This is a genomic window from Hydrogenobacter sp. T-8 (assembly GCF_011006175.1).
GTDB classification, from domain to species: Bacteria; Aquificota; Aquificia; order Aquificales; family Aquificaceae; genus Pampinifervens; species Pampinifervens florentissimum.
In genome coordinates, this window is sequence record NZ_CP048795.1 from 107,845 (window position 1) to 163,384 (window position 55,540).

Here is a 55,540-nt window from a genome sequence, read left to right on the forward strand (position 1 = left end):
GAAGGAAGGATGCTTGACCTTGTGATAAACTCCTTCAGAGAAAGTGCGGACATAAAGCTGGCCTTTGTAGAGCTTTATGCAGAGAGGGTTGTGGAAGTTGGGGAAATAATAGCAAGGGCTTTAAAAGATGGCAATAAACTCCTCCTTTTTGGCAACGGAGGGAGCGCCGCAGATGCCCAGCACATAGCCGGAGAGATAGTGGGAAGGTTCAAAAGGGAAAGAAGGGCTTTGCCAGCCATAGCCCTTACCACAGACACTTCCATCCTTACCGCAGTAGGGAACGATTACGGCTTTGAAAGGGTTTTTGAAAGGCAGGTGGAAGCCCTGTGTATGCCTGGAGACATTGCTATTGGCATTAGCACCTCTGGAAACTCGCCCAATGTGATAAGAGGTCTCATGAAGGCTCATGACCTGGGTGCTACCACCATAGCTTTTACTGGAAGGGATGGGGGTAAGCTGGTAGATATAGCCCATTACAGCTTTGTAGTGCCTTCCTACGATACCGCACGCATTCAAGAGTGCCATATAACCCTTGCCCATGTGCTTTGTGAGATAATTGACAGGCTTCTATGAGGGTTCTCCTCTTTGTGAAGGACAGCCAGAGGGCTATGGAGGTTTCTCAAAAGGTGGCACAGTTGATGAGGTCTTATAGCATTGACCCAGAGGTTTTTGTCAACGAACGCTCAAAGAAGGAAAAGCCCACTCTCAAGGGCACTGACCTACTTGTGGTGGTGGGTGGGGATGGCACCTTTCTTGCAGGGGCAAGGCTTGCCTCAAAGGAAGGTGTGCCACTACTTGGCATAAACGTGGGAAGGTTTGGCTTTCTCACAGAAGTGGAGCTGGAGGAGGCGGAAGAGGTTTTTAAACTTCTCTTAGAGAGCAGAATAGAACCTCAGAAGAGGATGATGCTTTCCGCTTCTCTCCTTAGAGGGTCTGAGGAGCTTTATCTGGGGGATTACCTAAACGATGTGGTGGTTTCAAAGGAAAGCCTTGCCCGTATGGTGGAGGTGGAAATAGAGCTTCAAGGAGAGAGGGTGCTTAGGGTATATGGAGACGGGGTTATAGTATCCACACCTACAGGTTCTACCGCCTATGCACTTTCCGCAGGAGGACCCATCCTTTACCCACTAATGGAAGCCCTTCTCTTTGTTCCCATATGCCCCCATACCCTCTCCAACAGACCTCTTGTAGTCCCACCGAACTTTGAGATAAGGCTTGTAAACCTCTCTGAAGACCACATGGCATACCTCACCCTTGATGGACAAGAGGGCATGAGCCTAAGAAGGGGAGATACAGTTATAGTAAAGAAGTCCAAGCACTCCTGCCTTATGTATCCAAACCCCAGCAGGAGTTTCTTTAGCATCCTAAAGGAAAAACTCAGATGGGGGTGAGATAGGGCTATGGAATACTTGGCATACCGCTTTAAGGAAGGTGAGCTTCTACCTGTAAGACATGCTCATGTGCCTGATTTTCATAGCCTGCTCCACATAGACACGCAAAAGGAAACCCTCAGAAGAAACACTCTTCAGTTCGTGAGAGGCTTGCCCGCCAACGACGCCCTTCTCTGGGGAGACAGAGGCACAGGCAAATCTTCGCTGGTGAAGTCCATGTTAGGGCTTTTTGCAAAGGATGGGCTCAGGCTCGTGCAGGTTTACAAGATGGACATCAGCCACCTCTCTGAGCTTTATGACCTTTTGAGAGGGCGTCAAGAAAAATTCATTCTCTTTTTTGACGACCTTTCCTTTGAAGCTGGGGACGAGGAAGTAAGAATTCTGAAATCTCTCATGGACGGCGATGTGGAAGAAAGACCAAGCAATGTGCTTGTGTATGCCACCTCCAACAGGAGACATCTCATGCCAGAGAGGGAAGAGGAAGGCAAATTTCCAGAGGAGAGCTATTGGGAGAGGGTCTCCCTTGTAGAAAGGTTTGGCATAAGGCTCGGCTTTTTCAGTTTTGGCAAAAAGCAGTATTTAGACATAGTGAAATATCTGGCTCTGTGTAGGGGGCTTGAGCTGGAAGAGGAGGAGTTAAAGAGGCTTGCCCTTGAGTGGGCTATGCAGAGGGGCTTTTCTGGAAGAAGCGCAAACCAGTTTATAAAGGACTTAGAGGGCAGATTGAGGCTAAAATTTTAACATGACCTTTAGGGAGCTTTCTGAATACTTCTACCGCCTTGAGCAGATCACCAGCAGGCTTGAGATGGCGGACATACTAAGAGACCTTTTAGAGAGGGCGAAGGCTGAGGAGATTGATAAGGTAGTTTATCTTACCCTTGGTGAGCTTATGCCCGCCTTCAGAGGTGTGGAGTTTGGAGTTTCGGAGAAACTCATGATGGAAGCCCTCTCTAAAGCCAGCGGTGTAAAGGTAAAGCAGGTGGAAGCCCTTTACAAGCAAAAGGGAGACCTTGGAGAAACCGCACAGGGAATTATCAGCTGGCAGGGAAGAGGTCTAAGCCTTGTAAGGGTCTATGAGGAACTTCTTGATGTTGCACGCACAAGGGGAACCTTAGACAAGGTCATGAAGCTCATAAATCTTCTGAAGGGTCTTTCGGGCTTTGAAGCCAAATATGCGGTGAGGGTTATCATAGGTAGGCTGAGGCTTGGTGTGGGGGATGCCACCATAATAGATGCACTTTCTCTTACCATGGGAGATAAAGAACTCAAACCCTACATAGAAAGAGCATACAATCTATGCTCAGACCTTGGGCTTGTGGCTAAAAGGCTAAAGGAGGGCGGGCTTGACGCCATAAGGGAATTCAAGATTCAAGTGGGTTATCCCATAAGGATGGCTCTCGCAGAAAGGGTCTCAAGCGCAGAGGAAATAATCCAGAGGCTTAGGAGGTGTGCGATAGAGGCAAAATACGATGGCTTTAGGCTTCAGGTTCACAAGGATGGAAGCAAGGTGGAAATATATTCAAGAAACCTTGAACCTATGACAGAGATGTTTCCAGATGTAGTTAAGGCGGTTATAGGAGACATAAAAGCTCAAAGTGTTATCCTTGAAGGGGAGGCTCTGGCGGTAAACGAAGAGACGGGCGAGTTTTATCCCTTTCAGGTCACCATACAGAGAAAGAGAAAATACAGCGTAGAGGAATACGCCAAAGAATACCCCCTGAGGCTCTTTGTCTTTGACCTCCTCTACCTTGAGGGCGAAGACTACACGGTAAAACCCTACATAGAAAGAAGAAGGGCTCTTGAGGAACTTCTTACCCATACAAACACCCTTCGGGCTTCTGAGATGTTCATAACGGATAGTGTGAAGGAGGTGGAAGCCTTCTTTGAGGATGCCATAACGAGGGGTCTTGAGGGTATTATGGCAAAACGCCTTGATGCACCCTACACCGCAGGTTCAAGAAACTTCAACTGGATAAAACTAAAAAGAAGCTACAGAGGAAGCCTTGCAGATACCATAGATGTGGTCATAGTGGGTTATTACTACGGAAGGGGTGCAAGGGCAAAGCTGGGCATAGGAGGCATTCTCGTGGCGGTCTATGAGCCCTCAACGGACACCTTCAAGACCATAAGCAAGGTAGGCTCGGGCTTCACAGAGGAGGAATGGGTAAGGCTCAAAGAAATGCTGGACAAAATAAGGCTCGACCACAGGCATCCAAGGGTGGACAGCCTCATGGATGTGGATGTTTGGGTAGAGCCAAGGTATGTGATAACGGTTAATGCGGATGAGATAACTCGCTCCCCTCTGCACACCGCAGGCAGGACCCTTGAAGAGCCGGGCTACGCTTTGCGTTTTCCAAGGGCGGTTAGTTTTATAAGAGAGGATAAAAATCCAGAGGATGCCAACACTGTGGAAGAGATAATAAGGCTTTATCAGCTCCAGAAGAGGGTGTCGGTAGAATAATGGCGGCGGGAGGACTCGAACCTCCGACCTGAGACTTATGAGATCTCCGCTCTAACCAACTGAGCTACGCCGCCTATATTGGGTATATATTATAAACAATGAGACCTGTATTGGCAATTTTATTGTCTCTTACGCTTGTCTCTTGTTGGTTCGGTGAAAGGAAGATAGTCATAGGTGTTCTTATATCTGGAGAGGGAAGGTTGACTAAGTTGGATGGTTTCAGGGACGGGCTAAAAAATCTTGGACTTAATAATGTGGAATTTGTAATATACAATGGAGAAAATAACTTAAAAAGTTTAGAAGAGAAAGCTATTGAGATAGTAAAAAGGGAAAAAGAGTTCAGGCTTGTAGCAGTAGGTGGTAGCCTTGAAGCTTACTACATTAAAAAGATAAAGAACGACTTTGAACCTCCAATTGTAATAATGGGTGGCACTGCCATAAAAGCTTGGGGCTTTGTGGATGACGAAAACAAACCTATAAAGGGTGTAACAGGCGTTGACAACCTAAATATGGAGTTAATGGAAAAACGCATAGAAATATTCAAAAGATTATTCCCTCATGTAGAAAAGGCTATAGTTTTTTGCACACCCAACTTTGAAGCTTCAAAGTTGGCAACTAAATTAACCATAAAAGCAGGTGAAAAGCATGGATTAAAAATTTATCCATTAGAAGTTAGGGACGTTCAGGATCTTGAGTATGTAATAAGCCATATGAAAGAAGATGGATTTGAGGCTATTGTAATGACCCCGTGTTTCTATACAGATAATTTTTTAACATCCTACATCTTGCACTATGCGCGGTTTTATCATATACCGGTAGTATGCTTATCCCCAGAGCATGCTACAAAAGGTTGTGCGGTGGCTTACGGTAGCTCTGGTTATGATCAAGGTTATCAGGCTTCTTATATTGCTTATCAGATAATAAAAGGAGCCAGAGTTGCAGATATACCCTTTGAAAAAGTGACAAAAATAAGACTTTCTATAAATGAGAGCGTTTTTAGGGAAATGGGATATGTTTTAGATAATAGCAAGACTCTTCTCGCAGACCAAGTTTTTAAATGAGGTGTAGCATCAAAAATAGAATATTAGCACTCATTTTCCTTATGGTTTTTGTCCAGATTCTTTTTGTTTTCATCTATTTCCGTATATTGAAAGAACAGCTTAGAATATCATGGCAAGAAGACAAAGGTGTTATAACCAAGATCCTTGCGGATAGATTTAGGGAAGATATAGTATCCACTCAGGTAAAAATAAAATCTATAGCAACAAAATACAGAAGCCTAAACATAAGTTTGAAAGAAATTCTATGGAGACTGACAGGAGATATTGAACATATTAAGGGATGCGCTTATTACGATACAAGGGGCAGACTTATTTATCTTGAAACAAGGTCTATCAACTTTGAAGGTTTGCCTAAAACGTTGAGTAAGTTGGAATGGGTAGACGAAGTATTAGATGTATATTCAATGGGTACTAACGAGATGTATATGCTCCTGAAGGTGTTTGATATTAGCAACAATGTGCCTATGGGTTTTATAGTTTGTGCTATGAATGTAAGAGATTTGATTAAAGATTATGCTCACCAGTACGGAATACATGATGCTACAATTAGGTTATTAGATACTAATGGTAGGACTATGGTGTCATTGAACAACTGGGCAACCGGAAAAATGCTTAGTTTGCAATCTCATATAAGAGGTACAAATATGATTATTGAACTAAGCGAACCTGAAGACCTCATTTATGCGAATGCTTACAATTTTTTAAAAGTTTCCTTTTTGCTAAGTTCAGTTCTATGCGGTGGACTCTTTTGGGTGGGCTTTTTTACCGTGAAAAGGATATTCAAGCCTCTTGAAGACTTGAAGTTATCTGTTATAAATTGGATGGATAGGAAAAATTTGGAGATTAAAGGATATGGTGAGGTTTACGTGCTTGCAAGAGCTTTTCAAAATCTTCTTGACAGAATTGAAAGGGAAAAAAGTGTTTACATAAATTTGTTTAATAAACTTAGAGACGGCATTTTATTGGTAGAGAATGAGAGTGGCACATTAGAGATGGTAAATGACAATTTTTTGAACATGTTTGATGTTACAGCTAATGAGGTACTTGGAATGAATATAAAGGATGTGTGTGAACATTTTACAACAGGTGTATTCCTGTTCATACCAGAAAGTATTATAAGTATCGGAGGAAAAACTAAATGCGTAAGTGTGACTTCAATACCTCTTAAATTAGAGGATAAAGACTATACACTTTTCCATATAAAAGATATTACAGATAAAAAGAGTACTGAGTTTCTTCTTGGACAATACTCCAAATTAGCCATATTAGGAGAAATAGCGTGTTCCTTAGCACATCAACTTAACAACCCTCTTGCTTCTATAATGGCATATACTGAGTATATAAGAAATGTGTCCAATGAAAAGGAAGTGAAGGAAATGGCGGAAGTGGTTCTTAAAAATGTTGAAAGAGCGAGGGATACAATAAGCAGGTTGCTATACATGGCAAAGAGCTATGATGGTTCACCGCAGGAAATAGATCCCTTAAGTTTTACAAAAAATTTATTAGATATAATCCATTTCAAAGCGAAGCATAAAGGGATAATTATAGAACTAAACCCGAAAACGAAGTATCAAAAACTCCTAACATATCCATGGAAACTGGAACAGATTCTTATTAACCTTATAGATAACGCTATAGACGCGTCTCCAATGCAGGGTAAAATCTATGTGGGTATTGAAGATGTTGATCCTTTTATAGTTTGGAAAATAAGGGATGAAGGTCCGGGTGTAAACTCTGAAGAAATTTTCCAACCCTTTTATACTACAAAAGCTAAAGGTTTTGGTTTGGGGCTGTCTATTGCAAAGAGGTTTGTGGAGGACATGGGGGGCAAAATAGAGTATGAAAACCTAGACAGAGGTTGCGAGTTTCGCGTGTATATTAAAAGTGAGGACGCATAACATGAAGATACTTATAATTGAAGATGAAATAGAATACGGTTGGCTAATATCAAAGTTTTTAAGAGAAAAGGGGCACTCTGTTGACCATGTTTCAAGAGGTGAGTTAGCCATAGACTCTATCGATAAACAGCATTATGACCTGATTATACTTGACCTGCTTCTACCTGATATGAACGGCATGGACATTCTCAGAAAGATAAAGGAAATCCCCAGTATTCAGGAAGTGGTTGTTATAACCGGCCATGGAACAATAAAGATAGCGGTTGAGGCTATGAAGCTGGGGGCTTTTGACTTTTTGACAAAACCTTGCAGTTTGGAAGAGGTTGAACTTGTGGTGAAAAAGGTAGAAGATATGTTAAGCCTAAAGAGAGAAAATAGCCTCTTAAAAAGCGAAAAAAGGCTGACGGAAGAGGATATGATAATAGCAAGTCCCGCAATGAAAAATGTAGTGGATATTATAGGAAAGATAGCTTGCAGTGATTGTAGTGTTATAATACAGGGGGAAAGTGGGGTCGGTAAAGAGCTTGTTGCTAAACTTATACATAGACTAAGTGATAGAAAGGATAAACCCTTCGTCGCCATAAATATATCCGCTATACCTCAGGAACTCTTGGAAGCTGAGCTTTTCGGTTATGAAAAGGGAGCATTTACTGGTGCAGGCAATCAAAAGGCAGGCTTTATGGAATTAGCTAAGGGAGGGACGCTTTTTTTAGATGAAATAACAGACCTTGACCTCAAATTACAGGCTAAGCTTCTGAGGGCTATAGAAGAAAAGAAATTTTATAGATTAGGTGGTAGAAGAGAAGTAGAGAGTGATGTACGCATTATCTGTGCAACAAATAGAGATATTAAAAAGCTAGTTGATGATGGGCTTTTCCGAGAGGATCTGTATTACAGACTAAACACAGTTGAAATTAAAATCCCTCCTTTAAGGGAGAGAAAGGAGGACATAATCCCATTAGTTGAACATTTTCTTGAAAAATTCTGTAGAAAGTACAATAAAAAAATAAAGGGTTTTACTGAAAAAGCTAAGGCAACTCTCCTATCTTACAATTATCCCGGTAATGTAAGAGAGCTAAGAAACATAGTAGAGAGAGCGGTACTATTATGCAATGAAACTTTGATTGATGAAAACCACCTCAACATATCCTTCCACAAGAAGCCTGATAGTATTAAGGAAATAGAAAAGATGAAGATTGAAGAAGTATTGAAGAGAGTTAATTTTGACAAGAGAAAGGCTGCAGAACTTTTGGATATTCCTTTAAGAACCTTCTACAGAAAACTTAAGAAATACAATCTTTTGTAAATGCCAAAATGGCAAAACATTTGACAAATTGACACATCTGAACCTAACATCAAAAGCGAGAGGCACTTGATTTATCAGTAAAAGATCCATTACAGGTTTTTGGCATACTTCTTGCATACTACATCTATGAAAGGATCAATCCTAAGGAGGTAGTAACATGGATAGAAGAGGCTTTTTTAGATTAGCAAGTCTATTAGCTTCTGTGCCCTTTATAAATAAGATTGCGGAAGCTGCTCCACCAAAGGTAAAAATGGAAGATATTAAAAAAGACGCCAAAATAGCTGTGGTCTATCACTGTGATTTTCCTCAGGAAGCAAGGTTTAAGGCTATGCTGGGTAATATAAGAAACCATCTGTCTGTTTATGACAATGACCCCTTTAGGATAAAGATAGTTGTCGTGGCTCATGGTGCAGGTGTTAAGTTCTTTATGAAAGACCTTTCCGGCAGTCCATGGGAGACAGAAGGTATAAAGATTGACGAACTCTACCAGACAGAAAAGGATCTGTTGGCTTATGGTGTTGAGTTTTATATATGTAATATAACTTTGCAAAGGTTAAGACTTGATGCTAATAAGCTACATGAGTTTACTAAGATAGTGCCTTCTGGAGTTGGAGCCATTGGAGACTTGCAATCAAAGGGTTTTGCTTACATAAAAGTACAGTAAGGAGGTGATATATGAAAAACAAGAAGTTAATAGGAGGCTTACTTTTTGCGGCAGTTTTCGCATTACCAGAACCTTCTCATGCCATAAGACTTTCTGGTCCTGCGGAAGACCAGTACATGGACATTAACCTTCTTATGCAGTTGTGGTTTAGACAGCAGGACATTAGCGATCAAAATAGACCCAATTTCATAGGGGCAAGTGATAGAACAGATGTGTTCTTTAGAAGGGTGAGGCTGAGGTTTGGAGGGAGCGTTAATCCTTGGTTTAAGTTTAACTTTGTTCTAAGAGATAACGATTTTGGAAGAGACCCTTATGATGCACCTTTTGGTGGACAGCCTACACATGGAAGGAGACAGAGTAACAGGAATACCGGAGTTATTCACGAGCTGGATGTAGTGCTTGTCCCAAGTGCCATGACAGACATGAGGGGTATAACCCTTGACCTACACTTAGGCTATCCAAGAGTTCCTCTGGGTAGGGAGCAGTTTCAAAGAGCCTATGACAACATAGACCTGGATAGGACAAATGCAACGCTTAGGTGGACTCATCTTACTATTGGAGACGTCACCGGCAGAGCCTTTGGTGGCTACGCCCATATAAGAGGAGCAAGCAAGGGACAGGGTTATTCCAGGGTTACCTTTGATGGATTCTTAGGTTTATTTGGAGGGTTTAAAAACGTCCGAAATCCGTGGGATGATACCGTTGTAGGTGCTTCTTCCACTACTCCCTTGTGTGGCTTTACTGCACCAAATCCGGGTGTGGGCACTTGTCTTTCGAAGGCAAGGGGCAACTCCTCTAATAGCCCGCTTGTAACCTTGCGAGGAACCGTGACCTTTGGCGACCAAGAGGGTAGACCTGCAATATACAATTGGCTTTATAGAGATACCTACCTTGGAAAGCGGAAAGGCATCACCCTTGGTGTATCCTACGCATTTCAAAACAAAATAGACCAACACATAATAACAGATACACAAGGTATATCACCGGGCTTTCTTGGCAACGGTAGCCCTCAAAACGGTGCTGGCACGGTTAATGTAAGAATACCTTATCTATTACTGCCTAACCCTTTATCTGTACCTAATAGTACTCTGGCTAACAATCTTCTCGATAATAAGGTTGATATGAAGTTTTATGGTGTGGATTTTGCATGGCATCACGGTCCAGTATCCCTTGTTGCGGAGCTTGGTCAGGTTAAGTTTAGCAAGCTAATACTACTTGATGGTGCTAACAATGTTTACCCTAACAGAAGTATAAAAAACGACTTCTGGCTTTTGAAGGCAGGCTACATGCTAAATCCAAAGTCCAAACACAAGTTTGAACCCTACATAACCTACTCTGAGTATAAACCCCAAATAGTTCAGGTTGGAACTGGTGCAAACGCGAGATTTTACGGAGATGCTACAAACTTCGTGGGTCCCAATACGAGTGCCACTGGAAATCTGGGTAACATAAAGCAGATGGGCTTAGGTATTAACTATTACTTCATAAATGAAAACTTCCGATGGACACTTGAATACACAAAGTTTGATGAACAGAGGAATAGCATAAAAAACGATGCAGTTACCCTTCAGTTCCAATGGATCTTCTGAGGGGCTGCTCCTGCCTTTTTTTAACCAAACAGAGTATAGCCCCTGCTCACCTCCCTTCTCTTTTCCCCCTTTTTTTAATTTTTCTGTTTTCTGCAAAGAACAAGGTACAATTGGATTAGATTCAATTGAAAAATCAGTTTCCACACCTTAGGGTTTCTTCCACCAACAGCCCCTCCTTTAAACCCCAGTCGCTTACCCTTATCCTGTTTTTCCCGAAAAGAACCATGCTTCTATAAAAGATAACAAGCCCAGGAATTATCACCTTTGCCCTCTTTGGCTCTATGTGGGGAAAATTGGCAATGCGATCCCTTTCCTTCATAGAGCTTAGTGTCTCAAGCCAGAACATGAGCCTATCTAAGGAAAGCTCCTTTCCATGAATATCCTTACCCCTGTAGGGATATATACCGTATTCAATGGCGGTTATGGTGGTTATAGTGCCACCAAGACCCACAAGCTCATCGCAGGGTTGGACTACTTCTCTTATATGCTCGTCAAGGAAGTTTTTCAGAGACTCAAGCTCATAGTTTTTTGGTGGGTCGTTGTGGATAAATTCTTCTGTGAGGTTTACAATTCCAAAGGGAAAAGACCTTATGCTCTCTATTTGAAAGCCTCTACCACATACAAACTCTGTTGACCCACCCCCTTGGTCTATGATACAAAACCTTCCAGAGGGTCTAAGAGAATAGGCTACAGAGAGAAAGGCATACCTTCCTTCCTCTTCAGGAGTAATAACCCTCAGCTCAAGCCCTGTGAGAGCCTTTAGCCTTTCTAAAAACTCCCTTGAGTTTTTTGCTCTCCTTAGGGCTTCTGTCCCCACTATCTTTATGCGTTCCGCCCCAAGCTCCTTTGCCTTCTGGAAAAATTCTCTTATAACCTCAAGGCTTTCTTCTATCCTGTCTTGCCTTAGGAGACCACTATCCTTTAGGTCTGTTGCCAAGGCTGTTATCCTTCCCTCTTCGTGGATAAGCTCTAAACCTGCATTAACTTCTGCTACACTGAGCCTTATGGAGTATGAGCCTACATCTATGCTGGCAACTTTCATGGCGGAGAGATATTATAATATTTAACTCCTAAGGAGAGGTGACCGAGTGGCCGAAGGTGCAGCACTGGAAATGCTGTGTACGGGCAAACCCCGTACCGCGGGTTCGAATCCCGCCCTCTCCGTTTAAGCTTTTCTAACCTTCAACACAAAGCCTCTGACCTCCTCCACTATTATCGTATCCCCCTTCCTTATGGCTTCATCGCTTACCGCGTTCCATATCTCACCGTGGATAAAGACCTTACCCTTGCCTTCCACAAAGTCAGTAAAGGCTTCTCCTTGCTCACCCAGTAGCTCCTCTGTGCCAAGCATTTTCTTTCTCTTTTGAGCCTTTAAGCCAAGTCTTCCTGCAAAGAGGAAAAAGGCTACAGTAAGAGCTACCATTGTCCCTATGACGCTAAGAGGTATATCCCCGTAGGGTGAGTCTGGGCTTATAAGGATAAAGGAGCCAAGGGCTAAGGCTACAGCACCTGCAAGAGCAAGACCTCCAAAGGTGGGAGTTATAAGCTCAAGCACCAACAAAAGCAATCCCGCAAGGATAAGCAAAAGCCCAAGCCAGTTTATGCCAATAATACCAAGCCCATACAAACCCAAAAGCAGAGATATAACACCCACCGCACCCGGGATAATACTACCCGGGTTGTAAAGCTCAAAGAAAATCCCATAAAAGCCTATAAGCAGGAGCATGTAGGCAAGGGTTGGGTTTGTTATAACGCTGAGGAGCTCTTCCCTTAGGCTCTTGCCTATCTCTACTGTCTGAAGTCCTTGAGTTTTAAGAGTTGTTTCCTTTCCATGCTTTTTTATCTTCCTACCCTCAAGTTTTTTCAAAAGGTCTACCCTGTCCACCGCTATGAAGTCTATGACCTTTTCCCTTAAGGCTTCCTCTGGTGTGAGGGAGATGGCTTCCTTTACCATCCTCTCTATCACCTCTGGGTTTCTTCCCTTTTCCTTTGCTATGCTCCTGACAAAGGCGAGCATGTCTTGCATCACCTTCTCCCTCATAGCCTCGTCCATCCTCTCACCACCCATCTGCACGGGAGTTGCTGCACCTATATTTGTCCCCGGTGCCATCACAGCCACGTCTGCAGAAACGGTTATAATAGCCCCCGCAGAGGCTGCACGACCTCCCGGTGGAGAAACATAAACCACCACAGGAATAGAAGTCCTCTGAAACTCTTGAATGACCTCCCTCATGGAGCTTTCAAGACCCCCGGGAGTGTTAAGTTCAAGGATAAAGAGCGTTCCACCCTCCTTTTCTGCCTTCTCAAGGCTTCTTTTTATGTAGTCCACCATAAGAGGAGTGACCGCATCCTGCCACTGGGATACAAAGACCTTTGCGTGAGAAAAGCCCACCAGTAGGACAAGGAAGAGAAATATGACTAACATAAGAAAATCTTAAGCCTATTTCATCCTGCTTGCAAGCTCTTGGAGAACCTCCTCTATGCCTATGCCTCTTATGGTAAGCATAAGGATAAGGTGGTAGAACATGTCAGAGACCTCCGCCCTTATCTCCTCTGGAATGCCTCTCTTTAGTGCTATGAGGGTCTCTATGGCTTCTTCCCCAAACTTTTGTAGCACACGGTCTTCTCCCTCCTTGTATAGCCTTACCGTGTAGGAGTCTTCTGGCATTTCCTCAAGCCTTTGACGTATTATCTCCTGTAGCCTTTGCAAGGCTTCAAAGGGTAAGACCCTTTTTGCCTCTCTTCCCTCAGGGTCTCTAAAAAAGCAGTTTCTTTCACCCGTATGGCAGGCTCTGTTTTTTTCTTGCTCTATTATGTATAGCACCGCATCCTCGTCGCAGTCCACTCGCACCTCAATGACTTTTTGAAGTTCTCCAGAGGTCTCTCCCTTTTTCCATACGCTTTTTCTTGACCTTGAGTAGTAGTGGGCGTAGCCTGTCTGTAGGGTCTTTTCTATGGCTTCTTCGTTAGCCCAAGCAAACATCCTTATCTCACCAGTCCTGTAGTCTTGAGCTATGACGGGTATAAGACCCTCTTGGTTAAACTTAAGCCTTAGCACCACAAACCTCCTAATTAAATATGCTCTCCTACAAGGCTTATTTTCAAGTCACCGTAAGGCACTTCTTGCTCTATATCCACCACACCCTCTTGGTATAGCACCATAAGAGCCATCAAGTAAGGCACTATATTTTTCCCCAAGAGAAGTCCATAAAAGGAGTTTATAACTCCCATTTCCCTTACCATCTCCCTTAGCTCCTGCAGAGCATCCTCAAACTTGGAGATATGAACGGGAAAGCGTCTTTCCCTTCTTCTTTTCCTTTCAGCCCCAGTCTTAGAAGCCCTTATGACCCTTTTGACCTTTTCTATCCTTTGCAGGAGCTCCTCTTGAACTTCCTCCTCTTGACTTTCAAATTGCTCCACTATCTCCTTTAGGGTGAGCCTCTTTCTTTCCTTTTTTTGCTTTGGCTCGGGAAAGAGGACTTCCGCCTGCTTTTTCAAGAGAAAGGACGCAGCGAGCACCGCCCTCGCAGGCACTCTAAGGTCCAAAAGCTCATGCCTTCTTATCTCTTCCATATAAGCCCTTGCCAACACAGATATATCCACATCCCAAGGGTCAAGTTTACCCTCTTCCACAAGCCTGTAGGCAAGAGCAAAGGGATGCTCTTCTTCAAACCTCCACATGCCTTCTCCAATAGGTGGTGAACTTTATGAGCTGGTGCAGGGTGTCCTTTAGGTCTTTTCTGTGGACTACCATATCCACCATGCCCTTTTGGAGCAAAAACTCCGCAGTCTGAAAGCCCTCTGGCAGTTGCTGTTTTATGGTCTGCTCTATAACCCTCGGTCCTGCAAAGCCTATGAGAGCCTTTGGCTCTGCTATTATAATGTCTCCAAGAAAGGCAAAGCTGGCAGAAACGCCTCCGGTGGTAGGGTCTGTCAAAAGGGTAATGTAGGGAATACCCTTTTCTTTTAGATAACCCACTCCAATGGAAGTCTTTGCCATCTGCATTAGAGATAGTATGCCCTCCTGCATCCTTGCACCACCAGAGGTGATAACCGCTATGAGAGGAATTTCCTTTTGACTTGCGTGCTTGCAGGCTCTATAGAACCTCTCACCCACCACAGAACCCATACTACCACCAATAAACCCAAAGTCCATAACCACAAGCACCACCCTTTCGTCCTTTAGAAAACCCTCCGCCACAAGCATAGCCTCAGAAAGACCCGTTTGCTCCTGTGCCTGCTTTAGCCTGTCCTTGTAGCTTTTTGTATCCTTGAAGTTTAGAGGGTCTGTGGGTCTTATGTTTTCAAAGAGAAGCTCGTAGTTTTCCAAAAGATGCTCAAGCCTTTCCTTTGCAGGAACATTGAAGTGATGCTGACACTTGGGACACACATTGAGGTTTGCCTTTAGCTCTGGTATATACAAGATAGACTTGCAGTTTTCACACTTTGTCCAAAGAACTTCTTTCTGCTCCTTTTTCCTAAACCTATCAAAAAAGCCCATGCCTATGGTATTTTACCACGCTCTTGTGAGATAAATTAGCAACCAAAAGAAGTGCCTTTTAGGAATGCCAAAAACACAACTTAGCTTAGCTATGAGAACCTTGAGAATATGTGGATATCTCCGCCCTCTTTTTGGCTACATAGTCTTGAACTGCCTTACGAAGTGCCTTTTGCTGTGAACGATACTTGAGATAAGAACTTATGCCATACGCTACGAGGTAGAGAATTAGGAAGATAAAAAGTGTGTAAAAGGCAATAGGGTAAATAAGAAGCACAAAGGCAAAAAAGGCTAGGGCAAAAAGGTATAGGGCTATGATGAGCAGAGTAGCAATCATAAAGTTTATTATAGGCAAGATGTGGGTTGTGGAAGCCTTTGGCAAACATACAGCTTTTTAGCAGTTTTTGGTCTATATCCCTCACAGTGGGCTTAAAACTGAGGTATTAACATGAAAAACGCAGTTGTGAAAAAAATCTCCATCCCTCACAGTGGGCTTAAAACTTTAGTATCTACACACAACAAGCACTAAGGGAGATATGGTCTCCATCCCTCACAGTGGGCTTAAAACCCAAAGCCACGTATAAAGAAAAATAAGATACAGCAAGCCTTTTGTCAAGGGGATACCCCTCTCAAATGAGGGTAATTTTTCTCCAACCTCCGATAATGCACAATTTAGTATGCAGTTGTCAAATTTAAAGCCTTGAAAGACAAGGCTCTAAAGCACTTGCCATCAAAGCATCAAAACATCAAAACATAAAGACACCAAAATATAACCCGTGAAGGACGGGGAAACCACCATATTCTTCTTAGTCAATACTACCCCCTCGTTTTCAAAGACCAAAAACCCTATTCAACTGCCAAGATGTCAAGGGGCTTTAGACCCCTAAGTTTAATCTACGATTTATTGTATCACAAAGTGGTCTCTTGCGTGCTAAAATACTACTATGAGTATCCGCATTTATAACACCCTTACTGGTAAGGTTGAGGAGTTTGTTCCAATAGACCCGCCAAAGGTTTCCATATATACCTGTGGTGTGACGGTTTATGATGACTCTCATGTGGGGCATGGGAGGAGTCTTATAGTCTTTGATGTTCTTAGACGTTTTCTTGAGCATATGGGATATAGGGTAAGGTTTGTGAGAAACTTTACCGATGTGGATGACAAGATAATAAACAGGGCTCTTCAAGAATGCACGGACTTTATGACTATTGCCAACAGATACATTGCAAGCTACTACAGGGATATGGAAAACATAAGGGTTAAGCCTGCGGATGTGGAGCCAAGGGTAACGGAGCATATAAAGGAGATTATTGAGGTTATACAGGGTCTTATTCAAAAGGGTTATGCCTACGAGTCGGGTGGTGATGTTTACTTTTCTGTTTCTGCCTTTCCTGAGTATGGGAAACTTTCAAAGAGGAATATAGAGGAGCTTGAGGCTGGTGCAAGGGTAGAGCCATCGGAGAAAAAGAGAAATCCTCTTGACTTTGCTCTTTGGAAGTCCGCAAAGGCTGGCGAGCCTGCTTGGGATTCTCCCTGGGGACACGGGAGACCGGGTTGGCACACGGAGTGTGTTGCTATGATTTTTAAGCATCTTGGTGAGACTATAGATATTCATGGTGGGGGTCTTGACCTCGTTTTCCCTCATCACGAAAATGAGATAGCTCAGGCGGAGGCACTCACTGGCAAGCCTTTTGCTCGCTATTGGGTTCACAACGGGCTGGTGACGGTGGGTGGTCAAAAGATGTCTAAATCTCTTGGCAACTACATAACCCTAAAGGAGGTCTACTCTAAATATCATCCTGATATCCTTAGGCTCTTGGTGCTATTTACTCACTACAGAAGCCCTCTGGACTTTTCTTGGGAGAAGATGGAGGAGACAAAGAGAGCTTATGAGAGGCTCATAGACGCTCTTGAGGGTCTTGAACTTTTAAAGAAGCTACCCACTTACGAGGAGCGTGGCACTCATCCTCTCTTTGAAAAGGTCAAGGAAGCGGAAGAGGAGTTCTTTAGGGCTTTGAGCGATGACTTTAATACTCCTCAAGCTCTTGCGGTGGTCTATGGTCTTGTCTCTGAGCTAAACAAGGTGAGAAACAAAGCCTTTTCTGAAGGTAGAATATCTCTGCAGGAGCTACAGGCTTATGAGTTTGCGGTCAACTCTCTTATAAAGAACCTAAGGGGTGTTTTTGGACTTCTTGAGGACTACAAGCCAGAGTGTGAGGTGGAAAGGGTGGTCCAAAGGGAGTTGGAGGCGGGGCAGGTTTTGGACGAAGGACTTTTAAACCTTTTGGTAGAGGTCAGAAGCGTAGCAAGAAAGGAAAAGCTCTATCACATTTCAGACCTCATAAGGGACAGGTTAAAGGAGCTTGGCATAGTTCTTGAGGACACGCCTGCGGGGACAAGATGGAAAAGGCAATAGGCACATACCTTTTGCTTGACGGAAAAAGTCTATCAGAAAAGATAAGGGCGGATATACGCAGAGAGGTGGAAGCCTTTGTCTCAAGGGATCTAAGACCCCCTACCCTTGCGGTGGTGCTTGTGGGTGATGACCCTGCCAGCAAGGTCTATGTGGGAAACAAGAAAAAAGCCTGCGAAAAGGTAGGCATAAGGTCCATATCCTATGAACTTCCAGAGAACACCACTACCGAAGAACTGCTTGAGCTTATAGCCCAGCTAAATGCAGAGGATGAGGTGGATGGTATTCTTGTCCAACTTCCTCTACCACCTCACATAAACCAGCAAGAAGTTATCCTTGCCATAAGCCCCAAAAAGGATGTGGATGGTTTCCACCCCGAGAATATGGGAAGGCTTGTGGCGCGTATAGAGGATGGCTTTATTCCTTGCACTCCTCTTGGTATAGACCTGCTCCTTAGGCACTACAACATAGAGGTAAAGGGGAAGGATGTGGTTATTGTGGGTGCGGGTTTTATTGTGGGGAGACCTCTTAGTCTTTTGATGCTATGGCGGGATGCGACCATAAGCGTGTGTCATATACACACAAAAGACATAAGCAAATACACAAGGCAGGCGGACATACTTATCTCTGCCACAGGCGTGCCACACCTTATAAAGGCTCATATGGTAAAGGAAGGTGCGGTGGTGGTGGATGTGGGTATATCACGGGTAGGAGACAAGATAGTGGGTGATGTGGACTTTGAGGAGGTAAAAGAAAAGGTCTATGCCATAACACCCGTGCCAGGGGGTGTGGGTCCTATGACCGTTAGTGCCCTGCTTTTGAATACCCTAAAGGCTTACAAGAGAAAGCTACAACCCAAGCCTATTCCATAGGCTGTCTATTCTCTTTTTAACCTCTTGGGACATCTCTATAACCTCAGGCCACTCCCTTGTGTAGCCTTCCTCTTTCCATTTGGTGGTTGCATCTATAACCATCTTTCCACCAAAGCCCACTTGGTTTGTGGAGTGGTCAAGCGCATCTATGGGACCCTTTAGAATTAACACATCCCTTGAGGGGTCTACGTTGTTGCCCCAAGCCCACAAAACCTGTCCAAAGTCATGAACGTCTATGTCCTCGTCAAAGACCACTATATGCTTTGTCAGAGACATGAGACCAAGACCAAGTAAAGCGTATGCGGTCTTAAAGGCATGTCCAGGATAACGTTTCTTTATGGAGACAAAGCAGAAATTATGAAAACAACCTTCTGCAGGCAAGTGGTAGTCTACCACCTCTGGCAGGTTGAACTTTATAAGAGGCAGGAATATCCTCTCTGTAGCCCAGCCTATGTATTTGTCCTCTTGAGGAGGCTTACCCACTATGGTGGCAAGGTATATGGGGTTGTTTCTATGCAGGATGGCGGTTATGTGCATTTTGGGGTATTTGTCCACGGGAGTGTAAAAGCCTGTGTGGTCTCCAAAGGGACCCTCATCCACAAGAGGCTCGGAGGGGTCTACATAACCTTCTATTACTATCTCCGCATGGGCAGGATACTCAAGGTCTACGGTTATACCCTTTATAAGCTCCACTCCCTCTTCTCTTATAAGACCTGCAAAGAGGTATTCGTCCACCTCTGGTGGAAGAGGTGCGGAAGCCACATAAGAAAGCACTGGGTCTCCACCTATGGCTATTGCCACTTCAAGCCTCTTGCCAAGCCTTTTTGCCTTCCAGTAGTGGTGGTTTCCATCCTTGTGAATCTGCCAGTGGAGGGCAAGCTCCGTGGGAGAAAGGACCTGAATGCGGTAAAGACCCACGTTTCTTATACCGCTTTCTGGGTCTTTGGTAATGGTCTGACCAAAGGTTATATACCTTCCACCATCCTTGGGCCAACACTGAAGCACGGGAAACTCAAGGATATCTATCCTTTCCCTCTTTATGTTTTCCCTTATGCTCCCATCCTTCACAATCCTTGGCAGAGAGTCGTTTAGTTTCTTTAGCTCTGGAAGTCTTTTTAGCTTGTCAAGGAAAGTGTGGGGTATCTCTGGTCTTAGGAGTTTGTATAGCTTCCAGCCTATGTCCTCAAGGTTCTCATAGCCAAGGGCGAGCTTTATCCTCCTTTCCGAACCCAAAAGGTTTGTTAGCACTGGGGTGCTGTAGCCTTTGACCCTTTCAAAGAGGAGAGCCTTGCCACCGCCGGGCATTTTACAGACCCTGTCGGTAATCTCCGTTATCTCAAGAATGGGAGAGACCTCTTCCCTTATGCGTGCAAGCTCATTTTCCTTTTCAAGCCTCTTGAGAAACTCTCTCAGGTCCTTGTAGGGCATTTTCTTCTCCTTCTAAAACACACAGGTCTTCCCTGCATCTTACCGCAGGTCCCTTTGTGAGCTTTTTAGAAACCTCAAAAAGAAGCTCTCTTATAGAATTTCGTAAAGCCTGCCTCAGGTCGTATAGCTCTTTGAGCTTTTCAGAAAGCCTCTTTGCCTCTTCCTCTCTCCCTTGTGCCATGGCACAGTCTAACCTTCTTATGACCTTCTCCGCAGACTCGTCGCAGTGAACCATAGCCATAGAAAGATGCTTAAGAGTGCACCAAAGGCTCTCCACCTTGCTCCTGAACTCTCCACCAGACTCACCAGAAACCTCAAGGATAGAGAAAAGAAGATTTCCCACGCTTTTTCTCCTGTTTCTTAGCTCGTCAATGTAGATTATGAGGTCTTCAAGCTTTGTCTCACCTTCCAGTTCCATAAGGTGTTGCTCCGCATGGGCAAGGTGGGCTATAAGGTAGATAACCTCCTCAACGAGGGCTTCTTCCCAAAGGCTTTTTCCCATGTTTTAAATATAGCATAGGAGCAAACCAATTAGCTTAAAATTATCCCATGCGTCTGTATGTAAAGCTACTGCTTTTGCTGTTTTTTACTGTAATTTCCTGTAGCAGAAGCCAGCCAGCAAAATCTCCAGAAAATACCATACCTTGCACCGTGGTGCGCGTGGTGGATGGAGATACTTTCCACTGCAGGCTCTCCTCTGGTGAGAACGTGAGGGTAAGGCTTATAGGCGTGGACACACCAGAGAGTTCAGACAACCCAAAGGCAAGGAGAGACGCAGAAAGAAGTGGGCAAAGCCTTGAGGAGATAATTAAAATGGGCAGAGCTTCTGCTGAGTTTACCAAAAGAGTGCTACCAAAAGGAGAAACCGTATACCTTGAGTTTGACGTGCAAAAAACAGACAGGTATGGAAGACTTTTGGCTTATGTTTGGCTTCGTGATGGCAGGATGCTTAATGAGCTTATCGTGAGAGAAGGCTATGCCATGGTATACACCATTCCTCCGAATGTAAAGTATCAGGAAAGATTTCTTGAGGCTCAAAGATACGCAAGGGAAAACAGAAAGGGGCTATGGGGTATGTAAAGCCCTACAGTAAGAGAAGAGACCTCACCATATCCTCTCCAAAGACCTTAAAGCCGGAATGCGTCTCAAGGAGTCTTTCAAGCAACTCGGAATTTAACCTAATGTCCTTGCCTACCACTTTGAAGAGGTCAAACCTCTGAGCGAAAAGCTCAATCTCTTCGTAGTATCCCGGGTTTCTATAAAGGTAAAATACCTCTGGGAAATACCTTGAGAGTGCGAGTATTACATCCTCAAGAAATATAACCTTCCCATCTATCTGTATGTCTATGTAGCCCTTCTCCTTTTTTATAAGCACATGCCTTCCCTTCCTCTCGAGAAGCATGAGTGAAGCCATTATTATTGCCACGAGGGTTGTTAGGTCTATCTCTGAAAAGTTGTCTCCCAAAAGGTCCTTTTTACCGCTGTAATCAAGTGTTTCCCTTTCCTTAAGGAAATATATATGGTTCAAACCCTCTGCAAAGCTCAAATAGTGAGCATCTTCTACATGAGCGTATCTCTTTCCCGTTTTTCCATACACTCCAAAACTCCTATCTGTAAGAAGGAAGGTGTGATATGCTCCATGCTCTGCCTTTATAAAGTCACCATCAAAACTCCCGCTGGAAAGCACATCAAGGTTTTCCGTAAGGTAGATAAGCTCTCCCCTTCTTATCACCACGCAACCTTCGTAGTCCGGGAGCACCTTTAGACCTTCTGAGAGCACCCTTTGGGAGATAAGCTCTCCATCTCTGCTTATCTTATAAATCAAGTTTCCACCAAGAACATACAGGCTCTTTCCCACAAGGGCGAGAGACTTAAGAGGCTTCTCAAGCAGGTCGGATATAGGTATCCTTACAACCTCTGCTTCCGTAAACCTTTCTATATTGACCCTATAAAGACCTTCTGCGGTGAGGGAAAAGACATTTCTGAGGTCGATGGCGATATCCTTTATTTCATTTCCTACCTCCAGTTCTATAACCTCCCCGCTTCTTTTATTCATCCTTATGAGCTTTGAATGACCAGCACCTAAAAGGTAGTATCTTGTGCTCGTGAGCATCTTCGGAGTTTCGGAAAGCCTTCCAGACTGCCATACAACCTTATGCTCTGAGCTCTCCAACAATTCCTTTTTTGAAAGCCCTTCAACTCTGTAGTTCCTTGAAACATAAACTCTTTCTCCATCGCAATAAAGTTCCATATTCCGCCTCCCACCTTTAAATTGTAGCATATGGAATTACCATTTTTCAATCCATGGCTTTACCATATGGTCATAAACTATTGAACCCCCAAGGTTTCCCTGCAGGAAGAGCAACAACACACCTACTATAAGCATGAAGGTAAAGAGGTTTCTCATAGGGCTTGCCTTTGGAAAGCCAAGCCTAACTCCCAACAGTAGCATAAAGTAAACCGCCAATAGGAAGCCCATATACTTATGGGTGGTGAATATGGCTATTTGGTAGAGATTGTTTTCTATGGGTTCGTAGGCAACCATACCGCTCAGCGTGGCAGAAAGCACCGACAGGCTTGCAAGCAGGCTAAAAACAAAGTGTAAGCTGTCCGCCTGCCTTTTTGTAAACCTATAATATAGGTCCAGAACCAAAAGGGCTACGGGCATGGCTATGGCAAAGTGGGTAAAGGGTGGGTGTAGTTTAATGAGTTCCATTTTTCCTCCTCCCTGCCACCAGCTCGTAAACCAGTGGCAACACCACAAGAGTTAGCATGGTAGAAGTAAAGATGCCTCCTATCACTACCACCGCAAGGGGTTTTTGCACTTCAGAGCCTATATCTCTGCTCAGGAGCATGGGCAAAAGCCCAAGAGATGCGGCGGTGGCAGTTACGAGTATGGGTCTTAGCCTTCTTGAGCCTGCTTGGAAGAGGGCTTCTCTAACTGGCATACCCTCCTCTATAAGGCTTCTTGCATAAGAGATAAGCACCACTCCATTTAGAACCGCAATACCGAAAACTGCGATAAATCCCACTGCAGAGGGGACAGAGAGATTGTAGCCAGAAAGGTAAAGGGCTATAACGCCACCCACTACCGCAAAGGGGACGTTTAGCATAACCACAAGGGCATCCCTCAAAGAAGCATAGTTCATATACAAAAGCAAGAATATAAGCCCTATAGCCAAGGGAACAGCTATCATGAGCCTCCTCATAGCCCTCTCTTGGTTTTCAAACTGCCCTCCAAAGGCTATGTAGTATCCTTCAGGAAGTTTTATGCCTTTCTCTATCTTTGTTTTTATCTCCTGCACAAAGCCTCCTAAGTCTCTTCCGGTAAGATTGCTTTGAACGAGTGCATACCTCATGCCATTCTCTCTTCTTATCTTGTTGTAGCCTTCCGTTATGTATACATCCGCCACCTCCGAGAGGGTAAGAAGGCTACCATCTTGCGTAAGCACGGGCAAAGAACTTACCTCTTCTAAAGTTTTTTCCTTAAGGGTTAGGACTACAGGGAAGAGTATGGTTTCCTCTTGGAGCTGTGCTATCTCTGAACCCCCAAGGTAGTAGGAGACCACCTTCATTATGTCCTGAGTGGTAAGGTTATACTTCTGGAGCATCTCCTTTTTGGGAACTATCCTAAGCTGGAGTTTGCCCGATTGAGCCTCCGTTTCCACGTCCACCGCACCCCTTGTCTGGGCTACCAGATTCTCTATCTCTCCTGCCAGCTGGTTTATCTTCTCAAGGTCTTCTCCAAACACCTTTATGGCAAGGGTAGCCTTTACCCCAGAGAGAAGCTCGTCTATACGCATCTGTATGGGTTGGGTAAAGCTAAACTCCACACCGGGCACTCCCTCCAAGCTCTTTCTCAAAAGCTCTTCAAACTCAGCCCTGCTTTTAAAGCTCTTCCACTCGCTTACGGGCTTTAGTATGATAAAGGTCTCTATGTAGCTCACATCCTCTGGCTCTCCTACCTCCGCCCTTCCTATGTTGGAAAAGGTGTGGACTACCTCTGGGTATCCTAAGGCGGTCTCTTCTACGAGCCTTGCTACCCTTTTGGCTTCCTCAAGGGAGACGTTGGGGTCAAGAAAGGACTTTACGAGCACCGCACCCTCCTCAAGGGGTGGAGCAAACTCCTTTCCAACCCTTGAAAGCAAATACACAGAAAACACAAAGGAAGTAAGGGCAAGCAAAAGCACCACAGGTCTTACCCTAAAGGCGAAGGAAAGAAGGGAAACATACCTTTTTCTCAAGGCGGAAAAGAAGGCACTTTCTTCTTTCCCTCCCTTGAGAAGCCAGTAGGAAAGCACGGGCATAAAGACCAAGGCAACAAAGAGAGAGGAGAGCAAGGCAAGGATTATGGTAAGAGCCAAAGGCTTGTAGTATTTGCCTTCCACCGATTCAAAGGTGAAGATGGGCAGAAAGACCACTGCGATGATGAGTATGGCAAAGGTTAGGGGCTTTACTATTTCTTGGACTGAGGAGACTATGAGTGTAGTCTTTGAAGCCTGACGGTTTTCTGAAAGGTGTCTGTATATGTTCTCTACCACCACCACGCTGGCGTCCGCAAAAAGACCCAAGCCTATGGCAAGACCTCCCATAGTCATAAGGTTTGCGGATATGCCAAGGTTCTTAAGAAGAGAAAAGGTAATGAGGAGAGTCAGTGGAATAGATAGCACCACAAGAAGTGCCACCCTCAAGTTCCAAAGATACAAAGCTATGGCTATGGTTATGAGGATTATACCCTCTACGAGAGCCTTCTCTACGGTGCTGATAGCCTTTTGTGTAAGATACGCTTGGTCGTATATGACCTTTATGTCCACGCCTTGCGGTAGGACCTTTTTGGCTTCCTCTATTGCCCTCTTTAGCCTTTCCACGAGCTCCATAGTGTTCACGCCAACCCTTTTGAGGACTATGTTGCCCTGCACCTCTTGACCCCTGTAGGTAAAGGCACCCCTTCTGTTGGGAAGCTCACCGGGGACAACCTGTGCAATATCTCCGAGCTTTATGTAGGTATCCTCTGTCTTTTTTACGGGGACCTTTAGCAAGTCCTCTACGCTTGCATATCTTCCAAGACCACGCACCACCAAATCACCCTCGGGAGATTGGATAAAGCCTCCTCCTGCAACCTGTCCGTATTCCTCAAGGGCATGTATAAGGTCATACAGGCTTAGGTTATACTGAAGGAGCTTTTGTGTGTCCACCTTTACAAGAAAGGCTTTTTCTGGACCCCATTGGGACACTTCCTCCACTCCATCCACAGCCTTTATAATGGGCTTTACCCTCCACTCCTGAAAGGTCTTTAGGTCTTCAAGGCTGTATTTACCCGTGGTGTCCTGTAGAATGTAGAACATCACGTTTCCAAGACCTGAGGTGTTTGGACCCATGCGAGGGACAAAACCCTGTGGTAAAAGCCCCTGCACCTCCGAGAGCTTTTGAGAGACAAGGTTTCTGGCAAAGTATATGTCAGTGCCATCCTTGAAAAAGACGCTCACATAAGAGAGCCCCGGCAGGCTTATACTTCTTACAAGCTCCGCATCCTTTATGCCAGAGAGTGCAGACTCTATAGGTTTTGTGACGAGAAGCTCCGTCTCCTCTGCGGACATGCCGGGTGTTTCTGTGTATATAACCACCTGCGTGGGAGTTGGGTCTGGAAAGGTATCCACTGGGATTTTAAGAAAGCTATACACACCGTAGACCCCCACAAAGGGAAGTAGCAAAAGCACAAAAAGCCTGTATGCTAAAAGCCTCTTAATCATCGCTCCGCCTGTGCCTTGAGGAATATAACACCCTCTGTTGCCACCTCTTCTCCCTCAGAGAGACCCTCCACCATGACCCTGTTTCCAGAGGAAAGGAGCACTCTTACCCTTCTTACCTCAAAGCCATCCTTTACCCTCACAAAGACCACCTCTTGACCCTTTACCCTCTGAACCGCAGAAACGGGAAGCCAAGCACCCCTCTGGGCTTTTCCCCTTAATACTATCTGCGTCTTTAGCCCCTCCTTTAGACTGCTGTCCCTGTTTTCCACCACAAAACGCAGAACCTGTTTACCAGTGGCTGGGTCAAGCCTCGGAGAGACCCACTCAAGCCTCGCAGGATAAAGCCTTCCCTCATACTCCAAAAAGCTGTTTCCCTCTAACCTAAAGCCTGGGTCCGCATAGGCATAAGCCCACAGCCTTGAATAGTCTTGGACCTTAAAGAGCATACTCCCCAACCCCACAGAAGAACCAAGCACTGCCTTCTGCTCCACTATCACCCCAGACCTTGGACTCCTTATCAAAAGGTTGTCCCCTCTGACCTCTCCAAAAGAGTCCCTGCTTTGCAAAAGTGCTTTGTATTCGGAAAGTGCCCTTTCGTATTCCACCTTTGCGGAGAAGTATCTTGCGTAGGGTATGACCTCTTCCTTATAGAGGAGTTCCTCCCTTTTGAGAAGGTCTTCTGCGGTCTGAAGCCTTACCTTTGCCATACGAATTTGAGCGTTTAGCTCCGCTATCCTTGGAGAGTAGACCTCCGCCAGGGGCTGACCTTTCCTAACCTTGTCTCCTTCCTTTGCGTATAGCTTTTTTACTATACCCTCAATGGGTGCGTAAACCTCCACGCTCATGCTTGCGTCCGCCTTTAGCTGGGCTGGTATCCTAAGCTCTGGACTTTGGGTTTCTATCTTTACCCTCTGCGTTCTTATTCCCAGCCTTTCCATGCTTGCAGGTTCTACCCTTATAACCTGTGCAAACACCACAAAGGGTATCAATAACATCCACACCATTTTGACCCTCCGTAGGCTATGCCCTTTGCATACTCTGTATGTGCCTGCAGGAGAAGTTCTAACTTCCTCTTTAAGAGGTCGTAGTAGCTTTTCCTTGTCTGAGAGAGCTCAAGAAGGGTTATGGTTCTTAGCTTGTAGCTTTTGAAGGCAAGCTCAAGCTCCTTTTGTGCCTGTGGTATTAGCTCCCTTTGTATTTTTTCTACCTGTCTTTTTATCTCCTCATACTGAGTTTTTGAAAAGTCAAGCTGGGCTAAAGCCTTTTGTTTTTGACTTTTTTCTTCCGCAAGCAGAAGCTCCCTTTGGGCACTGAGTTCTAAGAGCTCTCCCTGTCTTTTGTAAAAGATGGGAAGACCTACCGTAAGACCCACCCTAAAGCCATATTCCCTGTCCCCAACCTTCTCTCCAGTAAGGCTTAGTGAGTAGTTAGGCTTTGCCAAGAGCCTTTCCACCTCCACCTGCTTGGATATGCTCTCTTTTCCAAGACGATAGTATGCAAAAAGAGGCGTATCTTCAAGGTTCATTTCCTTCCATTCAAGAAGTGTAAACTCTCCCTCTACCTTGTCTACGTCCTTACCCACCATAACCGAAAGCTCCTTAAGGACCCCTCTGTATCTTGCCTCTGTTATTCTCCTTTCACCCTCAAGGAGCTCAAGCTCCCTTTCTGCCCTCAAAAGCTCAAGCCTTGTGGTCTCACCAAGTTTAAAGCTCCTCTCCACAAAATCCCTTATCTCCCTTTGAAGGTCAAGCTCCTCCTCCATAACCTTTAGAAGCTCTCTCAGGTAAAGGGCGTTGTAAAAGAGGGAGTATACCTCGCCTGCAAGCCTGTTTTTTTCCGTTTCTATACGATAGTCCAAGGCGGTGCTTTGAAACTTGTAAACTTCACCTGCAAGCCTCAAGATGCTTGGATACACAATAGGCTGAGAGTAGGTGAAGTTATAAAGTGGTGCCTTTGAAAAACTCTCCTTTGAAGTGCCAAAGTTCCCCACCTCCAAAGAAAGGCTGGGGTTCAAGCCTGAGCGGTAGCTTAGCCTTTTTCCCTCATAGACAAGCCTTTCTGCGGAAAGCCCCTTTATATAGGGACTGTTCTCTATGGTGGAGTTTATAGCCTCCTTCAAATCAAGGGCAAAGGAAAGGCTACAGAGCATTAAGACAAAGGCTAAAAGCATCAGCCTCAATTATACCTCAGAAAAGATTAACAGAAGATTAACCGCCCTTGGGAAACTCCACCCAGAAGGAAACCTTATACAGCTCACCCTCTACCTCTTGCTTTGCCCCTATTTTCCAACCCAAAACATCACAAAGCCTCTTTGCCACATAAAGCCCAACACCGCCCACCGGCTTTTCAAAGATACCCTCCACCAAGGGCTTAGAGGATAGGTTCTCTACCCTTAGCTTACCATCCTTTAAGAAAAGCCAAACCTCTCCCTCTCCGTGCCTTATGGCATTGTCCAAAAGCACGTCAAAAACCTCCATGGAAAGCTCTGGGTCGCATTCCACGAATACCTCTTCAAGCTCGCTCCTTAACCTCTCCGATGGATAGAGCCTCAAAAGCTCTTTTAGCAGGCTTTTTATATTGCAGGTCTGGAAAGATGGACTATAGGACTGGGCTTCCAGCTTGGTAAGTCTGAGGAAGGTTCTTGCACTCCTTTCTATATAGTGAAGCTCTTCCCTTATACTCCTTAGGTCTAAATCCTTATGTCTTCTTGAAAGCAGGTCTATCTTTAGGTATAGCCTGCCAAGAGGTGTCTTTAATGAGTGGCTAAGAGCCATGAGAAGGTCTCTGTAGTGTATGGATTGTCTTTTCAGGTCTTGCACCCTTTTTCTCAACTCTTCAACAAGAGGTCTTATCTCCGCATAGACGCTTACCTCTTTTCCCTCAAGGCTCTCTCTGACAGCTCTTTCAAGCCTCAGAAGGCTACTGCGAACAAAAAGCCAGTAAAAGACAAGTAGAAGAGAGATAAATAATATCCAGCCAGTAAAAAGCACATACCTGAGAAGTTCAAGGAACTCCACTCCCTGACTTATGTCTATGCCATACTGCAGGTAAAAGCCCCTTGAGGTTTTCACAGTTATAAAGCGATAGGTTTGAGCTCCGAACTTAAAGTTATCCGTGTAGGGTAGTGTGTTTGGGTTAAAGGGTGGTATTAGGTCAAGCCTGCTTGCATCTACCACAAGCCCCTTTTGGTTTCTAAGCACGAAGAGTTCATGCTTGTTTATGTCTTCACCCTCCGCGTATAGCCTTTCAAACTCTGCCACGTCCTCTACAAGGTGGTTGTCTATTAGGATATAAAAGGCTTTTTCCACGCTCCAGTATGTGCCCAAAAAGAAAAGCCCGCTAACAAAGGAGACCACAAAAAGAAAAAGAAAAAAGCTCTTACGCAGAGACATCACAAAATCCTGTAGCCAAGACCCCTCTGTGTCTTTATTATATCCCTGCCTATCTTTTTCCTTAGGCGATGTATGAGAACCTCTACCGTGTTGCTCTCCGCTTCGTAGCTCTTTAAAGCCTTTTCCAAAAGCTCTTCTCTTGATACGAACCTACCTCTGTTTCGCACGAGATATTCCAATATGAGATACTCACCAAGGGTTAGACTCACTTCCTCTTGCCCCACAAAGACCTTCTTCTGGCTTAGGTTTATTCTTACATCTCCTAAGTCTACCTCCGCACTTTCAAGCCCTGCGTATCTTCTAAGGACAGCTCCTATGCGTGCCAAAAGCTCCTCAAAATGAAAGGGTTTTGTAATGTAGTCATCCGCACCTGTTTGGAAAAAGTCCACTTTGTTTTTTATATCAGAAACCACAGTAAGGGCTATGACTGGCACCTTTGAGCCTTCTGACCTTAGCCTCTTGAGAAACTCCCTTCCATCCATAGTGGGTAGAAAGTAGTCCAGCAAAATAAGGTCAAATTCTTCAGAGAGGGCGAGGTCAAGCCCTCGCTTTCCATCAAGGACAAGCCTCACCCTATAGCCTTCTTGTTCCAAGAGCTCCTTGAGTGCGGTAGCAAGGCTTGTGTCATCCTCCACAAGGAGCACTCTCACCTGCTAACACCCTCCATAAACCTCTGCCTAAGTTCAGACATCTCCCTTTTACCCTGCACCTTTACCTGAGCCTTGCATTCCTCAAAAGCCCAAAAGTCCTTTGCCTTTTGCAAGCATTCCCGTTCTCTCTGTATGTTTCTTTCCCTTATCTTAAGAGCTTCTTCCCTAAACTGCTTGCACCTGTCCCAGTTTTGCTGACACCAGAGCTTATGCTCCTTTTTGCCCATGTATGGTGGCTGTGCAAGGGCAAGGGTTGAAAAACCTGCCAAGGCTGTAAGGATAGCTAATGCTTTCCTCATGTTAGCACCTCCTTTTAGTCTTCTATACCTTCACGCTCTTCTCCATGCTCGTCCTTGTCAAGGTCTACTCTTAGCACTTTACCAGTGCCAGCGTCCACCTTAACATCCGCCACAGTGCCATCAGGCTTGAGTATCTCCACGCCATAGACAAGGTAGCCATTTTCGTTTTCAAGACCTGCTTCCAAGACCTTGCCTTGAACCTGCTGGAGAGCTATACTGACCGCTCTGTCAAGCCCAATTTGGACCTTTTCCATATGCCTGTGCTCTGGCTCATTGCCTATGTAAATGCTTCCTGCGAGGGCAACTGCCCCCAGTGTGCCTAAAGCTGTGAGGATAGCTAATGTCTTCCTCATGTTAGCACCTCCTAAGGGTTTTGATAGTTATAGAATAGTTTCCAAAGATTAACCATAAATTAACTACGGTATATATTCTCCACTTATGGTGCGAATGCTTTTGTATGTCCTAAAAAGAAAGCCAAGCCTCTACCTGCTTAATTCCTTGCCAAGTCAATACTTTGGGTTCTCTCCTCAGAAAAGAGGAGAAAAAGGCTCTATCTTCTTCTAAAGCCTGCGGTAAAGCTACATGGAAGAATTCTTTTTGGCACTATGAGAAGAGTTTATGGCGTAGCCCTCTGGCTTCTTGCCTATGCATTAAGTTAACCCAAGTTGCAAGTTATTATAAAGTTAGATACCTCTCATAAACCTACTTCCCTAAATAAGCTGTATATAGTGCTTTTCTGTCAATTACAACTCAACTCAAAAGTCTCTCTTCCCTCAAAAGCTCCAAAACATCCCCAGAGTTTATTAACTTCTCTATCAAGGCATTTAAATATTCCCTGTCCCTTATGCCCTTCACCCTTACTTCTACACCTTCAGGAACTCGTCCGAGCTTGCCCCTTATAAGAGTCAACACTGTATCTTGCAATGCTCTTAAAAACCCTTCCTCATGCCCAATTTGTTTACCCTCCTCAAGACCAAGCCTATACAGAATATCCTTTCTCAACTTCCTCTTTGGCAGTTTTATATCCTCAGGTCTAACCACTATAGGCATGTGCCTAACCTCCTCAGACAGCCTTATCCTTAACTTAGGTCTTAACTCTGTCAATGTCAATAGCTTCATGATGTAGTCTTTTCTTTGTTCCTCTTCCATGCCTTCCATCGTCTCCAAAAGCTTCTCTATCAAATAGCCTTCATCCTCTACTTTGCACAAACATGCCATTATCCTATCTACAGGGTCTTGGCTCTCAAGTAGTATCTTGCAGTCTATCTGCCTTATGTCAAGTATTTCATACTTAAAGACTAAGTTCTTAATCTTGAGAGAGGACTTCATCCTGAGCTTTTCATTTCCCACATACACCACAAGCTGTTTTATGTTGTGTGTTTGATATTTTTCTGCTATGGCGGTATAGTAGCGTAGCATTCTCCAAGGCATGTTTGTATCGTTAAAGGATTGGAACTCCATATGCAGGATGCTTTCATCTTCAAGTCTTGCCAAGAAGTCCACTCTTAGCTCGGTGGATGGCAGGGATGTTGGCAATAGCTCTTTGATGGGGGCTGGAGAGAGGATTTTGCTAAGCCTATGAGGGACTTCCTCAAAGATGTCTTTGAGAGTTATATCTTTTGAAGACACAGAAAGATTATATCATCAAACAACTTTCTCCTCGTATCCCTTATGGTGGGCTCAAGGCTATTAATCACCCTATAACTTGCAACTTGCCTTAAGTTATCTTGTAAAGGTAGCTGTGGGGAAGGCAAGGGTAGGAAAGTAATCGCCCCTTTCAGTTTCAGACCATGCCTAAGAAATGGCTCATGGTGAAGGTTGAAATGAGAGGAATGAGGTTTTAGCTTGCTGAAATACATACATCAAAAACCATGTAGGGTTTTATATTAAAATATTATCCCATTTACCCTTTTGAGAGGTGAAGAGATGGAGCTTTTGGGATACGATTCCTGTGGTGTTGGGTTTGTATGTAATATAAGAGGTGAAAAAAGCCATCAGATAGTCCAATGGGGTATAGAGGCGGTAAAGAACCTCACCCATAGAGGTGCCATAGGTGGCGATGGCAAGACTGGAGATGGTGCGGGGGTTATGATTGAGATCCCTAAGAAATTCTTTGCGGATTGGCTATCTGAAGAAGGCTATGAGGTCTCTCACATAGACAATCTTGCGGTTGGCGTGGCTTTCCTTTACGAGGATGTAAGACCTCAAATAGAGGAGCACATAAGGAAGTCTCCCTTTTCTCTGGTAGCTTGGAGGGAAGTCCCAATAGATAAGTCTGCGGTGGGTGAGTCCGCCCTAAGGGTGATGCCAAAAATATTCCATCTTCTCTTGGATTCTGAGAAGGTCTCGGAAGAAAGAAGGGAGCTGGAGCTCTATCTCCTCAGAAGACGCATAGAGACGGACAAAAAGATAAAGGACAAGGTCTACTTTGCTTCCCTCTCCTCAAGGGTAATGGTCTATAAGGGAATGCTTGTGGCACCACAGCTGGATATTTTCTATCCAGAGTTAAAAGACCAAAGGCTTGAGTCCAGTTTCTGCCTTTTCCACCAGAGGTATTCCACCAACACCTTTCCAAACTGGAAGCTGGCTCAGCCCTTTAGGTATCTGGCTCATAACGGCGAGATAAACACCATATTGGGCAACAGAAACTGGATGAGGGCTATAGAGCACGAATTGGAGCATGAGCTTTTTGGAGAGAATATAAAGCTCGTAAGACCTTTGGTTTCTTATGAGGAGAGCGATTCTGCCTCTTTGGACAGGGTTTTTGAACTCTTGGTGCTTGTGGGCTATAGCCCTGAGCATGCCATAAATATGCTTATACCACCCGCTTGGGAAGGTGTGCCTTGGCTTCCAGAGGAAGTGAAAGAGTTTTTTGAATACCAGTCTCTCTTGATGAAACCTTGGGATGGACCTGCCAGCATTGCCTTTACCGACGGTAGAAAGATAGGAGCACACCTTGATAGAAACGGTCTAAGACCTGCCAGGTATGTGCTCACTGAAGATGGCATCTTGGTGCTTGGCTCTGAGGTGGGTATGGTGGAACTCTCGGGCAGAAGGCTTCTCAAGAAGGGAAGGCTTGGACCTGGCGATACCCTCGTGGTGGACCTTTCAACAGGTGAGGTTAAGGAAACAGAGCAGATACTCAAGGAGCTCTCTTCTCAAAAGCCTTACGGAGAGTGGCTAAGAAAACATCTCCTTAGGCTGTCTGAAATTATAAAGGACTACACTCTTCCAGAGTATGGAGAAGACCAAGAAAGGATAAGAAAACTCGTCACCTTTGGCTACACGCAGGAAGAGATAAAGAACGTGCTTGCCCCTATGGCGGAGGAGGGCAAAGAGATAACCTTTTCTATGGGTGATGACACCCCCATTCCACCCCTTTCAGAAAAGCCTGTATTACTCTTTAGATACTTTAAGCAAAGGTTTGCACAGGTCACAAACCCACCCATAGACCCCATAAGGGAAAGGGCGGTGATGTCCCTTAGGATGAACTTAGGGCACAAGAGAAACTTCCTAAAGGAAGAAGAAGAGCATGCCAAAAGGCTTCAGATAGATAGCCCCATACTCCTACCCTACCAGTTTAAAGCCCTTATGGAACAGAAGGAGTTTAAGGTGGCTTGGGTTCCCATAACCTATCCGAAAGAGAGAAGCTACTGCGTTGTGGAGCTCCAAGACCTTGCAGGAGAGAGGAGAATAACGGACATACTCTACGATGCCATGTATGAAGGCATTGCCATATGTGACCTAAGGCTTGGTGTGGAGATAGTCTGTAGGAGGGTAGAGGAGGCGGTAAGAGAGGGTGCAAACATTGTGGTTTTGTCCGATAGAAACATCTCAAAGCACAGGCTTGCGGTTCCGAGCCTTTTGGCGGTTTCTGCGGTCTTTAAATGGCTTTCTGAACGCGGGCTTTCTAACAAGGTCTCCCTTGTGGTAGAAACGGGCGAAGCCAGAGACACCCATCATATGGCTTGCCTTATAGGTTATGGTGCCTCTGCGGTCTATCCCTATCTTATGTATGAGCTTATCTGGGAGCTTTGCAAAAAGGGTGAAGTAAAAGTCCCATACGAGCAGGCTATTTTCAACTACAAGAAGGCTCTTGAGGATGGGCTTTTGAAGATAATGTCCAAGATGGGTATTTCCACCCTCAACTCCTATCAAGGTGCAAGGATATTTGATACGGTATGCTTGAATAGGGATTTTGTGGAGGAATACTTCCCCGGCACGCCTGTGACCCTTGAAGCGGACGGTATTTTTGAAATTCAGAATAGTCTCCTTGCAAGGCACGACGCAGGATACGAGACAGAGAAGCCAGAGCTTGACTACGGCGGAGAGATGAAGTTCAGAAAGGGTGGGCAGTGGCACGCATGGTCCCCCTTTGTGGTTAGAGCACTGCACAAGTTTTTAGAGACAAAGAATTACGAGGACTACAAGGAGTTTTCACGCATAGCCAATGAAGAGCATCCCACCTTTATAAGGCATCTTCTTGACTACAAGAGAGCGGAAAAGCCCATTCCCATAGAGGAGGTGGAACCCATAGAGAGCATACTCAAGAGGTTCGTCACAGGGGGTATGTCTTTGGGTGCCTTGTCTCCAGAAGCCCATGAGGTGCTCGCAGAAGCCTGCAACAGGCTCGGTATGAAGAGCAACTCTGGAGAAGGAGGAGAAGACCCAGCAAGATATTGGACCATAAAGAACTCTGCCATTAAGCAGGTAGCCTCTGGTCGCTTTGGTGTGACACCCACCTACCTTGCCTCTGCAAAGGATATAGAGATAAAGATAGCTCAAGGAGCAAAGCCCGGAGAAGGCGGACAGCTCCCTGGTAAAAAGGTCAACGAATACATAGCGAGGCTCAGGCATGCACAACCGGGCATTACCTTAATCTCTCCACCTCCCCATCACGATATATACTCCATTGAAGACCTCGCCCAGCTCATAAACGACCTAAAGGAGTCCAACCCTCAGGCAAAGGTGTGCGTCAAACTTGTGGCAGAAACCGGGGTGGGAACTGTTGCAGCGGGCGTGGCAAAAGCCTATGCGGACATCATCCAGATAAGCGGTGCGGAGGGTGGCACGGGCGCAAGCCCATACTCCTCTATAAAGAACGCAGGAAACTACTGGGAGATAGGGCTTTCTGAAACCCAAAGGGTGCTTATGGAAAATGGTCTGAGGGACAAGGTAAGGCTTAGGGTGGATGGTGGTATGAGAACTGGTAGAGATGTAATAATATCCGCACTTCTTGGTGCTGAAGAGTTTGGCTTTGGCACTGCAGCCATGATAGCGGAAGGTTGTGTTATGGCAAGGCTCTGCCATACCAATCAGTGTCCCACTGGCGTAGCCACCCAAGACCCCAAATACAGAGAGAAGTTCAAGGGCAGAGTGGAAAATGTTATGGCATACTTTAGAGCGGTAGCCCAAGAGGTAAGAGAAATTCTCTCACAGATGGGTGTGAGGTCTCTTGAGGAAATAATAGGAAGGAGAGACCTGCTTGAGGTGAAAACCTACGACCACATACCCGGCTCAAAGAGGGTAAAACTTGAAGAGTTCTTAAAAGAAGGCTATCCAAAGGATAAACCACTAAGATGTCTACAGGAGAGAAACGACAACCCAAGAAGGAGCGAGCTGGCAAAAAGGCTTGAAGAGGAGGTCCTGCCATACATAGAAAAGGGAGAGAGGTTTTATGGAGAATACACCATAAGGAACGTAGACAGGAGCGTCCCAACAAGATTGGCTTACCATATTGCGGTCAGATACAGGGACGAAGGTCTTCCAGAGGATACCATACAGTTAGTCTTTAGAGGCACAGCAGGGCAGAGCTTTGGTGCTTTTAACCACAAGGGCATGTCTCTGACCCTTATCGGCGATGCCAACGACTACGTGGGTAAGGGCATGCACGGTGGAAGGATAGTGATAAGGGCTGAGGGTGTGGAGGATACGCATAATCATGTGATAATGGGTAATACTTGTCTCTATGGAGCAACGGGCGGAGAGCTATTTGCAAGCGGAAGGGCAGGAGAGCGTTTTGCGGTAAGAAACAGCGGTGCAATAGCGGTAATAGAAGGTGCGGGTATGCATTGCTGTGAATATATGACAGGTGGTGTGGTGGTAGTGCTTGGCAGTGTGGGAGTGAACTTTGGAGCAGGTATGACAGGTGGCTACGCATACGTGTTGGATGAAGACATCCAAGATAAAATAAACACAAGCTATGTATTTGCAAGAAACCTTACAGAGCAAGAAAGTGAAGAGCTAAAAAATCTCATAGAAAGGCACTACCAATACACGGAAAGCCCTTGGGCAAAGCACATTCTTGAAAACTGGGAAGAGTTCTCAGAAAGGTTCAGAAAGGTAGTCCCTCTTGAGCAATGCAAGAGAGACCCCTATGGAGTTTCTGACCAGTGTGAAGTGGAGGTTAAAAAATAAGCTGTTAAAATAAGCCTGTGGCTAAAAGGCTCAGGCTCTTTTCCTTTGCTCTATACGATACAGGAGAGACCATATTAGGTGCTTTGGTCTTTTCTACCCTCTATCCCCTTTACATAACAAAGCACATAGATGTTAAGACCTATTCACTTTTCTACGGCTTTGCCTTTTTTCTCTCTTTTGTTATGGCACTGCAACTTGGCAAGCTCGCAGACAAAAGAGGCTGGAGAAAGAGGTTTTTCACTATCTTTAGCCTTTCTATCCCTACCCTGTGTCTTATGCTTTTTGCTTCCTTTGAAAAGCCCTTGCTTAACTTTCTCCTTTATCTTGTTTTGGCGATTTTTCACCAGCAAGCCCTTGTTTTTTATAACTCTCTCCTTAAGTCCTTTGAGACAAAGGGTTTTGCCTCTGGCTTTGGTGTTGCCCTTGGTTATGTAGGCTCTGCAACCGCCCTTATATTTCTTGCTCCAAGTCTTAGCCTGCCTATGGCTTTTCTGTGGGTTGCTTTCATATTTTTCTTCCTTTCTCTTCCTTCCCTCCTAAGCCTTTCAGAGCCTGCAGGCAAGCAAGAGATAAAGCTCCTTGAGCTTATCAAAGACAAGGGCTTTATCCTTACTATGGCTTCCATGCTCTTTCTTATGGAGCTTGCTCATACCATGATAGCCATGATGGGTGTGTATTTAAGAGAGGTCTACGGGCTTTCACAGGAAGACATATACAAAACCATTGGCTTTTCAGCGCTTGGTGGAGTTTTTGGAGGTCTCCTTTTTGGAAGGTTAACGGACAAACTCTCTGCCAAAAGGCTTTTTCCTATTGGCTTTCTTCTGTGGAGCGTCTTTTTGCTCTCTCTTTACATAACACCCAAAGAATTTCTTTTGCCTCTTGGGTTTTTTGCAGGTCTTTCCTTAGCACATCTTTGGACCACTTCAAGGGTATTTATAATTGAGAGGTTCTCAGGAGCACATGTGGCAGTGAGGTTTTCCTTCTATTCTCTAAGCGAGAGGATAGCCTCAAGCCTTGGTCTTGTGCTGTGGTCCTTTTTCTTGTTCATAACGGGAGAGGACTACAGACTGTCCGCCTTGCTTATGATAGTGTTGCCAGCTTTTGGTTTTGTGCTGTACCTTTTCTCAAACAGGCTCTTTGAGATAAATAGGCTCTAAAAGCATAGGCTCATCGCCCATATAACCTTCAGAAAGTCTCCTATAAGCCCAGAGACCACCATATAGAGAAAAGGGAAAATACTCAAGTTGTATATCTCCGATAGACTGGACCGCAAGACCCACAAGAGGAACTTCTGGCTTTTTATCTAAGGTAAATATCTCACTTACGCTTGAGCCTTTGCAGAGCCTACAAAAAACATTACTGCTAACTTTCAAAGCAACCACTTTTTCCTCTGGAGCTTTCACAAAAAGACATAACATCATAAGATTTTCATAACCAACAATAGGCTTTCTTTCCAGATAAGCCAAAGTTTTCATAAAGGTTATACCTATCCTAAGGGAAGTGAGATAGCCCACTCCTAAGGAAACTGCAAAGGCATCCACACTCTCTGGCTCTATCTTAAGCTCCCTCAAAAGGCTTGGCAGATGCTGAAGGGTCTTTTTATTGTCATCTACAAGATGGTGCAAGACCACCTTACCATCTTCTATAAGGGTGAGGTTTGTAAAGGAAAAGGAAGTGTCCAAGGACAGTAGCCTCATCTTATACTATCATACATGATGCTCTTTGATATGGAAAAGCCTCAAGGTTTTGACCCCTATGAGGTGCTTACGAAATTAGTTATCCCAAGACCCATAGCCTGGGTTTCCACCCTTAGCCCCGAAGGCACTCCAAACCTTGCACCTTTTAGCTTTTACAATGCGGTGTGTGATGAGCCACCTGTGGTGCTAATATCCATAAGCAAAGGAGAAGACAGCAAGAGAAAAGATACTGCAAGAAACATCCTTGCCACGAGGGAGTTTGTTATAAACTTTGTCTCTGAGGATTTGCTAAGGGAAGTGGAGCTAAGCTCAATAGCCTTCCCTCCAGAGGTTAGCGAGTTTGAGGTCTGCAGGCTACGAGAGGAAAAAGCCTACAAGGTAAAAGCTCCAAGGGTAGCAAAGGCACGAGCATGGCTTGAGTGCAAGCTACTAAAACATGAAGAGCTCTTTGACTATGACCTTATCTTTGGACAGGTGGTTTTTGCAGGTGCGGAAAGCCTTGAAGTGGACTCTCTAAAGCCTGTTGGCAGGCTCTCTGGAAAGTTTTGCAAAATAGTTGAGATAAATCAAAGCTAAAACCCACCTTAAGGCTAAAATATTTATCATGGCTAAGGTAAAGATAAACGGAAAGGTGCTTGATATACCAGTGGGTGAAAAGTTTGGAGACTATCACCATGAGATAGAAAAGGCGGGTGTGGAGTTTGGATGCACCGACGGTCAATGTGGTGTGTGTGTTTGCACCGTTTTGAAAGGGCTTGAGTGTCTTGCGGAACCTTCAGAGCAGGAAGAGGAAACCCTATGGAGGATAGGAGAATACGAAGAGACTCGCAGGCTCACCTGCCAGCTGGTAATAGAAAAAGAGGGCTGTGAAATAGAGTTAGAAACCGATTAACAGGTGCACTCCTTTACACCCAGCTTTCTGTAGAGAGACACCACTGGACACCAGCCTGTAAAGGCGGACTGAATCTGGTTTATAGCCATAAACACTATAAAGGCTTTCCAGAACCAGTGGATGTCCGCAGGGAGTATAGCAATTAGAAACACAAGCAAAAGCACTCCACCAGAAGTAGCCCTCAAAGCTCTATCCATAGTCATGTTTTTACCTCCTTTCTTAAGTTTATAAGAATATTCTAATAAAGCTTTGCACTTTGTCAAGGCTACAGCGAGCTTTTGTGAGATAATTTTTCTATGCATCCCATATTGGAAAAGGTAAGGCTTTCAGAAGACGCATGTCTTTTAAAGGTTCATGCGGTCCATGTGTCTAAGGCGGAGCCAGGGCAGTTTGTAATGGTTCAGTATACAAAGCTATCGGAGTTAGTCCCTCTTGCCATACTTGAGACCTTTCAAGAAGGCTTTTCTTGTCTTGTAAAGGCGGTGGGTAGGTCCACCCTTGAGATATTGGAGGAGGCGGAGAGTTTTCAGTATGTGGCAGGACCTCTTGGCAAACCATTCCCAGTAGAAAAATACGGAAAGGTGTCCTTTTACGCCTACTCTTGGGGTATTGCACCTATTTTAAACGTGGCGAAGGCTCTAAAATCTGCAGGCAACAGACTTTTCCTTCAGGTAGTATCTGAAGAGTTTTATCTAAGGGATAGGTGTGAAGCACTTTTTGACGAAGTAAGGCACTCCGAGGATATACTAAACTTTGAGGCAGACCTTGTAGTATCCGCAGGGAGCAATAGGCTTTCATACCAACTTACCCAGCTCTTTCCTCAAACACCCATCATAAGCATGGTTAACACCCATATGCTTGATGCGGTAGGTCTTTGTCTTGTATGTAGAGTTTTGGTGGATGGTAAATACGCCCTTGCCTGCAGCGATGGTCCTTGGTTTGATGCCCACAAGGTTGACTGGGAAAATCTTATGGCAAGGGAAGAGAGCTACAAGGAGCAGGAAAGGATAGCCTTTGAAGAATACCTAAAGACACTCAAGAGGAAAAGGGCAATTAATGTAAACTTATAAAGGTAAAAGAACCACATACTTATTAACCTCACATTGTGTGGGGTGAAGGAGGGTAGATATGTTATACATAGTAAAAGCACACACTGCAATGCTTTGCTTGTTTATTCTATTAACAGCTCCAGTTTTTGCCCAAGAAGGACCAATCCCTCAAGGAGAAGGTAAAGGAGGTGTTAAGATTGGACCAGGCATTATAATACCTTTTATACTAATACCCACTATCCTCAAGAAACTGAAGGAGGGAAAGGAACAACCTCTTACGTATGAAGTACTTGATAAAAAGCCTATTAACATATCCCAAAGTGGGAACAACTATATTATAGACTGGGTAGTTTACTATGCCAACAACACGAATTCCGTTCAGAATGGCATAACTATATCTGATGGTCCTATAAACAGCATAATCCCAGGCTCTTTGCAACAACCGGCAGGATGGACCGGCTCATTAAATCCAACAAACATTATAGCGACATGGACAGGAAATGCACCACCAATAAATGGGTATATGACTGCAACTGTAAGCACACAAATGGCTTCTACCTTTAATGTGACAGGTGGTGGAGATGGCTATAGGGCTTTCCCTTATAGACATATGTCTTCTGGTGGTAAGCTAAGGATCTACTTTATAAATCATCACGAGCCTATGTTTTCGAACATAAACACAGGTCAAATTTTTAAGTGTGTTGATACCCTAACAGGAAATTACTGCACTGGCTTTCCTAAAATTCTTCCAAAGGGTGATAACTCTGGGAAATTTTCCTCGTCTGGTATGTACAATGAAGAGTACTATATTGATAGTTCTGGAAAATTTTACTACGCTGTTACAGCTAATGATAAGGAATTTGGACTTGGGTGTTATAATCTTGAAACAGATACAGAATGCGGTTTTTACAGGCTTGGTGTAAATCCAACGAAGACATGGTCTTATGTAAAGGGTCCATGGAAGGTAGGAAATGAATTATACATGGTAGGTGGGGACTACAAGCTGTATTGTTTAGATGCAATAAACCCGGCTAACTTCTGCTCTGGATTGAGCAGTTATCAAACGGGGTTTAGTTTTCCAGCCAGTTCTTTCCTAGACCCTAATGCGGTGGGTACAACAATCTCACCAAACATGAGTTTTGGTCCCGGCATTTTTGGAGAAGTTATCGGCAAAAAGCTTTACTTTATAACGGATAGCCATGCTAATGCCATACCTAAGACCATAAGAGCCTTTTGTTTTGATACATTGTCAAAAACTTCCTGTGCTGGTTGGACGGTTTCATCACAAGTTCACAATTCTCCAATGACTTATCCAAGAATCTGGGCATCCTTTATTTACTATGACAATGCAATGAATCCTATACATCTGTGCACCAGACTAAATGGTACATACCAATATTGCTTTAGTTTGTCCAACGGTTTACCCTCTTCACCTCCTACTGTCTTTGGGGGCTTTTCCTTGGGCACAGGGTTTGGTGCGGAAGTTACTGTGGGTTCAAGGACATACTTTCCAGATTTTATGTATCAAGCGGGAAGTTTTAATTATGGTCGAGTCCTCTGTTGGGATTGGTCAACTGGCTCACCCTGCATGCCCAACTGGGAATACAAGAGTTGGACACACCCGTTTAAGGGAAATCCCAGAGACTATACTACAAACATAGACGACAGAGGATGTATATGGGTTGTCGGAGATAACTCTCCTGCCATTTGGTATTTTGACCCTAATAAGCCTTTAGATAAGAATGGTCACGCCAGTAAATGTGAAGAAAAAAACGCCATGCAAATTTTCGTATTCAAGCCCTGGCAATACTGTTCTGGACCAAAACCCTTTATATGGACAGGCGTGGAGATAGCTAACGCGTCTCTATCTGATTTTACAAAACTTTTAATAAAAGTAAAGGACAGTTCTAACAATATCATATTTACCTATGACTGCGTAGTTAATAACAGTCTAAATGCCAACCTTGCCAGTATAGTATCACAAACAAACGGACAGCCCTTAAATGTGGAAGTGGAGTATACTCTGGCTAGCGGTAGCAATCTGAATAATTTTGAGCTGAGAGCCTATTACCATGCTTCGCCTCTTGAATTCTGCTATAAGAGCCAGCATAATTGCCTTCAGGACGTGGTCAAAAACATAGTTAATGTATCGGGAGTTGAGCAAGCTCCTAAGGTGGAAGTTGAACTTCCAAAGCCTCAGTCCTGCCCCGTGGTCGGTGAAGATGGTCAAGGAAGTGGTCAGCCAAGTGGACCGGGTAGTGGGAGTCAAGGAGGTTCTGGCGGTGGTATGGGCTCTGGATTGGGAGGTGCTCTTCTTAGCCCAGTGCCTTTGCCTGAAGGTGGTATCCTTGGTTCTGGTAGTGCCTTAGAGGGAGCTGGTGGGACAGCTCCACTGTCTGGTGTTGGTGGAAGCGGTGCACAAGTTGTAGAAAAAGATGGTAAGGTGCATATAATTCCAGAAACCAAGCAAAGGTGCTACTGGAGACCAAAAGCGACCGCTCCAGCCAAGCCTAAAGAGGAAACCATTACCAAAAAGCCTGTAGTTTCCAAGAAGAAGCCAGTAAGAAAAGAACCCATAACCTCTGGCACAAAAACAGCCAAAGCTCATATGCCTGTCAAAAAACCTGTTAAAAAACCTTTAGTTCCGCCTAAAGCTCAACCTGCTAAGGGAGCGGACATGGAATACGTGTGTGAACCAGAAAAGTAGAAACTAAGATTGGGGGAGGGGGTTAGAGCTTACACACTGTGTTAAATTTGAGAATTATAATCTTGTATCATGCAAGAACAATACGATAAATTCAGGGAGTATGTTGAGGAGCTTGAAAAGTGCAGGAAAGAACTGGAGAACCTAAGGTTTGAAAATAACTCAATGCACGAAAAGATATATAGACTTGAAATGGAAAAAAGTTCCCTCAAGGAAAAGGTTGAAAAGCTGACAGAATATATAGGAAACATAGAGCAAGTTTCAAGAAACAAAGACCAGATAATATCCTCCCTATCACAAGAGCTAAGTAGTTATAGAAAACTGCTTATAGCTCTTATTATGCTTATCCTTTTATTATTGCTTATAGTTGTTTACCTATCACTGCAATGAAAAAACTTATTGTAATACCCGCAAGACTTAGCTCCACAAGGCTAAGGGAAAAGCCTCTTATTTCCATACTTGGCAAACCATTAATAAGATGGGTAGTGGAAGGCTGTTTGAAGACTAAGGAGAGGGTAATCTTGGCTACAGACAGCGAGAGAATATACGAAGTGGTAAAAGACCTTCCTGTGGAGGTAAAGTTTACACCCTCTGACCTACCCTCTGGAAGCGACAGAGTTGCCTATGTGATAAGAGATGAGAAGGTAGACTGCGTAATTAACTATCAAGGTGATGAGCCCTTTGTATACGAGGAAGACATCCAGAGACTTTTCCACGCCCTTGAGGACCACCCTGTGGCCACCCTTGCCATAAAGGACCCACATGCCTACAAAGACCCCAACTCGGTAAAGGTAGTCCTACGTCAAGACCACACCGCCCTATATTTCTCAAGGTCTCCCATACCATACATGAAAACTTCTTCAGACCTCTATCCGCTAAAGCATGTAGGCATTTACGCTTACAGAAAGCAAACCCTTTTGGAGTTTACCACCTTGCAGAAAAGCACACTGGAGACCTTAGAAAACCTTGAACAGCTCCGCCTTTTAGAGGCAGGCTACAGCATAAAGGTAATTCTTACCAAAAACTACTATCATGGAGTAGACACGGAAGAAGATATAAGGCTTGTAGAAAGAGAGCTCTCCGCAAGGCTTTTTACGAACTCATAGTTTAGCTTATGTCCGCCAAGATAGGAAAAAACCTTGCCCTTTAGCCTAAAGCCCAGTAAGCTAAGGTCTCCGATAAGGTCCAAGAGTTTATGCCTTATAGGCTCGTCCTTTGACCTCATGCCCTCTGGGTTGTAGACAAAACCATCACCTATAACCACTGCGTTCTTTAAACTCCCACCCTTTGCAAGCCCATTCTGGAGCAGAAGCTCCACATCCCTGTCGTAGCAAAAGGTCCTTGCAAAGACCACCTCTTTTGCATTTCCACAGTATTGAGCGATGCCTTCCTCAAGGATACCCTTTACATAGCCTTTGTATGACGCACAAAAGCCTTCGTAGGGTTTTGCCTGTATATATCCCCTACAGTTTCTGACCTCAAAAGACTCTTTTATCTCCAAAAACCTTGCCTTTTCCTCAAGCTCAAGGGTTAAGTTTTTCAAGGTTTTATAAAAGTAATAACCGCTCCCGTCAAGTATAGGGACTTCATGTCCTTTTATGAACTCAATTGTAAGGTTGTCCACACCTAACATATAAAGAACCGCAAGCAGATGCTCTACCGTGCTAACCTTTACACCATCCTTTCCAAGCACGGTGGCATGGTCTGTACCTTGCACATATCTGTAATTGGCGGGTATGTATGTCCCTTTTACAAGAAACCTTATGCCCGTGTTTTCGCCCTCTGGATGGAGAACTATTCTTGAAACCTCACCGCTATGGATACCAATGTCTTCAAACTCTACATCTTTCAGAATAGTTTTCTGTTTCATCTTCATAATACCTTATGCAAAATTTATGCCAAACCTCTTAGGAGCTCCACCACCCTTTCAATAGAAGGCTTATCAGGAGTAAGGCACTTTAGCCCTATTTCCTTCTCAAAGAAAGCCTTTGTAGTTTTGCCAATGCATACCACTTTTATGGGTTCTAAAAGGATTATGACTTCTTCCTTTTGCAAGTTTGCAAGAAGACCCTTGACCGCAGAAGGACTTGCGAAAACTATAGCGTCCGCAGTGGAGAGCTTACTAATGAGCTCTTCCTTTTGGTATAACTTTGGCTTTATGGTGTATACATCTAAAGCATGCACCTCAAAACCGAGAGCCTTTAAACCTTCCATTACTTCCTCTCTTCCTATGGCAGACCGTGGCACAAGCACCTTTCCCTTAAAACCCCTAAATATTTTCAAAAGCTCTTCTCCATAGTAGTTCTCTGGCATAGCCCAGACCTTGTAGCCATGCTCTTCTACCGTCTTTTTAGTCTTTTCACCTACCACCACTATCTTCTCCCCTTTGAGCCTAAACTTAGAAAGGAATGCCTTTACCGCCCTTGGGCTTTGAAAGACTACAAAGTCAAAGCTCTCCTTTGGAGGCTCAAAGTCAAGAAACTCTTCTTCAATGAGAGGTAATTCCAAGACTTGAAAGCCAGCTCTTTCAAAGATGGGTCTATCCTTTTGTATATCCTCCTTGCTTCTGGTGAGGGCTATCCTTTTGAGCATGGATGAATATAATTTAACTCCATGCCCTCCTACAAAGAGCTTCTTGGAAAGATTGACATCGTGGATGTGATCTCCTCTTACATAGAGCTAAAAAGGGTGGGTAACAACTACACCGCAAGGTGTCCTTTCCATCCTGATGACACGCCTTCCTTTTATGTATCACCTTCAAAGGGTATCTTTAAGTGCTTTGGCTGTGGTGTGGGAGGCGATGCGGTTAAGTTTGTGAGCCTGTATGAAAACATAGACTACTGGGAAGCCCTTGAGAAATTAGCAAAGAGGTATGGTATAAAGATAAACCTTAAAAGAAAGGAAAAGGACAGCCAACTTCTTCTGGCTTTCCAAAGGGTTGCGGAGTTTTATCATGAGGAATTGAAAAACAGCGAAGTAGCTATCCAATACTTACAAAGTAGAGGTATAAACTCAAAGACCATAAGCAAATTCCAGCTTGGCTTTGCAGGGAACACAGAAAATATGATAAGGCTACTTAAAGAAGAGGGTCTTCTTGAAGTTTATGAAAAAAGCTCAAACCTTATAAAAATTGACGAAAGCGTATACAAGGACCTTTTCAGAAACAGACTAATAATCCCCATAAGGGATATAAAGGGCAATGTAGTAGCTTTTGGAGGCAGAAGTCTTGATGGAAGTCATCCTAAGTATGTGAACTCTCCAGAGTCCGAGGTTTTCAAAAAAAGGTCAACCCTCTTTGGTCTTTTTGAAGCAAAGGAATACATAAGGGAATCCCAGCAGGTAATTATTGTAGAAGGCTACTTTGACCTTATGAGCCTTTGGCAAGAGGGTATAAGGAATTGCACCGCACCTCTTGGCACAGCACTTACAGAAGACCATGCCCACGTGCTTTCTAAAATGGCGAGAACTGTCATACTTCTTTATGACGGAGACCAGGCTGGTAGGAGGGCGATACGGTCTTCTGTGCCACATCTTCTAAGGGCTAAGATAGAAGTAAGGGTTGTATACCTTCCAGAAGGGGAAGACCCAGACTCCTTTGTGAGAAAGGACTCAAAACTATTGAGGGAGATGCTTAGCTCCTCTGTATCTGTGGAGGAGTCCCTGCTTGAAGAGATAAAAAAGGGCAATCGTGAAGCCTTTGAGGACCTAATTTACTTTTGTGGCTTTATACCGGATGGTGTTAGGAGGTTTGAACTCCTCAAGGAAGTTTCAAAGATAACCGGTCTTCCCATTACAAGCCTTCAGGATAGAATTCCTAAGGTGGAGCTAAGGTCAAAGAAGGAAAAAATAGACCTTAGCTATCATGAAGCGGTTCTCCTCGCTGGGCTCTACAAGTTTGGTTTTGAAGGTGTAGACCTTGAGAATTTAAAGCTCTCCCCCCAGGCTATGGAAATGTTGGAAGCCCTCCAAAAAGGTGAATATCACCTTCTACCGGACTACATAAAGAATTTCAGAGCTTATGACCTTGAAAGGGCTTTTCAAGAAAGTTTTAAGGTGCTGAGCTCCGTGGAGGAGAGTTTTACCGTGAGCTTTGAAGAGCTTAGAAGGATGAGCAAGGAGCAACCCAGAAAAATCAGGCTTAGGAAGTGATATATTTTATATCATGGAAAAGGTTTTCATCTATGACACCACTTTGAGAGATGGTTCCCAAGCGGAAGGTGTGAACTTTTCCCTTGAAGACAAACTGCGTATATTCCAGAAGTTGGATGAGTTTGGTATAGACTACATAGAGTGTGGATGGCCCGGTGCAAACCCAAAGGATACTATACTTTTTGAAAGGTTAAGAAAATACAAACCTCAACACTCAAAGGTGGTAGCCTTTGGCTCTACCAGAAGACCTACAAAGAAAGCAGAGGAGGACCCACAGTTAGAAAACCTTATAAAGTCTGGTGCAAGGGTTATAACCATCTTTGGCAAAAGCTGGGATTTTCACGTAACAGAAGCATTAAAGACTACCCTTGAAGAAAACCTCTCCATGGTCTACGACTCTGTAAGGCTCCTTAAAGACCACGTGGAAGAGGTTATCTTTGATGCGGAGCACTTCTTTGATGGATACAAGCACAACCCCGGGTATGCCCTTGAGGTTTTAAAATCTGCCCTTGAAGGGGGTGCGGACTGGCTTGTGCTATGTGATACCAACGGAGGTTGTTTGCCTCACGAAGTTTACGAGATAACCAAAAAGGTAAAGGAAACCTTCCCCACAGCCAAGATAGGCATACACGCCCACAATGACTCCGAGACAGGTGTTGCCAATTCCCTTATGGCGGTTTTGGCAGGTGCAAGACAAGTGCACGGCACTATAAACGGTATTGGAGAAAGGACAGGCAACGCAAACCTCTGTTCCATAATTCCAAATCTTCAACTAAAGATGGGTTTTTCCGCTGTGCGAGAGGAAAGCCTAAGGAAACTAACAGAGCTGAGCCATTTTATCTCAGAAATATCCAACATGCCCCTTCCAAAGAATATGCCCTATGTGGGTGAAAGTGCCTTTGCCCACAAGGCAGGAGTGCACGCCTCTGCGGTTCTCAAGCATGCAAGCACCTACGAGCACATAGACCCTGCCCTTGTGGGAAACAGGAGAAAGGTTACAGTATCAGACCTATCGGGCAAAAGCAATATCCTATACAAACTTAGAGAGATGGGCATTGAAGTAGAAGAGAGGTCTCCTGAGCTTTTAAAACTCGTTGAGAAGATAAAGGAACTTGAGAAGGAAGGATACCACTTTGAAGCGGCGGAGGCTTCCTTTGAGCTCTTATGCAAAAGGCATTTCGGTCTCGTAAGAGACTACTTTAACCTTGATGCTTATAGGGTTCTAATAGCTAAGAGAAGCACAGATAACCTGCCAGTGTCCGAAGCAACGGTCAGGCTCTTTATAGAAGACATAAAACAGCATACCGCAGCCTTAGGTAATGGACCAGTAAGTGCCCTTGATAGAGCCCTTAGAAAAGCCCTTGAGGAGTTCTATCCAAGCCTTAAAGAGGTTCAGCTTATAGACTATAAGGTTAGGATAGTAAACGAGTCAGAGGGCACTTCTGCAAAGGTTAGAGTCCTTATAGAGTCCACAGATGGAAGAAGAAAATGGGGGACTGTGGGGGTCTCAGAAAATATAATAGAAGCGTCCTGGATAGCTCTTACAGACAGCTTGATTTACAAACTTCATAAGGATGAAGAGGAAGGTATAATTTAGAGTTATGAGAAGGTGGCTATTTCTCATACCCTTTCTGCTCTCTATGGCAGAGCCGGTCAAGGATAGCAAGCTAAGGGTGGAGCTTGAAGACAGGGATGGCTTGAAGCACAGTCTTAGAGGTCTTGTATGCAACGGTAGGAACCACTTAAGAGTTAGAGAAGGGAAGGTAGAATATGCGGTTAACTTTCCAAGCCTCAGGTCTATTGAAGTTCTCAGTCAAGATGGACCACAGTTGAAGGTCAGGCTTTCCTTTAAGGACGGTCCATCAAAAGACTACTTTATACCAGCAAACACATACTGCAAAGGGAACTCGCAAGCTGGTGAGGCAGGGTTTTACCTTAGGGATATTAAGACTATATTTATCAAAACGGAGGAAAAATGAAGATGAGTAGGTTTAAGCTCTTTGGTCTCTTTTTTGCGACATTCGTTGTGGGTTTCTTACTGGGAAGTGCAGGTGCATCTCAAGGTAGCAAGCAAGAAGACGAATACAGATACTTTAGGATGTTTACCGATGTGTTTCGCACTGTCAAGGAAAATTATGTAGGGGAAGTCAATACAAAGGAGCTTATATACGGGGCTCTTAACGGAATGCTCAAATCCCTTGATCCCTTTTCTGCCTTCTTTACTCCAGAGCAGTACAAAGAATTCAGGCAGGAAACAGAAGGGGAGTTTGGCGGTGTGGGTATAGAAATAGGTATGGATAAGGGAAGACCCATAGTTATATCACCCATAGAAGGCACGCCAGCCTATAGGGCAGGCATAAAGTCTGGTGACCTAATTATTGAAATAGATGGCGAAGACACCTCCAACATGAACTTGATGGACGTGGTAAGAAAGATAAGGGGCAAGCCAGGAACCAAAGTAACTCTAACTATAATGAGAAAGGGAGTGGACAAACCTATAAAGGTTGAGCTTGAAAGGGCGGTTATAAAGGTTGAAAGCGTCAAATGGACAAAGGTTCAGGATGTGGGATACATAAGGCTCTCTCAGTTTACAGAAGGTGCAGGTAGAGATGTGGAAAGGGCAGTGAGAAGTTTAATATCCCAAGGTGTAAAGGGGATAGTGCTTGACCTTAGAAACGACCCCGGTGGGCTTCTAACAGAAGCCATAAATGTCTCTGAGGTCTTTCTAAAAGAAGGCAAGCTCGTGGTCTATACAAAAACAAAAAACGGAGAGGTGACAAGATACTTTTCAAGGAAAAAGCCGGTGCTTCCAGAAAGCGTTCCTCTTGTTGTCCTCATAAACAAGGGTTCAGCCAGTGCGTCAGAGATAGTGGCGGGTGCACTACAAGACCACAAAAGGGCTATACTTGTAGGTGAAAGGAGCTTTGGAAAGGCGTCTGTGCAAAACATAATACCTCTTGAGGATGGCTCCGCCATAAAGCTAACAGTAGCCCACTACTACACACCCTTAGGAAGGCTCATAGACAAAAAAGGTATACAGCCAGATGTGGAGGTTAAAGTTTCGGAAGAGCAAGAAGAAAAGCTACAAGAAACCATAAGGCAAAAAAGGCTTCAGGGTGTAACTGGCGTTATAGTTGAGCCAGAGCTTGACCCACAGCTAAAGAGGGCTATAGAAATAATCAAATCCGGTCATAAGGGATATGCACACACTGGCGGTTGAAACCTCCTGTGATGAGACCGCACTTTGTATATACTCCGACCAAGAAGGAGTAATAGGAGACATAATACTTTCTCAAGCAAAGGTGCATTTTCCTTACGGTGGAGTAGTGCCTGAACTTTCTGCAAGGGAACACACGAAAAACCTTCTACCCCTTCTGGACAGACTCTTGAAAGAGACGAGTTTTGACCTAAAAAAGATAGACTTTATCTCCTTTACTCTTACACCTGGACTTATCCTCTCTTTGGTGGTAGGTGTGAGCTTTGCCAAGGCTTTGGCTTACGCCTTAAGGAAACCCCTTGTCCCAGTCCACCATCTGGAAGGGCATATATACTCCGTTTTTCTTGAAAAGCCAGTAAGCTATCCCTTTCTCGCTCTTATAGTCTCTGGAGGGCATACAGACCTATACCTTGTGGAAAACTTTGGCAGATACCTTTTTCTTGGTGGAACCCTTGACGATGCGGTGGGAGAAAGCTACGACAAGGTGGCAAAGCTCATGGGACTTGGATATCCGGGTGGTCCCATAATTGACAGGCTTGCCAAAGAGGGTAAACCTATCTACAACCTTCCAAGACCTATGATAGAAGAGGATACTCTTAACATGTCCTTTAGTGGTTTAAAGACTGCGGTAAGAAGGCTTGTAGATACTCAGGAGTATTCAAAAGAAGACCTCTCCGCTTCTTTTCAAAAGGCTGTGATGGACATTTTGGAAAGAAAGGCACTTTTGGCGATGGAGAAAACTGGTGTAAGAAGGCTTGTGATAGTGGGTGGCGTGTCCGCAAATTCAGAGCTAAGAAGACGCTTTTTAGAACTCTCAGAAAGGTTTGGCTTTGAACTTCATATACCTCATCCGAGGCTTTCTACCGATAACGCTCAGATGATAGCCTATGCAGGGAAGGAAAGGTTTAAAAGGGGCATAACCGCACCAGAGGATATTAATCCAGAGCCTAATGTGCCTCTGGAGGTTTTTGGAAAGACTTGGAGTTGAATGATGGTATAATCAATATGAATCACAAAATGGTAAGAGAAGGGCGAATACGAGAAATATATAACGTTGCTTTGCAAGTGATAAAATACTTTGAGAGTGGGATAAGGTATTCTGAATTAAAAAGAGAAATATCAAAGAGACTACCAGAAGCTAACCCTAAAACCATAGAAAACGCATTGCACAGGCTTAGACAGGGAATACAAAAAGGTGTAGAGAAAAGAGTATCTATGCCAGAGAAGGGACTGTATGTGTGGAATGATAAACAAACGAGAAGTAAGCAAATCGTATATAAACCTAAAAATAGAGAGGAGGACTTTTACCAGCCTTTTGCTAATTATCTGGTAGAAGAGCTAAGCGAATGCACGAAGGCTGTTCCTCTTGGAGGAAACATCTTTCAAGACAAGTGGGGGACGCCTGACGTGATTGGTGTATATAGGTTTTCTGATATCGACCCTATAAAGCCACCTCCTGAGCTTATAACCGCAGAAATTAAAATTGCAATTGACACTGCCTCTCTTATAACAGCATTCGGTCAGGCTTGTAGCTATAAGCTCTTTAGCCACAAGGTGTACGTGGCTATCCCAGAGCAAGCGGGGCAGGAAGCTATAAGTAGGCTTGAATCGCTCTGCATTCTATTTGGAATAGGTCTTATACTTTTCAATTTTGAAGATCCAAATGACCCACAGTTTCAAATAAGAACCAGGGCTCAAAAGAGCGAACCAGACTACTACTATTTGAACCAATACTTGAGGAGGCTACCAGAGGATAAAAAAAGGGAACTTTTCGGATGAGCTTAAGCGAACTTTTCCACCTTATACCCCCTCAAAAACTCCTCTCCACTCATAACCTTTCCCTTTGGAGATACAAGCTCAAGCACCTCAACCGCACCCTTTCCACAGGCAACTAAGAGTTTTTTCCTATCAAGAACCTCTCCTGGGTTTCCTTGAGCTTCCACAGTTTTGACCCTAAGGACTTTAATCCTTTCGCCTTTTTCTGTCAAGGCATAGCAGTCTGGGTATAAGCCTCTTATTCTGTTTCTTACGCTTTCTGCATCCGCTTTCCAGCATATTCTTAGCTCTTCCTTTTGCACCGGCGGTGCATAAAGTGCCTTGCTGTGGTCTTGTGGTATGGGTTTTATATTGCCCTTAAACCATTCCCTTAAGGTCCTTACCAAAAGGCTTGCCCCCTTCTGGGAGAGCCTTTCCGAAAGGGTCTTTAGGTTATCCTCTAAGTGGATGGGCTCTTTTTCCTGAGAGAGAATATCTCCTGTGTCCATCCCCTCATCCATAAGCATGACTGTGTTTCCTGTTATCTTTTCCCCAGCCATGATAGCTCTTTGAATGGGTGCAGAGCCTCTATAGGCTGGAAGTAGGCTTGCATGCAGGTTTATACAGCCATAGGTTGGGTAGTTTATGACTTCTGGTGGGAGTATTTTGCCATAAGCGACCACCACTATACAGTCTGGCTTTAGCCTTTCCACTATGGGCATTATTTGACTTTTCTTCTCTGGCTGAAAAACCTCTATGCCAAGCTCTTTGGCAAGCACTTTTGTAGGTGGTGGCGTGAGCTTTTGACCTCTGCCTGCAGGTTTGTCTGGTTGGCAAACCACTCCCAAAAGTTCAAACTCTTGGTGCAGAGCTTTTAAGGATGGCAAGGCAAACTCGGGAGTGCCAAAGAAAAGTATTTTCATGACCTTATATATTCTAAAGCCACGTCATCGCCAAAGGTTTTTACATCCCTAAGTTTTAGCCTTGGTGCATCCCTCAAAAGCTCCACCCCTATATCTCCTATCCTTTTACCCTCTCCAATGAGAATGGGACCCAAGAAAACCCAAAGGCGGTCAAAAAGACCCTCTTTTATGAAAGAGGTCAAGGTAATAGCACCACCCTCTACAAGAAGATGCATCACCTCTAAAAAGTAAAGCTCTCTCAAAACCTCCCTCAGGTCCAGGCTTTTATCTTTGGCTGGTGCAAGGATAACTTTGACCCCCTTGTCTTCAAGTCTTTTGACCTTCTCCTTGTTCTCGCTTATGGTAAATACAAGAGTTTGAGCGGAGTGGTCTTCCACAAGGTGGCACTCCTCTGGAATCTTCAGCTGTGGGTCAAGCACTATCCTTATGGGCTGTCTTTCCCACTCAAAGGCTCTTATGGTAAGTCTTGGATTGTCCCTCAAGAGGGTGTTTATACCCACAAGCACTGCGGTTGCCTCTGCCCTAAGGCGGTGTGCAAAGTTTCTTGCCTGCTGTGAGGTTATCCATTGGCTTTCTCCAGTCTTTAGTGCCAAAGACCCATCTATGCTCTGAGCCCACTTCAAGGTTATGTAAGGTCTTTTCTGGGTGATATAAACAAAGAAATCCTCGTTGAGCCTTTTGGCTTCCTCTTCAAGAAGTCCCACCTCCACCTCTATGCCTGCTTTTCTTAACCTTTCCACACCCTTTCCAGATACAAGTGGGTTTGGGTCAAGGGTGGCAATCACCAACCTTTTTAACCCTGCCCTTATAATGGCGTCCGTGCAAGGTGGAGTCCTACCATAATGGGTGCAAGGCTCAAGGGTCACATAGAGGGTTGCCCCCTTTGCCTTCTCCCCTGCCCTTTCAAGAGCGACCACCTCCGCATGAGGCATGCCAGCCCTTTCATGATAACCCTCTCCCACCACCTGTCCATCTTTTACTATTACACAGCCAACAGTGGGGTTAGGATGTGTAAGACCCTTACGCAAATATGCAAGTTCTAAAGCCCTTTTCATAAACCTAAGGTCTTCCATCAGTCAAATATATCAAATATCTCGCCAAAGATGGACTTTTTCTTCTTTTTGTGCTTGTATTCTTCGTATCTTCTGTAGATTTCAGGGTGCTCTCTTGTTATTCCCCTTAGCTCCTCGTCAAGGGCACTTTCTGCCCTTTGTATTGCCTGAATTATCTTAGAAAGCTCACCCTTGTCAAGCCATATGCCACCACAAACAGGGCAAACATCCACCAAAACACCATACTTGTTGACTTCCAAAAGTTCCACATCAACGCATCTCGGGCACTTCATCTTTTCTCTTCAAGCTCTTTTATAAACTCAAGCATGTCTATGTAGATTATACCAAAGGCATCCTGAATAGCCCCTCTCCTTGGAAGGTCACCTACACCTCCTGTGGGTTGCGAGTATGGGACAGAGGTTGAAAAAACCTTTTTTACCTCACCCACAGTTAAACCAACCTTTAGCTCTAAGTTGTAGGCACTAACCCTTTGTTGAGGAGTAAAGGCTATGGGCGTTTCCTTTAGTAATTCTATATATGGCTTTATTTCCTGAGCCCCATCTCCACACCTAAGCCTGTTTCCCGACTCTAACACCGCCCTTTCAAGACTCTTTCTGAAAGCGTAGCTTAGGTAAACCTCCGCATAGGGGTTTTCCACCTCTTTTATGCAAAAGTCCTTTGCAAGGGAAAGGGAAAGGCTCAAAAACAAAGCCAAGAATAATCTCATAGCTTTTATAATATACCCCATGCTTCTTCTTGCAGTATTGTATTCTCTTCTTTGGATAGCCATAGCGGGCTATGACCTAAAGTCTGTGTTTTTTGGAGTTTTGGCGGTAGGCTCTGCCCTTTTTGTGCATATAACCCTTGGGCTATACCCTCCTCGTATAAATCCTATTGCTCTTTTTGAGTTTCTTGGAGTGTTCCTTTGGCAAGCCCTTCTGGGTGGGATAGATGTGGCAAAACGCATAATCAGTCCACAGCTCAAGGTGAACCCCGGCTTCGTAGTGTATAACTTCCAAAGTGAAAAGCTCTGGGTCAAAATACTCTTAGCCTTGACCATAAACCTTACTCCTGGCACTCTTAGTGTGGTGATAGAGGATAAGCAGGTTTTGGTTCATACTCTTGATGTGGAAAGCTACAACGAGGAATCTGTTAGGTCGCTTGAAAGACTTTTGGATAGGGTCTTTTCATGAAGGAGTTTATACTCTTTTTACTCGGACTTAACTTAGCCCTTGGTTTTGTGCGTATCTTTAGGGGACCAAGTGTGGTAGATAGCATGCTGGCTTCCTTGCTCCTTGGCACTGGCGGGACTTCTCTCATACTTGTCCTGTATAAGTTTACAGGTCAGGCTTTTCTTTTAAATCTTGCCCTTGGCTTTGCCCTCCTTGCGGGAGTTGTGGGTGTAGCCTTCGCTATAATAATGCTAAGAGATGCTGATTGAGATACTCTCCACAAGCCTCATATTGATAGGTAGCCTCTTTTTGCTTATAGGTAGTGTGGGGCTTATAAGGCTTAGGGACTCTTACAGTAGGCTTCATGCCCTAACTAAGGCGGATATGCTGGGCTTTGGCTTTGTGGTTTTGGGCGTTATGTTCTCCGTAAGTAGCTTGGGAGAGGCTTTAAAGTTAGTTATAATATGGGTCTTTGTGGTAGTTTACAGCTCCATAGTGGGATACGCTATAGCCAACAGCAAGAAGAAAAGGGATGCTTGACATAATAATAGGACTTTTAATGCTCCTGTCCGCTTTTGCTTCGCTACAGAGCAAGGACCTTTTAAAAAGCGGAGTTTTCTTTGTGGTTTTTGGTTTTATGAGTGGTCTTTTGTGGATTAGGCTTTCCGCACCAGACATAGCCATGGTGGAGATAATACTGGGTTCCGCCATAACAAGTATTCTCATATTTAAGCTGTCAAGGGGTGTAAGGGATATTGCCATGAAACCTAAATTATGGAGAAGGCTCTGGGCTGGTGCAGGCTCTTTGGTGCTTTTTGTATTTCTCACCTTTTACCTGTT

At 44.4% G+C, this 55,540-nt stretch carries 57 protein-coding genes and 2 tRNA genes (2 of these 59 running past the window's edge); 32 read left to right on the forward strand and 27 right to left on the reverse strand.

What is annotated here, in order from left to right; translation table 11 throughout:
• The 5 genes in view from G3M65_RS00675 to G3M65_RS00695 are tightly spaced (at most 9 nt apart) and all read left to right on the forward strand, a layout consistent with a single transcriptional unit that may run on beyond the window.
• A protein-coding gene (locus G3M65_RS00675) for a ferritin-like domain-containing protein (RefSeq protein WP_173832658.1) crosses the window boundary here: on the forward strand, positions 1-17 show its final stretch. It extends 874 nt beyond the left edge of the window; only the last 17 of its 891 coding nucleotides appear in the window; its start codon lies beyond the left edge, outside the window; it ends in the stop codon at positions 15-17.
• Positions 10-573, forward strand: a complete 564-nt coding sequence (locus tag G3M65_RS00680) for a D-sedoheptulose 7-phosphate isomerase (RefSeq protein WP_173832659.1) — start codon at positions 10-12, stop codon at positions 571-573. The genes G3M65_RS00675 and G3M65_RS00680 overlap by 8 nt, the downstream gene beginning before the upstream one ends.
• A complete protein-coding gene (locus tag G3M65_RS00685) occupies positions 570-1,391 on the forward strand; it encodes an NAD(+)/NADH kinase (protein ID WP_173832660.1) in 822 nt (273 codons plus the stop codon). Before G3M65_RS00680 ends, G3M65_RS00685 begins: the two co-directional genes overlap by 4 nt.
• 9 nt (positions 1,392-1,400) lie before the next feature.
• Positions 1,401-2,132: an ATP-binding protein gene (locus tag G3M65_RS00690; RefSeq protein ID WP_173832661.1), complete on the forward strand. Its 732-nt coding sequence runs from the start codon at positions 1,401-1,403 to the stop codon at positions 2,130-2,132.
• A gap of 1 nt (position 2,133) precedes the next feature.
• Positions 2,134-3,852, forward strand: a complete 1,719-nt coding sequence (locus G3M65_RS00695; RefSeq protein WP_173832662.1) for an ATP-dependent DNA ligase — start codon at positions 2,134-2,136, stop codon at positions 3,850-3,852.
• On the opposite strand, the gene G3M65_RS00700 is transcribed toward G3M65_RS00695, so the two are convergent.
• Positions 3,853-3,926: transfer RNA gene (locus G3M65_RS00700), tRNA-Met, on the reverse strand.
• A 24-nt stretch (positions 3,927-3,950) separates the two neighbouring features.
• Here G3M65_RS00700 and G3M65_RS00705 point away from each other — a divergent pair.
• From G3M65_RS00705 to G3M65_RS00725, 5 genes are all read left to right on the forward strand, one after another.
• Complete coding sequence (locus G3M65_RS00705) at positions 3,951-4,913, forward strand: ABC transporter substrate binding protein (RefSeq protein WP_173832663.1); 963 nt, start codon at positions 3,951-3,953, stop codon at positions 4,911-4,913.
• Positions 4,914-4,999: 86 nt separating this feature from the next.
• Positions 5,000-6,811: a sensor histidine kinase gene (locus tag G3M65_RS00710; RefSeq protein WP_173832664.1), complete on the forward strand. Its 1,812-nt coding sequence runs from the start codon at positions 5,000-5,002 to the stop codon at positions 6,809-6,811.
• A gap of 1 nt (position 6,812) precedes the next feature.
• Positions 6,813-8,117, forward strand: coding sequence for a sigma-54-dependent transcriptional regulator (locus G3M65_RS00715; protein ID WP_173832665.1), 1,305 nt, complete (start codon positions 6,813-6,815; stop codon positions 8,115-8,117).
• 157 nt (positions 8,118-8,274) lie between these two features.
• Entirely contained in the window at positions 8,275-8,781 is a 507-nt protein-coding gene (locus G3M65_RS00720) for a DsrE family protein (RefSeq protein ID WP_173832666.1), read from the forward strand.
• 11 nt (positions 8,782-8,792) lie between these two features.
• Positions 8,793-10,370: a putative porin gene (locus tag G3M65_RS00725; RefSeq protein WP_173832667.1), complete on the forward strand. Its 1,578-nt coding sequence runs from the start codon at positions 8,793-8,795 to the stop codon at positions 10,368-10,370.
• 133 nt (positions 10,371-10,503) lie between these two features.
• Here the strand turns inward: G3M65_RS00725 and G3M65_RS00730 are convergent, their stop codons facing one another.
• Positions 10,504-11,412 (reverse strand): Ppx/GppA phosphatase family protein, encoded by a 909-nt coding sequence (locus G3M65_RS00730; protein ID WP_173832668.1) that lies wholly within the window; start codon positions 11,410-11,412, stop codon positions 10,504-10,506.
• A 32-nt stretch (positions 11,413-11,444) separates the two neighbouring features.
• On the opposite strand from G3M65_RS00730, the gene G3M65_RS00735 reads away from it, so the two are divergent.
• Positions 11,445-11,534 (forward strand) — tRNA-Ser (locus G3M65_RS00735).
• Between the two features lies 1 nt (position 11,535).
• Here the strand turns inward: G3M65_RS00735 and G3M65_RS00740 are convergent.
• The 5 genes from G3M65_RS00740 to G3M65_RS00760 all read right to left on the reverse strand — a co-directional run bounded on the left by G3M65_RS00740 (position 11,536) and on the right by G3M65_RS00760 (position 15,205).
• Positions 11,536-12,795, reverse strand: a complete 1,260-nt coding sequence (locus tag G3M65_RS00740) for an NfeD family protein (protein WP_173832669.1) — start codon at positions 12,793-12,795, stop codon at positions 11,536-11,538.
• A 15-nt stretch (positions 12,796-12,810) separates the two neighbouring features.
• Positions 12,811-13,428: a bifunctional phosphoribosyl-AMP cyclohydrolase/phosphoribosyl-ATP diphosphatase HisIE gene (hisIE, locus tag G3M65_RS00745; protein ID WP_173832670.1), complete on the reverse strand. Its 618-nt coding sequence runs from the start codon at positions 13,426-13,428 to the stop codon at positions 12,811-12,813.
• A gap of 14 nt (positions 13,429-13,442) precedes the next feature.
• Entirely contained in the window at positions 13,443-14,051 is a 609-nt protein-coding gene (locus tag G3M65_RS00750; RefSeq protein WP_173832671.1) for a segregation/condensation protein A, read from the reverse strand.
• Positions 14,038-14,871 (reverse strand): acetyl-CoA carboxylase, carboxyltransferase subunit beta, encoded by an 834-nt coding sequence (gene accD / locus G3M65_RS00755; RefSeq protein WP_173832672.1) that lies wholly within the window; start codon positions 14,869-14,871, stop codon positions 14,038-14,040. Before accD ends, G3M65_RS00750 begins: the two co-directional genes overlap by 14 nt.
• An 85-nt stretch (positions 14,872-14,956) precedes the next feature.
• Positions 14,957-15,205 carry a hypothetical protein gene (locus G3M65_RS00760; RefSeq protein ID WP_173832673.1) on the reverse strand — a complete coding sequence of 83 codons (249 nt, stop codon included), beginning with the start codon at positions 15,203-15,205 and terminating at the stop codon, positions 14,957-14,959.
• 607 nt (positions 15,206-15,812) lie between these two features.
• Between G3M65_RS00760 and cysS the strand changes: the two genes are divergently transcribed.
• Both cysS and folD read left to right on the forward strand, forming a co-directional pair.
• Complete coding sequence (gene cysS / locus G3M65_RS00765) at positions 15,813-17,285, forward strand: cysteine--tRNA ligase (RefSeq protein WP_173832674.1); 1,473 nt, start codon at positions 15,813-15,815, stop codon at positions 17,283-17,285.
• The gene (folD, locus tag G3M65_RS00770) at positions 17,270-18,154 is read left to right on the forward strand and encodes a bifunctional methylenetetrahydrofolate dehydrogenase/methenyltetrahydrofolate cyclohydrolase FolD (RefSeq protein ID WP_173832675.1); all 885 of its coding nucleotides are present in this window, start codon (positions 17,270-17,272) and stop codon (positions 18,152-18,154) included. The genes cysS and folD overlap by 16 nt, the downstream gene beginning before the upstream one ends.
• Here folD and G3M65_RS00775 read toward each other — a convergent pair.
• Both G3M65_RS00775 and G3M65_RS00780 read right to left on the reverse strand, forming a co-directional pair.
• Entirely contained in the window at positions 18,131-19,582 is a 1,452-nt protein-coding gene (locus G3M65_RS00775; protein WP_173832676.1) for a menaquinone biosynthesis decarboxylase, read from the reverse strand. The two genes, folD and G3M65_RS00775, sit on opposite strands and share 24 nt — an antisense overlap.
• Complete coding sequence (locus G3M65_RS00780) at positions 19,542-20,084, reverse strand: hypothetical protein (RefSeq protein ID WP_173832677.1); 543 nt, start codon at positions 20,082-20,084, stop codon at positions 19,542-19,544. The genes G3M65_RS00775 and G3M65_RS00780 overlap by 41 nt, the downstream gene beginning before the upstream one ends.
• 47 nt (positions 20,085-20,131) lie before the next feature.
• Between G3M65_RS00780 and G3M65_RS00785 the strand changes: the two genes are divergently transcribed.
• Complete coding sequence (locus G3M65_RS00785) at positions 20,132-20,662, forward strand: thermonuclease family protein (protein WP_173832678.1); 531 nt, start codon at positions 20,132-20,134, stop codon at positions 20,660-20,662.
• 4 nt (positions 20,663-20,666) lie between these two features.
• Here G3M65_RS00785 and G3M65_RS00790 read toward each other — a convergent pair whose 3' ends face one another.
• The 10 genes from G3M65_RS00790 to G3M65_RS00835 all read right to left on the reverse strand — a co-directional run bounded on the left by G3M65_RS00790 (position 20,667) and on the right by G3M65_RS00835 (position 31,302).
• On the reverse strand, positions 20,667-21,833 hold the full coding sequence (locus G3M65_RS00790) for a hypothetical protein (protein WP_173832679.1): 1,167 nt from the start codon (positions 21,831-21,833) through the stop codon (positions 20,667-20,669).
• Between the two features lie 36 nt (positions 21,834-21,869).
• Positions 21,870-22,298, reverse strand: coding sequence for a DUF2231 domain-containing protein (locus tag G3M65_RS00795; RefSeq protein WP_173832680.1), 429 nt, complete (start codon positions 22,296-22,298; stop codon positions 21,870-21,872).
• A complete protein-coding gene (locus tag G3M65_RS00800) occupies positions 22,285-25,332 on the reverse strand; it encodes an efflux RND transporter permease subunit (RefSeq protein WP_173832681.1) in 3,048 nt (1,015 codons plus the stop codon). The genes G3M65_RS00795 and G3M65_RS00800 overlap by 14 nt, the downstream gene beginning before the upstream one ends.
• Positions 25,329-26,336: an efflux RND transporter periplasmic adaptor subunit gene (locus G3M65_RS00805; RefSeq protein WP_173832682.1), complete on the reverse strand. Its 1,008-nt coding sequence runs from the start codon at positions 26,334-26,336 to the stop codon at positions 25,329-25,331. Before G3M65_RS00805 ends, G3M65_RS00800 begins: the two co-directional genes overlap by 4 nt.
• Positions 26,318-27,502 (reverse strand): TolC family protein, encoded by a 1,185-nt coding sequence (locus G3M65_RS00810; RefSeq protein ID WP_173832683.1) that lies wholly within the window; start codon positions 27,500-27,502, stop codon positions 26,318-26,320. Before G3M65_RS00810 ends, G3M65_RS00805 begins: the two co-directional genes overlap by 19 nt.
• A 37-nt stretch (positions 27,503-27,539) precedes the next feature.
• On the reverse strand, positions 27,540-28,724 hold the full coding sequence (locus tag G3M65_RS00815) for a sensor histidine kinase (protein ID WP_173832684.1): 1,185 nt from the start codon (positions 28,722-28,724) through the stop codon (positions 27,540-27,542).
• Positions 28,724-29,374: a response regulator transcription factor gene (locus tag G3M65_RS00820; RefSeq protein WP_173832685.1), complete on the reverse strand. Its 651-nt coding sequence runs from the start codon at positions 29,372-29,374 to the stop codon at positions 28,724-28,726. Before G3M65_RS00820 ends, G3M65_RS00815 begins: the two co-directional genes overlap by 1 nt.
• Positions 29,371-29,673: a hypothetical protein gene (locus tag G3M65_RS00825; protein ID WP_173832686.1), complete on the reverse strand. Its 303-nt coding sequence runs from the start codon at positions 29,671-29,673 to the stop codon at positions 29,371-29,373. Before G3M65_RS00825 ends, G3M65_RS00820 begins: the two co-directional genes overlap by 4 nt.
• A gap of 14 nt (positions 29,674-29,687) precedes the next feature.
• Complete coding sequence (locus tag G3M65_RS00830; protein ID WP_173832687.1) at positions 29,688-30,026, reverse strand: PepSY domain-containing protein; 339 nt, start codon at positions 30,024-30,026, stop codon at positions 29,688-29,690.
• A 397-nt stretch (positions 30,027-30,423) separates the two neighbouring features.
• Entirely contained in the window at positions 30,424-31,302 is an 879-nt protein-coding gene (locus tag G3M65_RS00835) for an RpnC/YadD family protein (protein ID WP_173832688.1), read from the reverse strand.
• A 297-nt stretch (positions 31,303-31,599) separates the two neighbouring features.
• On the opposite strand from G3M65_RS00835, the gene gltB reads away from it, so the two are divergent.
• Entirely contained in the window at positions 31,600-36,090 is a 4,491-nt protein-coding gene (gltB, locus tag G3M65_RS00840; protein WP_173832689.1) for a glutamate synthase large subunit, read from the forward strand.
• Between the two features lie 17 nt (positions 36,091-36,107).
• Positions 36,108-37,247 carry an MFS transporter gene (locus G3M65_RS00845; RefSeq protein WP_173832690.1) on the forward strand — a complete coding sequence of 380 codons (1,140 nt, stop codon included), beginning with the start codon at positions 36,108-36,110 and terminating at the stop codon, positions 37,245-37,247.
• Here the strand turns inward: G3M65_RS00845 and G3M65_RS00850 are convergent.
• A complete protein-coding gene (locus G3M65_RS00850) occupies positions 37,215-37,787 on the reverse strand; it encodes a tRNA threonylcarbamoyladenosine biosynthesis protein TsaB (protein ID WP_173832691.1) in 573 nt (190 codons plus the stop codon). The genes G3M65_RS00845 and G3M65_RS00850 overlap by 33 nt on opposite strands.
• Positions 37,788-37,802: 15 nt before the next feature.
• Here G3M65_RS00850 and G3M65_RS00855 point away from each other — a divergent pair, with 15 nt between their 5' ends.
• Both G3M65_RS00855 and G3M65_RS00860 read left to right on the forward strand, forming a co-directional pair.
• On the forward strand, positions 37,803-38,363 hold the full coding sequence (locus G3M65_RS00855; protein ID WP_254426280.1) for a flavin reductase family protein: 561 nt from the start codon (positions 37,803-37,805) through the stop codon (positions 38,361-38,363).
• A 28-nt stretch (positions 38,364-38,391) separates the two neighbouring features.
• Positions 38,392-38,679 carry a 2Fe-2S iron-sulfur cluster-binding protein gene (locus G3M65_RS00860; RefSeq protein WP_173832692.1) on the forward strand — a complete coding sequence of 96 codons (288 nt, stop codon included), beginning with the start codon at positions 38,392-38,394 and terminating at the stop codon, positions 38,677-38,679.
• Here G3M65_RS00860 and G3M65_RS00865 read toward each other — a convergent pair.
• Positions 38,676-38,876 (reverse strand): YgaP family membrane protein, encoded by a 201-nt coding sequence (locus G3M65_RS00865; RefSeq protein WP_254426281.1) that lies wholly within the window; start codon positions 38,874-38,876, stop codon positions 38,676-38,678. The genes G3M65_RS00860 and G3M65_RS00865 overlap by 4 nt on opposite strands.
• Positions 38,877-38,975: 99 nt before the next feature.
• Here G3M65_RS00865 and G3M65_RS00870 point away from each other — a divergent pair, with 99 nt between their 5' ends.
• The 4 genes from G3M65_RS00870 (at position 38,976) to kdsB (ending at position 43,538) form a co-directional block, all read left to right on the forward strand.
• Positions 38,976-39,749, forward strand: coding sequence for an iron-sulfur cluster-binding protein (locus G3M65_RS00870; protein ID WP_173832694.1), 774 nt, complete (start codon positions 38,976-38,978; stop codon positions 39,747-39,749).
• Between the two features lie 58 nt (positions 39,750-39,807).
• Complete coding sequence (locus G3M65_RS00875) at positions 39,808-42,435, forward strand: hypothetical protein (RefSeq protein ID WP_173832695.1); 2,628 nt, start codon at positions 39,808-39,810, stop codon at positions 42,433-42,435.
• Between the two features lie 69 nt (positions 42,436-42,504).
• Entirely contained in the window at positions 42,505-42,822 is a 318-nt protein-coding gene (locus tag G3M65_RS00880; RefSeq protein ID WP_173832696.1) for a hypothetical protein, read from the forward strand.
• Entirely contained in the window at positions 42,819-43,538 is a 720-nt protein-coding gene (gene kdsB, locus G3M65_RS00885) for a 3-deoxy-manno-octulosonate cytidylyltransferase (RefSeq protein WP_173832697.1), read from the forward strand. Before G3M65_RS00880 ends, kdsB begins: the two co-directional genes overlap by 4 nt.
• On the opposite strand, the gene lpxC is transcribed toward kdsB, so the two are convergent.
• Positions 43,463-44,302 (reverse strand): UDP-3-O-acyl-N-acetylglucosamine deacetylase, encoded by an 840-nt coding sequence (lpxC, locus tag G3M65_RS00890; protein WP_173832698.1) that lies wholly within the window; start codon positions 44,300-44,302, stop codon positions 43,463-43,465. The two genes, kdsB and lpxC, sit on opposite strands and share 76 nt — an antisense overlap.
• 23 nt (positions 44,303-44,325) lie before the next feature.
• Entirely contained in the window at positions 44,326-45,024 is a 699-nt protein-coding gene (locus G3M65_RS00895) for a uroporphyrinogen-III synthase (protein WP_173832699.1), read from the reverse strand.
• 21 nt (positions 45,025-45,045) lie between these two features.
• On the opposite strand from G3M65_RS00895, the gene dnaG reads away from it, so the two are divergent.
• Genes dnaG through G3M65_RS00925 form a run of 6 tightly spaced genes read left to right on the forward strand, consistent with a single transcriptional unit; the run spans position 45,046 to position 51,577 of the window.
• Entirely contained in the window at positions 45,046-46,581 is a 1,536-nt protein-coding gene (gene dnaG / locus G3M65_RS00900) for a DNA primase (protein WP_173832700.1), read from the forward strand.
• A 13-nt stretch (positions 46,582-46,594) separates the two neighbouring features.
• Positions 46,595-48,178, forward strand: a complete 1,584-nt coding sequence (cimA, locus tag G3M65_RS00905) for a citramalate synthase (protein WP_173832701.1) — start codon at positions 46,595-46,597, stop codon at positions 48,176-48,178.
• A 4-nt stretch (positions 48,179-48,182) separates the two neighbouring features.
• Entirely contained in the window at positions 48,183-48,560 is a 378-nt protein-coding gene (locus G3M65_RS00910; RefSeq protein WP_173832702.1) for a hypothetical protein, read from the forward strand.
• 2 nt (positions 48,561-48,562) lie between these two features.
• Positions 48,563-49,801, forward strand: a complete 1,239-nt coding sequence (locus G3M65_RS00915) for a S41 family peptidase (protein WP_173832703.1) — start codon at positions 48,563-48,565, stop codon at positions 49,799-49,801.
• Positions 49,782-50,786, forward strand: coding sequence for a tRNA (adenosine(37)-N6)-threonylcarbamoyltransferase complex transferase subunit TsaD (gene tsaD / locus G3M65_RS00920; RefSeq protein ID WP_173832704.1), 1,005 nt, complete (start codon positions 49,782-49,784; stop codon positions 50,784-50,786). The genes G3M65_RS00915 and tsaD overlap by 20 nt, the downstream gene beginning before the upstream one ends.
• The gene (locus tag G3M65_RS00925) at positions 50,783-51,577 is read left to right on the forward strand and encodes a hypothetical protein (RefSeq protein WP_254426282.1); all 795 of its coding nucleotides are present in this window, start codon (positions 50,783-50,785) and stop codon (positions 51,575-51,577) included. Before tsaD ends, G3M65_RS00925 begins: the two co-directional genes overlap by 4 nt.
• Positions 51,578-51,579: 2 nt before the next feature.
• Here the strand turns inward: G3M65_RS00925 and fmt are convergent, their stop codons facing one another.
• From fmt to G3M65_RS00945, 4 genes are read right to left on the reverse strand one after another with little or no spacing between them, the layout of a single operon-like run.
• Positions 51,580-52,476, reverse strand: coding sequence for a methionyl-tRNA formyltransferase (fmt, locus tag G3M65_RS00930; protein ID WP_173832705.1), 897 nt, complete (start codon positions 52,474-52,476; stop codon positions 51,580-51,582).
• Positions 52,473-53,549 (reverse strand): bifunctional diaminohydroxyphosphoribosylaminopyrimidine deaminase/5-amino-6-(5-phosphoribosylamino)uracil reductase RibD, encoded by a 1,077-nt coding sequence (gene ribD / locus G3M65_RS00935; RefSeq protein ID WP_173832706.1) that lies wholly within the window; start codon positions 53,547-53,549, stop codon positions 52,473-52,475. The genes fmt and ribD overlap by 4 nt, the downstream gene beginning before the upstream one ends.
• The gene (locus tag G3M65_RS00940) at positions 53,549-53,821 is read right to left on the reverse strand and encodes a TFIIB-type zinc ribbon-containing protein (RefSeq protein ID WP_173832707.1); all 273 of its coding nucleotides are present in this window, start codon (positions 53,819-53,821) and stop codon (positions 53,549-53,551) included. The genes ribD and G3M65_RS00940 overlap by 1 nt, the downstream gene beginning before the upstream one ends.
• Entirely contained in the window at positions 53,818-54,255 is a 438-nt protein-coding gene (locus G3M65_RS00945) for a hypothetical protein (RefSeq protein WP_173832708.1), read from the reverse strand. The genes G3M65_RS00940 and G3M65_RS00945 overlap by 4 nt, the downstream gene beginning before the upstream one ends.
• A 19-nt stretch (positions 54,256-54,274) precedes the next feature.
• Between G3M65_RS00945 and G3M65_RS00950 the strand changes: the two genes are divergently transcribed.
• The 4 genes in view from G3M65_RS00950 to G3M65_RS00965 are tightly spaced (each overlapping or abutting the next) and all read left to right on the forward strand, a layout consistent with a single transcriptional unit that may run on beyond the window.
• On the forward strand, positions 54,275-54,721 hold the full coding sequence (locus tag G3M65_RS00950) for a Na+/H+ antiporter subunit E (protein ID WP_173832709.1): 447 nt from the start codon (positions 54,275-54,277) through the stop codon (positions 54,719-54,721).
• Positions 54,718-54,969 (forward strand): MrpF/PhaF family protein, encoded by a 252-nt coding sequence (locus tag G3M65_RS00955; RefSeq protein ID WP_173832710.1) that lies wholly within the window; start codon positions 54,718-54,720, stop codon positions 54,967-54,969. Before G3M65_RS00950 ends, G3M65_RS00955 begins: the two co-directional genes overlap by 4 nt.
• Positions 54,959-55,240 (forward strand): monovalent cation/H(+) antiporter subunit G, encoded by a 282-nt coding sequence (gene mnhG / locus G3M65_RS00960; protein WP_173832711.1) that lies wholly within the window; start codon positions 54,959-54,961, stop codon positions 55,238-55,240. Before G3M65_RS00955 ends, mnhG begins: the two co-directional genes overlap by 11 nt.
• Positions 55,233-55,540: the beginning of a hydrogenase subunit MbhD domain-containing protein gene (locus tag G3M65_RS00965; RefSeq protein ID WP_173832712.1), read on the forward strand. 559 nt of this gene lie beyond the right edge of the window; only the first 308 of its 867 coding nucleotides appear in the window; its start codon is at positions 55,233-55,235; the stop codon falls past the right edge of the window. Before mnhG ends, G3M65_RS00965 begins: the two co-directional genes overlap by 8 nt.

Bases quoted from the DNA above. Each gene is read 5' to 3' on its own strand.
- G3M65_RS00720 (WP_173832666.1), top strand. From the start codon at position 8,275: ATGGATAGAAGAGGCTTTTTTAGATTAGCAAGTCTATTAGCTTCTGTG.
- G3M65_RS00685 (WP_173832660.1), top strand. From the start codon at position 570: ATGAGGGTTCTCCTCTTTGTGAAGGACAGCCAGAGGGCTATGGAGGTT.
- G3M65_RS00880 (WP_173832696.1), top strand. From the start codon at position 42,505: ATGCAAGAACAATACGATAAATTCAGGGAGTATGTTGAGGAGCTTGAA.
- G3M65_RS00695 (WP_173832662.1), top strand. From the start codon at position 2,134: ATGACCTTTAGGGAGCTTTCTGAATACTTCTACCGCCTTGAGCAGATC.
- G3M65_RS00790 (WP_173832679.1), bottom strand. From the start codon at position 21,833: ATGGAACTTTATTGCGATGGAGAAAGAGTTTATGTTTCAAGGAACTAC.
- folD (WP_173832675.1), top strand. From the start codon at position 17,270: ATGGAAAAGGCAATAGGCACATACCTTTTGCTTGACGGAAAAAGTCTA.
- ribD (WP_173832706.1), bottom strand. From the start codon at position 53,549: ATGGAAGACCTTAGGTTTATGAAAAGGGCTTTAGAACTTGCATATTTG.
- G3M65_RS00910 (WP_173832702.1), top strand. From the start codon at position 48,183: ATGAGAAGGTGGCTATTTCTCATACCCTTTCTGCTCTCTATGGCAGAG.
- G3M65_RS00850 (WP_173832691.1), bottom strand. From the start codon at position 37,787: ATGAGGCTACTGTCCTTGGACACTTCCTTTTCCTTTACAAACCTCACC.
- G3M65_RS00945 (WP_173832708.1), bottom strand. From the start codon at position 54,255: ATGAGATTATTCTTGGCTTTGTTTTTGAGCCTTTCCCTTTCCCTTGCA.
- G3M65_RS00725 (WP_173832667.1), top strand. From the start codon at position 8,793: ATGAAAAACAAGAAGTTAATAGGAGGCTTACTTTTTGCGGCAGTTTTC.
- lpxC (WP_173832698.1), bottom strand. From the start codon at position 44,302: ATGAAACAGAAAACTATTCTGAAAGATGTAGAGTTTGAAGACATTGGT.
- dnaG (WP_173832700.1), top strand. From the start codon at position 45,046: ATGCCCTCCTACAAAGAGCTTCTTGGAAAGATTGACATCGTGGATGTG.
- G3M65_RS00940 (WP_173832707.1), bottom strand. From the start codon at position 53,821: ATGAAGTGCCCGAGATGCGTTGATGTGGAACTTTTGGAAGTCAACAAG.
- G3M65_RS00795 (WP_173832680.1), bottom strand. From the start codon at position 22,298: ATGGAACTCATTAAACTACACCCACCCTTTACCCACTTTGCCATAGCC.
- G3M65_RS00825 (WP_173832686.1), bottom strand. From the start codon at position 29,673: ATGAGGAAAGCATTAGCTATCCTTACAGCCTTGGCAGGTTTTTCAACC.
- tsaD (WP_173832704.1), top strand. From the start codon at position 49,782: ATGCACACACTGGCGGTTGAAACCTCCTGTGATGAGACCGCACTTTGT.
- gltB (WP_173832689.1), top strand. From the start codon at position 31,600: ATGGAGCTTTTGGGATACGATTCCTGTGGTGTTGGGTTTGTATGTAAT.
- accD (WP_173832672.1), bottom strand. From the start codon at position 14,871: ATGGGCTTTTTTGATAGGTTTAGGAAAAAGGAGCAGAAAGAAGTTCTT.
- cimA (WP_173832701.1), top strand. From the start codon at position 46,595: ATGGAAAAGGTTTTCATCTATGACACCACTTTGAGAGATGGTTCCCAA.
- G3M65_RS00870 (WP_173832694.1), top strand. From the start codon at position 38,976: ATGCATCCCATATTGGAAAAGGTAAGGCTTTCAGAAGACGCATGTCTT.
- G3M65_RS00855 (WP_254426280.1), top strand. From the start codon at position 37,803: ATGATGCTCTTTGATATGGAAAAGCCTCAAGGTTTTGACCCCTATGAG.
- kdsB (WP_173832697.1), top strand. From the start codon at position 42,819: ATGAAAAAACTTATTGTAATACCCGCAAGACTTAGCTCCACAAGGCTA.
- G3M65_RS00730 (WP_173832668.1), bottom strand. From the start codon at position 11,412: ATGAAAGTTGCCAGCATAGATGTAGGCTCATACTCCATAAGGCTCAGT.
- G3M65_RS00865 (WP_254426281.1), bottom strand. From the start codon at position 38,876: ATGGATAGAGCTTTGAGGGCTACTTCTGGTGGAGTGCTTTTGCTTGTG.
- mnhG (WP_173832711.1), top strand. From the start codon at position 54,959: ATGCTGATTGAGATACTCTCCACAAGCCTCATATTGATAGGTAGCCTC.
- G3M65_RS00690 (WP_173832661.1), top strand. From the start codon at position 1,401: ATGGAATACTTGGCATACCGCTTTAAGGAAGGTGAGCTTCTACCTGTA.
- G3M65_RS00950 (WP_173832709.1), top strand. From the start codon at position 54,275: ATGCTTCTTCTTGCAGTATTGTATTCTCTTCTTTGGATAGCCATAGCG.
- G3M65_RS00775 (WP_173832676.1), bottom strand. From the start codon at position 19,582: ATGCCCTACAAGGACCTGAGAGAGTTTCTCAAGAGGCTTGAAAAGGAA.
- G3M65_RS00830 (WP_173832687.1), bottom strand. From the start codon at position 30,026: ATGAGGAAGACATTAGCTATCCTCACAGCTTTAGGCACACTGGGGGCA.
- G3M65_RS00750 (WP_173832671.1), bottom strand. From the start codon at position 14,051: ATGTGGAGGTTTGAAGAAGAGCATCCCTTTGCTCTTGCCTACAGGCTT.
- G3M65_RS00815 (WP_173832684.1), bottom strand. From the start codon at position 28,724: ATGTCTCTGCGTAAGAGCTTTTTTCTTTTTCTTTTTGTGGTCTCCTTT.
- G3M65_RS00875 (WP_173832695.1), top strand. From the start codon at position 39,808: ATGTTATACATAGTAAAAGCACACACTGCAATGCTTTGCTTGTTTATT.
- cysS (WP_173832674.1), top strand. From the start codon at position 15,813: ATGAGTATCCGCATTTATAACACCCTTACTGGTAAGGTTGAGGAGTTT.
- G3M65_RS00800 (WP_173832681.1), bottom strand. From the start codon at position 25,332: ATGATTAAGAGGCTTTTAGCATACAGGCTTTTTGTGCTTTTGCTACTT.
- G3M65_RS00805 (WP_173832682.1), bottom strand. From the start codon at position 26,336: ATGGTGTGGATGTTATTGATACCCTTTGTGGTGTTTGCACAGGTTATA.
- G3M65_RS00860 (WP_173832692.1), top strand. From the start codon at position 38,392: ATGGCTAAGGTAAAGATAAACGGAAAGGTGCTTGATATACCAGTGGGT.
- G3M65_RS00895 (WP_173832699.1), bottom strand. From the start codon at position 45,024: ATGCTCAAAAGGATAGCCCTCACCAGAAGCAAGGAGGATATACAAAAG.
- G3M65_RS00740 (WP_173832669.1), bottom strand. From the start codon at position 12,795: ATGTTAGTCATATTTCTCTTCCTTGTCCTACTGGTGGGCTTTTCTCAC.
- G3M65_RS00715 (WP_173832665.1), top strand. From the start codon at position 6,813: ATGAAGATACTTATAATTGAAGATGAAATAGAATACGGTTGGCTAATA.
- G3M65_RS00955 (WP_173832710.1), top strand. From the start codon at position 54,718: ATGAAGGAGTTTATACTCTTTTTACTCGGACTTAACTTAGCCCTTGGT.
- G3M65_RS00785 (WP_173832678.1), top strand. From the start codon at position 20,132: ATGCGTCTGTATGTAAAGCTACTGCTTTTGCTGTTTTTTACTGTAATT.
- G3M65_RS00705 (WP_173832663.1), top strand. From the start codon at position 3,951: ATGAGACCTGTATTGGCAATTTTATTGTCTCTTACGCTTGTCTCTTGT.
- G3M65_RS00915 (WP_173832703.1), top strand. From the start codon at position 48,563: ATGAGTAGGTTTAAGCTCTTTGGTCTCTTTTTTGCGACATTCGTTGTG.
- G3M65_RS00680 (WP_173832659.1), top strand. From the start codon at position 10: ATGCTTGACCTTGTGATAAACTCCTTCAGAGAAAGTGCGGACATAAAG.
- G3M65_RS00780 (WP_173832677.1), bottom strand. From the start codon at position 20,084: ATGGGAAAAAGCCTTTGGGAAGAAGCCCTCGTTGAGGAGGTTATCTAC.
- G3M65_RS00810 (WP_173832683.1), bottom strand. From the start codon at position 27,502: ATGCTTTTAGCCTTTGTCTTAATGCTCTGTAGCCTTTCCTTTGCCCTT.
- fmt (WP_173832705.1), bottom strand. From the start codon at position 52,476: ATGAAAATACTTTTCTTTGGCACTCCCGAGTTTGCCTTGCCATCCTTA.
- G3M65_RS00760 (WP_173832673.1), bottom strand. From the start codon at position 15,205: ATGATTGCTACTCTGCTCATCATAGCCCTATACCTTTTTGCCCTAGCC.